This window comes from Mycobacterium sp. NGS40 (assembly GCF_059812735.1).
Window position 1 is genome coordinate 1 of record NZ_JCALDG010000026.1, and the last position, 55475, is coordinate 55475.

Below are 55475 nucleotides of genomic sequence, written 5' to 3' on the forward strand. Positions count from 1 at the left end.
CCTTCCAACCCCAACCACCACCAACCAACTAACCCGGCCCGATGCTGAAGCTCAAACACACAGGGGCAACAAACGACTCGTTAGCGCCGCGCCGACATGCGCACTAGCCTGAGCAGCTAACCGATCTCGGTAGACGGCCATACGACGCGACCGCTATCGGGCAAGGCTAAGGTTCAGCTCAACGGCGACGTGGAGGGCGGCGGGTTGGCTATGAACACCGAATTCACGCTCACTCAAAAGCGTGCGCTGGCGGTAGTCACATTGATCGCGCTGCTGTTCGGCGCGTACTTCCTGCGCGACTATTTCGTGTTGATCGTGGTCGCCGCCGTCGGCGCGTATTTGTTCACGCCACTGTTCAATTGGTTCAACAAGCGCTTCGGCACCGGCCTGTCGGCAACCTTCACGTTGTTGTCGGCGCTCGCGATGGTGATCGTGCCAGTTGGTCTGTTCATCGTGCTGGCCGTCGTCCAGGTCTCCCGGATGATCGACAGCATTTCCGGGTGGGTCAAGACCACCGACCTCAGCGGGCTCGGTGACAAAGTCCTGCACATCGTCAACGACCTGGCGGCTCGAGTTCCGTTCCTGCACATCACGATTAATGCGGAGATGCTGCGAAAGGCGATGGTCACCGGCGCGCAGAACATCGGTCAAGGACTGCTGCACGCCTTACAGGGTGCTGCGGGGAGCGCCTTCGGTGCCATCACGAACGGGATCATCTTTCTCTACCTTTTTCTCGCACTGCTGGTGCATCGAGAGAGCTTGCGCACGTTGCTCGGTCAGCTCAACCCGCTGGGGGAGGAAGTCACCGATCTGTATCTGAAGAAGACCGGTGCGATGGTGCGCGGCACCGTGTTCGGTCAGTTCGTTATCGCACTGTGTCAAGGTGTCGCGGGCGCCGGGTCGATCTACATCGCCGGATTCCACCACGGTTTCTTCATTTTCGCGATTCTGCTCACCGCCCTGTCGATCATTCCGTTGGGTGGCGGCATCGTGACGATGCCATTCGGCATCGGAATGCTGTTCTACGGCAACATATTCGGTGGTGCATTCGTGATCTTGTGGCATCTGCTGGTGGTCACCAACATCGACAACGTTTTGCGCCCCGTCCTGGTACCGCGCGACGCCCGGCTGAATTCGGCGCTGTTCCTGCTATCGGTGTTCGCCGGTATCGCCATGTTCGGACCCTGGGGCATCGTCATCGGCCCGGTGCTGATGATCCTGATCGTGACGACTCTTGACGTCTACCTGGCGGTCTATCAGGACGTCGAGCTGGTAAACCCGGACGACGACCCACCCGCGCGCCGCGGCTGGCTGCCACGCCGCACTGGCAACAAGCCGGGAGTTAAGTCAGCCGCTCAGTGAGGAATTCGACGACCCGCTTGCGGGCCTCGTACGCCGGATGGCCGTCGACTTCGCGAACCTCGGACGTCAGCACCGAATGCGCCGACTTTGCGAAGCCGTGTGCGTTGCCGGGACTCGAGTCGATCTCAATCACCTCGAACGCGTCGCCGAGCCGCTGCTTGAGCGCCGCGAACCGTTCGGCGGGCACCACCGGATCCTCGCTGAAACGCAGGCCCATGGCGCACAGACCTTCATCGGCCGCACGACGGGCGACGACCGCCAGCTCCGACTCACTGAGGCCCGGATCGCTGCGCCGCGTCCGGCCGAGTGGAAACGGCACCGACGGTTGGCTGAGCACCGGCGCCAGCACGCTGTCGTCGACGGCGGCGGCCAGCGCGAAGCCGCCGGTGAAACATTCGCCGATCACGCCGACGCCTTTACTTGCGGTCGACGCCTTGAGATCACGGGCCAGCGCACGCAGAAACTGCGACACCGGCCGCTCCTTGTTCGTCGCAAAGGCCGCGAATTCCTTTGCCACACAAGTCCGCGCGATGACCTCCACGATGGACCCGGTCGTCTTGGCCCTGCCCGGCACGCCGAACAGCGACGGGATGGCGACGGTGAATCCGTTGTCCACCAAGTGATTGCCCAGGCCCAGCACCCCGGGATGGATCCCGGGGATCTCGGGAATCAACACCACTCCGGGCCCGGCACCCTTGCGGTAGACGTCATGGGTGTAGCCGCCACCGGTGAACGGTGCCACCACCCACCCGGACAAATCCGCTTCGGGTGCGTTCACGCGCGTCGCTCCTATCGGCTGGTCGGCAGGGGCGACTGCGACTGCGTCGCCGCCGCCAGCGTACGGAACTGATCGGTGTTTCCGGCACCCGTGATCGCGATCTGGGCGGTTCCGCCCGGGCTGGTCAGCCTGGTGGTCCAGACCGGCTCGGCGTCGGCACCGCTGTCACCGGAACCGCGATAGACAATCCAGTTCGTTCCCCCGACGTCGACCGTGCCGGTCGGATACGCCGACGGATGGATCGAGCCGACCAGCTTGTCCTCGTCGGCGTTGCTCTGCGTCAGGCTCAGATACATTCCGGTGGGTCCGATGTATCCCACCGTCGAGGTGGCCGCGGCCAGGCGCTGACCATTGGCCATCCGCCCGTTCTCGATGCCGCCGCGGCCGCCGGAGTTGGGCTGCCAGCCCTCGGGCAGCCGCGGCATCCGGATCGGAAAGCCCAGCGTCTGAGCGTCGGCACGCAGGGCAGACGCCGCGTCGTACGACGGAATCGCGCCCTTGTTCGGCCCGGTCGGCTGGAACGAACACATCCCGACCATGCCCGCCAGCAGGATGCATCCGATCACCAGCGGCACCAGCGACCAGAACATGTCGCGGCCGTCCTGCAGCAACCGGGGTTTGGCGGGCCTGGCGGCCGGCACCGGCTCACCGGCCTGCTCGGCCGGGATACTGGAGGGCTGCTCGTCGGTCACCCCACCAGTATCCCAGCCCGCCGTTGGCAGCCACAGCCCAGATCCAGCGGACCGATCAGCTTCTGGGAGAATCAGCAACCATGACAGCATCGGCCGGATCCGGTTCGTCTTCGACCGCGTCCGCGGGCTCCGACCCGCAGGTACGGGCACGTCGCGAGGCCCCAGACCGCAACCTGGCCCTGGAACTGGTCCGGGTCACCGAGGCCGGCGCGATGGCCGCCGGCCGCTGGGTCGGCCGTGGCGACAAGGAGGGCGGCGACGGTGCGGCCGTCGACGCGATCCGTGAACTGGTCAACTCGGTGTCCATGCGCGGGGTCGTCGTCATCGGAGAAGGCGAAAAAGACGAGGCGCCGATGCTCTACAACGGCGAAGAGGTCGGCAACGGCGACGGCCCAGACTGCGACTTCGCCGTGGACCCGGTGGATGGCACCACGCTGATGAGCAAGGGCATGCCCAACGCCATCTCGGTGCTGGCGGTGGCCGATCGCGGAGCGATGTTCGACCCGTCGGCGGTGTTCTACATGAACAAGATCGCCGTCGGGCCCGAAGCCGCCCACGTGCTGGACATCACCGCGCCGATCGCCGACAACATCCGAGCGGTCGCCAAGGTCAAGGATCTTTCGGTGCGGGACATGACCGTGTGCATCCTGGACCGGCCGCGGCACAGTCAGCTCATCGAAGACGCCCGCTCCACCGGTGCCCGCATCCGGCTGATCACCGATGGCGACGTCGCCGGGGCCATCTCGGCGTGTCGGCCCCAATCGGGAACCGACATGCTGGCCGGCATCGGCGGCACCCCGGAGGGGATCATCGCCGCCGCGGCGATCCGCTGCATGGGCGGGGCAATCCAGGCGCAACTGGCGCCGCGCGACGACGCCGAACGCCGCAAGGCGCTCGACGCCGGCTACGACTTGGACCAGATCCTGACCACCGAGGATCTGGTGTCCGGCGAGAACGTCTTCTTCTGCGCCACCGGGGTTACCGACGGCGATCTGCTCAAGGGCGTCCGGTACTACCCGGGCGGTTGCACCACCCAATCGATCGTGATGCGGTCCAAATCGGGAACCGTTCGCATGATCGAGGCCTACCACCGGCTTTCGAAGCTCAACGAATACTCCGCGATCGACTTCACCGGCGACAGTACCGCTGCCTACCCCCTGCCGTAACCGCGATTAGCACACCCCAACGAAGAGGAACTAATTCATGGCCGAAAGCGCCGAATATCGCATCGAGCACGACACCATGGGCGAGGTACGTGTACCCGCAAAAGCGTTGTGGCGAGCGCAAACCCAGCGCGCTGTGGAGAACTTTCCGATTTCGGGCCGGGGCCTCGAGCGCACTCAGATCCGCGCGTTGGGCCTGCTGAAGGGCGCCTGCGCACAGGTCAACTCCGACCTGGGACTGCTGGCGCCGGAGAAGGCCGACGCGATCATCGCCGCGGCGGCCGAGATCGCCGACGGCAAACACGACGACCAGTTCCCGATCGACGTCTTCCAGACCGGCTCGGGCACCAGCTCCAACATGAACACCAATGAAGTGATCGCGTCCATCGCGGCCGCCAACGGCGTCACGGTGCACCCCAACGACGACGTCAACATGTCGCAGTCGTCCAACGACACCTTCCCGACCGCCACCCATATCGCGGCGACCGAAGCCGCCGTGCGCCACCTGATCCCGGCGCTGGAAATACTGCACGACGCGCTGGCGACCAAGGCACGCGAGTGGCACACCGTGGTCAAGTCGGGCCGCACCCACTTGATGGACGCCGTCCCGGTCACGCTCGGCCAGGAATTCAGCGGCTACGCCCGACAGATCGAGGCGGGGATCGAGCGGGTGCGCGCCACGCTGCCGCGCCTCGGCGAGCTGGCCATCGGCGGGACCGCGGTGGGCACCGGGCTCAACGCTCCCGACGGCTTCGGCGCCAAGGTGGTCGAGGCGCTGATCGCGTCGACAGGCCTGGCCGAATTGCGCACGGCGACAAACTCTTTCGAGGCTCAGGCGGCGCGCGACGGACTGGTGGAGGCGTCCGGTGCGCTGCGCACCATCGCCGTGTCACTGACCAAGATCGCCAACGACATCCGCTGGATGGGCTCCGGGCCACTGACCGGTTTGGGCGAGATTCAGCTGCCGGATCTGCAGCCGGGTAGCTCGATCATGCCGGGCAAGGTCAATCCGGTTCTGCCAGAGGCGGTTACGCAGGTGGCCGCCCAGGTGATCGGCAACGACGCCGCCGTCGCGGTCGGCGGTTTGTCGGGCGCGTTCGAACTCAACGTCTACATCCCGATGATGGCCCGCAACATCTTGGAGTCGTTCAAGCTGCTGAGCAACGTGTCGAAGTTGTTCGCCGAGCGCTGCATCGTCGGCCTGAAGGCCAACGAAGGGCACCTGCGCGAGTTGGCGGAGTCGTCGCCGTCGATCGTGACCCCCTTGAACTCGGCCATCGGCTACGAGGAAGCCGCCGCCGTAGCCAAGCAAGCGCTCAAGGAGCGCAAGACGATCCGTCAGACCGTGATCGACCGCGGCCTGATCGGCGACAAGTTGTCGATCGAGGAACTGGACCGCCGGCTAGACGTGCTGGCGATGGCCAAGGTCAAACCGGCGAAATAAAGTGGGGGTGGTTCTGCAATGACGGTTCCTCCAGGCGGTCCGTACGGGCAGGATCCGTACGGGCAGGATCCGTACGGCGCGAATCCGTATGGGCAGGGCCCATATTGGGGTGGTCCACCGCAAGGCGGCCCTGCGCCCTACCCGCCCGGCGGCCCTGCGCCCTACCCGCCCGGCGGCCCCTACTCGGGGCCGCAGAGCGGTGCGTATCCCTACCCGCCGACCGGTCCGTTCACCAATCCGCAAGGCGGGATGGATCCTTCGTATCAGGGTCAGCCCTACGGTCAGACCGGGGCACCGCAGTATCCCCCCGGCTGGCCGCCCGGCTCCTACCCACCGGGACCGCCGCCGAACGGGCCTCGGTCCAACATGCCGTGGCTGATCGTCGCCGGCATCGCGGTGCTGGGCGTCATCGCGCTGGTGGTGATCCTGGTCGTCAGCCTGAACAACGAGCCCAAGGGGCCCAAAGCCAATCCGTCGACGACGACCGCCGCGCCGACGTCGCAGCAGCCGGGTGGTTCGGGTCAGACCGCGAGCGATTGCACGCCCAATGTGTCCGGTGGCGATAAGCCCGCTGGCGGCGCGCCGATCAAGGCGGGCAAGTTGTCGTTTCCGGCCACTGCGGCACCCGGATGGATGCCGTTCTCGGATGACCAGACTCCGAATCTCATTGGCGCAGTGGGGCTAGCGCAGGAGGTGCCCGGCGCCAGCCAGTGGGTGATGCAGGCCGAGGTCGCGATCACCAACTTCGTTCCCAGCATGGACGTCAGCACGCAGGCCGCGAAGTTGATGAATTGCGTGGCCGAAGGCCCCGGCTATTCGAACGCCTCACCGACGCTGGGGCCGATCAAGAAGTCGTCGATCACGGTGGAGGGGATCAAGGCGGCCCGGGTGGACGCCGATGTCACGATCGCCGACCCCGCCCGCAAGGTGAAGGGCGATTCCGTGGTCATCATCGCGGTCGACACCAAGCCGGTCACCATCTTCCTGGGCGCAACGCCGATCGGCGATTCCGCCTCGGCCGGACTGCTCAGCCAGGTGATCGGATCGCTGAAGGTCTCCAAGTAAGGCGGTTTCAGGCGGGCGCCGACACATGGGTGGCCTCGGAGCGGCCGCGCAACACGGTGGAATAGCACTGGACCCAGTGACCCCGTTCGGCCTCGTCGGCCCGGTCGATGGCCGCCGCTGAGCACAGGATGCGCCGATCCGAAGTCTTGGCCAGATCCGCCAGGCGTGCGGCTTCGTTGACCGCATCTCCGATTACCGTGTATTCATAACGGTTTTCGGCGCCGATGTTGCCGGCGAACACCCGGCCCGCCGACACCCCGATACCGAAATCCACGGGGAGGCGCCGCAGTTGGGTCCCCAGCGTGCGCGCCGTGGCCAGTGCCGCCGATGACGGCTCGCCGGTGTGCAGCGGTACCCCGAAGACCGCCAGCGCGGCGTCGCCCGCGAATTTGTTGATCAGGCCGCCGTGCTCGTCGACGGCGTCGACCACGATGCGGAAAAAGTCGTTGAGCACGTCGGCAACCTCTTGGGGCGGACGGCTTTCCGCGAGCTGAGTCGAACCCACCAGATCGATGAACAGCACCGCCGCCTCGGCCACATCGCCCGACAGCGACGCACCCTCCTCGATCGCGCGCTGAGCGACGTCGGCCCCGACGTGACGGCCGAACAGGTCACGTAGCCGGTCACGCTCGGCAAGTCCGGCCACCATGCGGTTGAATCCCGTTTGTAGGCGCCCGATTTGGGATCTTTCGTACGCGCCGACGGTGGTGTCGATGTTACCGCGCTCGACCTGAGCCATCGCGTCGACGACTTCGCCGATCGGGTCCGAAATCGATCGCGACGTCAGGATCATCGTGGGCAGCCCGAGCAGCAGCGCGGCCAGTGACACCACCAGGATCGGCACGTCCAGCGAGGCGGACTTCTGAATCAGCCAACCGTAGGTGCGCAGCACCACCAGGGTTGCGATGACGCCGATCGGAAGTGCGCTGACCAGAAACCAGAGCATGACCAGTCGTGCGAACACGCCGGGCACCGCCAACCGGGGCTCGAGCCCCTGGGTCGCCGCACCCATGATGGGGCGCAAGGTCCGTTGCGCGAGCAGCATCCCGGTGCCCGCGGCGGCGGGACCACCGAGCACCACCCCGAGCGCCATCGGAAGCAACAGGGCTGGGCCACCACCGAGATTGAGCAATACGAAGACGCCGCCGGCCACACCCCAAGCCGCCACCAGGATGACCGTCTGCCGTCCGGCCAGCCGCATCGCGACTTCCCGTTGCGCGGTGGTGGGTTCCTGGCCGGCGGCATACCAGCGCACTGTGGGAAGGAGGCTGAACACTCCGGCCACCGCGACGCCGACGATGCCCAGGACCACCAGCGCCACCACGATCACGGTGTCTTTCTGCGTGAAGACGACGCTGGTGGCCGCGGACGTGTGTCCCCGCAGTGGAATCAGGATGGCGGCGACGTCGATGACGGCGATGATGTACGACAGGGCAAGGTCGACCCCGTATTCGGTCAACAGTCTGCGGGCCGACTTACGCTGCGGCGCCTCGGATATCGCCGCGGGATCGCGCGATTCTCGCGCCTGCCGCCCGTCCGCTGTGCTCACCCCCTAAAGGTAGCCGCGCGGAGCTCACGCACCGTTATTCGGCCCACCCGAGTTCTGGCCCGGGATGTCGGTGATCGGGAAGTTCGGCATCGGCTTGGGTGACGCGGTGTTGGGCAGCGTCGGAATGTCGGCGGGCGGGATGTCGTGCAGCTCGTTGGCCGGCGGCCCGTTCTCCCGGCTGCCGTAGCTGCTGCCGGGCGCTCGCGGCCCTAACAGTTCGCTGACCGTCACCAGGTGATAGCCGTTGGCCTTGAGCACCGGAATGAACTGGTACACCAGGTCAACGGTGCTCGAGTAGGTGTCGTGGAACAGCACCACCGAGCCGGGCTTGATGTAGGTCATCAGCATGTACCGTGTCGCGGCGGTGTTCGAATCGTTTGCCCAATCGAAAGGGATGACATCCCAGAGGATTTCGGCAAGCCCATAGCGGGCGGCGGTCTGGCGCACGTCGGGCGTGGACAGCCCGCCGGCCGGACGGTACAGCGTCGGGGTGCGCCCGGTCGCGGCGTTGATCGCGTCGTTGGCCTTGGCGAACTGCGCGGCGACGTCTTCGGGCGGGATGGTCGTCATGTTGGGGTGTTCCCAGGTGTGGCTGCCGATTTCCATGCCGGCGTCGGCGACGCGCTTGGCACCGGCCGGGTTGGCGGCCACCTTGTTGCCGATCTCGAAGAAGGTGGCCTTGGCGTCGGCGTCCTTCAGGACTTGCAGCAGGCGACCGTCGAACGGGCTCGGCCCGTCGTCGAACGTCAGCGCGACACACTTGACCACCGAGCAGCTCAGATTGTCGGCGCGCGTCACGTGACCGGTCAGGCCGCCGATCACCAGCACCGCACCGGCGGCCACGACACCCAACACGGTCCGCCAATAGCGCCAGGCCTGGCTGTCGGGTCGTTTCGGCACCCTGGCAGCTTACTCGCCCTCGCGTGTGCGACCTGGGCGTCGAGTGTGCGTCCAGTGCGCCCTGGATGCACACTCGAGTAGGAAAAGTCCGCCTCAGTGCGGCCCGGCGATCTCCTCGAGCATCTCGGTGACCAGCGCGGCGATCGGCGAGCGCTCGCTGCGCAGCAGGGTGATGTGCGCGAACAGCGGGTGACCCTTGAGCTTCTCGATCACGGCCGCGACACCGTCATGGCGGCCCACCCGCAGGTTGTCGCGCTGGGCGATGTCGTGGGTGAGCACCACGCGCGACCCGGTGCCCAGCCTGGACAGCACGGTCAGCAAGACGTTGCGTTCCAGCGATTGCGCCTCGTCGACGATCACGAACGAGTCGTGCAGCGAGCGCCCGCGAATGTGGGTCAGCGGCAGCACCTCGAGCATGCCGCGCGACAGCACCTCCTCGAGGACGGCCGGGCTGGCCAGGCCTTCCAGGGTGTCGAAGACCGCCTGCGCCCAGGGGCCCATCTTCTCGCTCTCGCTGCCGGGCAGGTAGCCCAGCTCCTGACCGCCCACGGCGTACAGCGGACGGAACACCACGACTTTGCGCTGGGTTCGCCGTTCCAGGACCGCCTCGAGACCGGCACACAGGGCCAACGCCGACTTGCCGGTTCCGGCCTTGCCGCCCAGTGACACGATGCCCACCGACTCGTCGAGCAGCAGGTCGAGCGCGACGCGCTGCTCGGCAGAGCGCCCGCGCAGCCCGAACACCTCGCGGTCACCGCGGACCAGCTGCACACGTTTGGCCGCCGTCACTCGGCCCAGCGCGTGCGAGCTGCCGCCCAGCAGTCGAATTCCGGTGTGGCACGGGAGGTCTCGCGCTTCGACCAGATCGATCTCGCCGTCGGCGAAGAGCGCGTCGATGTCCTCGGCCGCGGTCTCGATCTCCTGCATTCCCGACCAGCCCGAGGCCACCACGTCTTGCGCGTGGTACTCGTCGGCGGCCAGGCCCACCGCGGCGGCCTTGACGCGCAGTGGAATGTCCTTGCTGACCAGCGTCACCCGCTTGCCTTCGGCGGCGAGGTTGGCCGCGCAGCTCAGGATCCGGGAGTCGTTGCTCTCGGTCCGGAAACCGGCCGGCAGCACGCTCGGATCGGTGTGGTTGAGCTCGACGTGCAGCGTACCGCCTTGTGTCCCAACCGGAATGGGCTGATCGAGCCGTCCGTGCTCCAAGCGCAGATCGTCGAACAATCGCAGCGACTGTCGAGCAAACCATCCCAACTCATGGTGGTGGCGTTTAGCCTCCAGTTCGCTGATCACCACCAGCGGGACCACCACCTCGTGTTCGGCGAACCGACTACATGCCCACGGGTCGGACAGCAGCACGGAAGTGTCGATCACGTAGGTCCGGATTTCGGTCACGTAGCGCTCCTCGAGCGGGATAAGCCCGCGCGGACCCGCACAGGCATGTCGGCGGGAACTGCGACACCAGGACCGGGGCCGGTCCTTCCCGTTGTGGTGACGGAGGTGCCGCCCTGGCAGCTGAGCAAGACGCTGACCATCGAGAATGACGCTACTCTCGTCGCCGCTTCGCAGCAGCGCAGGCGCGCCGAGGCCGAGATGTGATGAGGACCGCGAGCCGCGTGGACGCTCGCGACGGCCGGCTTAGCCGGCGACGAACTGCCGCAGTCTGGGCTCGTCAGCGACGCCCCAGTCGGTGATGCGGTCGGCGATCGCCTGGCGCAGATCGGCGGGCCCGAAAATTCCGGCGGCCTCGACGTTGCGCACCTTGTCCTGGTAGGCGCGGATGTCGGCACCCACGACCTGCAGTTCGGCCGCGCGCTTGGCGATCGCGTCGATCGTCTCGTCGCGGGTGTACCTCAGGCAGTGCGCGACCAGGTTGGAGAAGAACAGCTCGTGGCGCACCTCGTCGCGGTAGATCCGGTCGACCAGCCCGGCCAGAATCGGCTCCTCGAGTTTGGCGGCCAGATTACGGCAGTAGACGGCGTGGGTGCGCTCGGTCAACGCCATGTACACCAGGGTCTCCACCTGGGTGTAGTGGTCGGCACGGTAACCCTGCATCAGGTACTCGACGCGCGCCTCTTCGTTGGCGGTGGGATCGACCTCACGGGTCACCACCAGGTATTCGCGCAGCGCGATGGCGTGCAGGTGCTCTTCGGCGGTCCAACGGCCCAGCCAGCGGCCCCACCAGTCCTCGAGAATGAAGTGCTCGACCAGCTCGCGGTGGTGAGCGGCCAGGTCATCCTTGAGCAGCAGCAGGATCTCGCAGGCGTCGGTGAATTCCCGGGGCAGTGTCATGCTGGACGGGTCCCAGTCGCGTCCGCCGAGGAAGGCGAAGTTCTCGCCCCGGTCGAACGGTACGTAGTCGTGGGCGAACCAGATGTCGTCGGTGGACAGGTGGCGGTCCATTTCGGCCTCGACGACCGGCTCGAGTTCCTGGGTCAGCGCATTAGCGACAGGTTTCTGTGCCATGCGGTTACTGTAACCGATCGACACAGGTTAAATAAAGCGGGCCGCGCCGTGTCGCGGCCGACTTGCAGAATCTAGACCGTAAGACCCGGGTACAGCGGATTGGCGGCCAGCAATTCGGCGGCGGCCGCGTTGACCCGTTCGGCGGTGCCGTCGGCCACCGAGTATTTGGCCTTGGAACTGCCTTGCGGTGCCGTGTTGGCCAGCACCTCGATCATCAGCTCGGCCACCCGGTCGAATTCGTCCGGACCGAAGCCGCGGGTGGTCAGCGCCGGGCTGCCGAGCCGGATCCCGCTGGTGTACCAGGCGCCGTTCGGGTCGGCCGGAATGGCGTTGCGGTTGGTCACCACGCCGGCGTCGAGCAGGGCCGACTCGGCTTGACGCCCGGTCAGGCCGAACGAGGTGACGTCGAGCAGCACGATGTGGTTGTCGGTGCCCCCGGTGACCAGCCGGGCATCGCGCTTGAGGAAGCCGTCGGCCAGCGCCTGGGCGTTGTCGGCGACCCGCTGCGCGTAGGCCTGGAACGCGGGCTGCCGCGCCTCAGCCAGCGCGACGGCCTTGGCCGCCATCACGTGCGACAGCGGCCCACCCAGCACCATCGGGCAGCCCTTGTCGACGGCGTCGGCGTATTCGGGTTGGCAGAGGATGAGGCCGCCGCGGGGACCGCGCAATGACTTGTGGGTCGTCGTCGTCGTGACATGGGCGTGCGGCACCGGATCCTCGTCGCCGGTGAACACCTTGCCCGCGACCAGGCCGGCGAAATGCGCCATGTCCACCATCAGGGTGGCGCCGACCTCGTCGGCGATCTCCCGCATCGTCGCGAAATTGATCCGGCGCGGGTAGGCCGAGTAGCCCGCCACCAGGATCAGCGGCTTGAACTCACGCGCAGCGGCCGCGACGGCGCCGTAGTCGATGAACCCGGTGTCGGGATCGGTGCCGTAACTGCGCTGGTGAAACATCTTGCCGGAGATGTTGGGCCGGAAGCCGTGCGTGAGATGGCCGCCGGCATCCAGCGACATGCCCAGCAGCCGCTGATTGCCCAATTTGGCGCGCAGCTGCTCCCAGTCCGCCTCCGACAAGTCGTTGACGTGCTTGGCGCCGAGCTCGGCCAGACCCGGCGCCTCGACCCGGGTAGCCAGGATCGCCCAGTAGGCAACGAGGTTGGCGTCGATGCCCGAGTGCGGCTGCACGTAGGCATGGGGCGCACCGAACAGCTCACGGGCGTGCTCGGCGGCGACGCTTTCCACGGTGTCGACGTTCTGACAACCCGCGTAGAACCGGTGCCCGATGGTGCCCTCGGCGTACTTGTCCGACAGCCAGGTCCCCATCGTCAGCAGCACCGCGGGCGACGCGTAGTTCTCGCTGGCGATCAGCTTCAGCGAATCACGTTGGTCAGCGAGCTCTTTGCGCGTCGCCGCGGCGATGCGGGGTTCGACGGACTCGACCACCTGCAGTGCGGCTCGGTAGGCGGCGGTCGCGGTGTCGGCGTATTCGGCGCCCGGTGACGTGGTGGAGATGGCGGTGTGGGTCGAGTCGGCTGACATGCGAACGAGACTAGTCGGCCGGCAACGCCGGCGTGGTCAGCGGTTGGCCCAGCACCCGTCCGGTCCGCGATCCATGCCGTTTACCAGCCCAGCCGTCTGGCGCGGGATCGTCCCTGCCACACTGGCACTATGCCCCGGCTGAGCGAGCCGAGCCCATATGTGGAGTTCGACCGAAAGCAGTGGCGCGCGTTGCGTATGTCGACGCCGCTGGCCCTCACTGAAGAGGAGCTTGTCGGTCTGCGTGGTCTCGGCGAGCAGATCGACCTCCTCGAGGTCGAAGAGGTGTATCTGCCACTGGCCCGGCTCATCCACCTTCAGGTCGCGGCGCGGCAGCGATTGTTCGCTGCCACTGCGGAATTCCTCGGTGAACCGCAGCAGAACCCCGACCGGCCGGTGCCGTTCATCATCGGCGTGGCCGGCAGTGTGGCGGTCGGGAAGTCCACGACCGCGCGCGTGCTGCAGGCGTTGCTGGCGCGATGGGATCACCACCCGCGCGTCGACCTGGTGACCACCGATGGCTTCCTCTACCCGAATGCCGAGCTGGACCGGCGAAACCTGATGCACCGCAAGGGCTTTCCGGAGAGCTACAACCGCCGGGCGCTGATGCGGTTCGTCACCTCGGTCAAATCGGGCTCCGACTACGCGTGTGCGCCGGTGTACTCACACCTGCGCTACGACATCATCGCGGGAGCCAAACACGTGGTCCGCCATCCGGACATCCTGATCCTGGAGGGCCTCAACGTCTTGCAAACCGGTCCGACCCTGATGGTGTCGGACCTGTTCGACTTCTCGCTCTACGTGGACGCCCGGATCGAAGACATCGAACAGTGGTACGTCTCCCGGTTCTTGGCGATGCGCAGCACGGCCTTCGCCGATCCGGCATCGCACTTCCATCACTACTCGGCCCTCAACGACACCAAGGCGGTCGCCGCCGCCCGCGAGATCTGGCGCTCGATCAACCGGCCCAATCTGGTCGAGAACATTCTGCCTACCCGTCCCCGCGCCACCCTGGTGCTGCGCAAGGACGCCGACCACTCCATCAACCGGTTACGGCTGCGCAAGCTCTGACGCCACCGAGAGTCCGGAAACGGCGCCTACGCGGGCAATCGACGCACCCCCAGGTATTGCAGCCAGGCAAAGGCCGCGGCGTAGACGCCGATGGCCAGCGTCGCGGCTACCCCGGTCGCGGTCATCGGCACCGCTTCGACGGCCACGGCGCAGCCGAGCGCGACCACGATGTTCGCGACGACGACGCCGACGCCGGCTCCGCGCAGGTCGGGCAGGCCCGTCAGGCCGTACACCACCAGGCCGTACAGCAGGAACAGGGCGCCGATGCCGTATTCCAGGTTGGAGCTCAGGTCTGCGATCAAGGCGATGGCGAGACCGCACAGTCCCGTCAAAGTGGCATCTGCACGCATCGCGAAGCGCAACAGCGAGTCGGTCGCGTCGTACAGGGGTCTGGTCGGCATACCGGTGATAGCGGACATTGGCTTACTCCTTGCGATGACGGTTTGTGTCGAACTGGTTCGAGCGTCCCGCCGGAGCACTGCCATATCGACGCGTGGCACTGCCAACTCCTGCCACGGAAGAAATGACCAGGGATTACCGCCAGGTATTCCCGTGCTCGGCGGCGAATGTGGCTTTACACGGCGACCGCTTCGACGATGCTCAGCGATGAGGCTGTTTCGACCACCCGCGTCAGCCGGAAACCGGCGCGGCTCAGCAGCCGGCCGTATTGGGCCGCGGTGCGCTCGCGAGCGCCCGCCGCGATGTGCATCTCCAAATCCAGCCAGTTGCCTGGGAATTCACGGCCGTGCCGCGGCATCACGAATTCCAGGATCAAGACCTGCTTTCCCACCCCGGCGGCGTTGCGGATGTTGCGGAGAATCCGCACGGCCTCGTCGTCGGGCCAGTCGTGGATGATGTGCTTGAGCAGGTAGGCGTCGCCACCGTCGGCGACCGATTCGAAGAAAGAGCCTTCGACCAGCTTGACGCGATCCGCGACACCGTGCTCCTCGAGCAATGCCGGGGCACCCGAAACAACGTGTGGTTGGTCGAACAGGATGCCCCGGGCTTGTGGTGTGGCGTTCAGGATCGCGGCGAGCAGCCGGCCATGTCCACCTGCGACGTCGACGATCGTCCCGCAACGGCTGAAGTCGTAGCCCGCGACGACCGGCGGGATTTCAAGTTCGGAGAGGTCGGTCATGGCGTCGTTGAAGATCGCGTCGAGTTCGGGCTCCCCCACGATGTATTCGAAGGCGGGCTTGCCGCGCAGTTCCGGGATGACAGCCCGGCCGGTGCGAATCGAGTCCGTGAGGCGGCTCCAATGCTCGCGTTCCTGTGGTGATCCCACGAAGCGCGCGAATGCGCGCAGCGACCCGTCACTGTCGGTGCGCAGCGTGTCCGCCAGCGGGGTGAGGTCGTAACGTCCGTCGCGGCGACGGCGGAATATGCCACGTGAGATCAGCGCCCGCAGCAGACGACTGACGGTGTCGGCATCCGCATCGACCGCATCGGCCAACTCGTCGACGTTCAACGGCCTCTTGGCCAGCGCATCGGCGATGCCGAGATCGGCCGCAGCGGTAATCGCTTGCGCGGCCCAGGCATTCGTGATCATTTCCATCATCGCGGCCTGCGGCGGGACCATGCGCTGGTAGAGCTGACCGACGTGATGGCGGGCGAATTCAAGGCCCCGCGCGAATTGGGCGGGCGGAAGTGTTGGCGAAAACATAAGTCCCCCTTGCAGACTCAAATGGTGTGGGCGCGGCCATCCGGCCGCACCTACCCGTATTCGTTGCCAGTTCACCCGAAGATGGCGCACGTCGCCATAACAACCGGCGTTGTCATCCGGGAAACGAAGAAGGCTGTACAGATTGGGCAGAAACGAGGTGTCGAGCTAATCGCTTGGGACGGCGACACGCCCGCGCAGATCGGCGGCGATGAGCCGGGCCGCGGCGTTTTGCCAGTTGTGCAGCGAACGCTGCGGGACCTCGGTGACGAACCATTGCCAGGCCTGTCGCGCGGTCGGATCCAGGCCCGAGGCGGTGGCGTTCTGCGCGTAGGCGCGCACCCCGACGACGTACGGGAAATACAGCGAGTTGTAGTACCGCCACTCTTCGGTGGTTCCGAAATCGCCGCCGTCACGCGGCTTCAACCGCGAAATGCCGTCGGCGAGCACGGCTTTGAGCTCGTTGGCGCGCTCGACGGGATGGTCGGGTGCGCCGCGGGCAGCCAGCCGCTCGTCGATCACCGGCAGCGCCGTCAGCGGACTCGCGACCAGCTTGCTCAGATCGCCGTAGTGCCCCAGGGCGCGGCGGGTGAGCCTGACGAACGTGACGTCGTCGACGTCCGCGAGCGGATGCTCCTGGCGCAGTGGCAACGCCGCCCCGGTATGCCGCAGCGCGGCCCGATCCGCCCGCAGCGCGGGCGATTTCGAGAACGCCAGCCGGTCGAGCACCCCGGCCAGCGGATCGGCGAGCACTTGCACGGTGATCGCCACCGCCACGCTGGTGAACAGCAGCACGGTCAGCGCGGTCTGCGCGGCGGGGTCGTCGCGGGTCACCGCCAGCCCGATCAGCGCCTGGCCGCCGAACAGCGCCGCCACCGCCACCGAACCGGCGAACGATCGCAGCATGTCGGCGCGCAACGCCTGGCCCTCGTCGAACGCATCCCACAGGGCGACGGCGATCCCGAGCCCGAGGACGTCGCAGCTCGTCGACGCCAGCGCAACCCAGCTGGGCACCAGGCCCAGCGGAATGATCAGGATGGCGTTGCCCAGCGCGAAGAACAGGGTCGCGGTGATGGCGAGCCCCACGGCCGGCCGCGGCCGTCGCGGTCGGCGCAGCGCGACAACCATCGCGCCCAGGGTGGACACCGAGATCACCGCGAACATCAGCCAGTGCCCCGGCCGCAGCGGGCCGTCCACGCTTCCGGCCAGCATCGCCCCGCACAGGGTCAGCGCGGCGACCCCGGCCACCAGCAGCAGCTCGCGGGTACGAGCCCGCCAGCCGTCGCTGGGCCGGGACAGCTCGACGAGCACCGCGAACCACGCCACGCCGGGCACGGTCGCCAGGTAGATCTCGACGCGGCTGAGCAGCTGCGCCGACGCGGGGCTGGCGGTCCGCACCGCGTCCAGCGCCACCACAAGCGCAAACCCGCACAGCCCGATCGCCGCCAACACCAGGACCGGTTTGCGCGGATCACGGGCCGCCAGATACAGGCCCAGCCAGGCGCTCAGCGTGAACACCACCGCCGACAGCGCAGCCATCTCCCCAGTGTGGCATGCCGGCGACCTGCGGCTTAAGCCCTACTTGCCGTACCGGCGATTGCGCAGACTGTAATCGCGCAGCGCACGCAGGAAGTCGACCCGACGAAACGCCGGCCAGTGCGTTTCACAGAACCACATCTCCGAATAGGCGCTCTGCCAGAGCAGAAATCCGGACAGCCGTTGCTCGCCCGAGGTGCGGATCACCAGATCGGGGTCGGGCTGCCCGGAGGTGTAGAGGTTCTCGGAGATGGCGTCGACCGTCACCGCCTCGACGAGCTCCTCAGCCGTGGCGCCATTGGCGAGTTTCTTGCTCAACAACGCGCGCACCGCGCCGACGATCTCCTGGCGCCCGCCGTAGCCGACCGCGACATTGACGTGAAACGGCGCGACGCTGGGCGTGGATTCGACCGCGTCGCGCAACCGGCGGGCCGGCTCGTCACCGAGCAGTTCCAGGTCGCCGACCGTGCGCACGCTCCACCGGTTGGCCGGCGCGCAGATCTCCTCGACGACATCGGTGATGACTTCGATCAGCCCGGCCAGCTCATCGGGATCGCGTTGCAGGTTTTCGGTGGAGAGCAGGTAGACCGTGGTCATCTCGACGCCGGCTTCCTGGCACCATCGCAGCATCTCGGCGATCTTGGCCGCGCCCATCCGGTAGCCGAAGCTGACGTCGTCGTATCCCGCGTCGCGCGCCCATCGCCGGTTGCCGTCGCACAGCACGGCGATGTGCCGCGGTAGCTCGGATTTCGAGCCGGCCAGTTCCTGCTTCAGCCGCAGCTCGTACACCCGATACAACGGCTCTTTGAGCCGCGGCGGAATGATCTCCACGAGGATCCACCCTACTGTGAGCGGCAGCCGATTCCGGAGCGGAATTTCCGGCGATCTCGGCGCAAGTCACAGATCGCCTTCCGGCCGCGAACGCTAACGTTGACCGATATGAGGACCGAGACCCGCACGGCCGCCCCGCCGCAGCCCGAATCGCAGGGACACGCTGCCAACGCCGCGCAGCAGCTCGTCGACGGCGTCACCCGGGTGCTGACCAAGCCGCGCTTCCGCGGCTGGATCCACGTGTATTCCGCCGGCACCGCCGTCTTCGCGGGCGCATCGCTGGTCGCGGTGTCCTGGGCGGTGGGGTCCACCCGGGCCGGGCTGGCGACGCTGCTCTACACCTTCGCAACCATCATCATGTTCACCGTCAGCGCGACGTATCACCGCGTGCACTGGAAGTCGGCCACCGCCACCAAGTGGATGAAGCGGGCCGACCATTCGATGATCTTCGTGTTCATCGCCGGTAGCTATACGCCGTTCGCGTTGCTGGCGCTGTCGCCACACGACGGGCACGTGGTGCTCTGGATTGTGTGGGGCGGCGCGGCGGCCGGGATCCTGCTGAAAATGCTGTGGCCGTCGGCGCCGCGCTGGGTCGGGGTGCCGCTCTACATCCTGCTGGGCTGGGTGGCGGTCTGGTACACCGGCGAGATCCTGCACAACGCCGGGGTGGCCGCGATGGTGCTGCTGTTCGTCGGCGGCGCCTTGTACAGCATCGGCGGCATCCTCTACGCGCTGCGCTGGCCCGACCCGTGGCCGTCGACGTTCGGATACCACGAGTTCTTCCACGCCTGCACCGCGGTAGCGGCGATCTGCCACTACATCGCGATGTGGTTCGTGGTGTTCTGAGGCGCTACCGCGCGGGCGAGGCCAGTGCCGCGGCCAGGTCGGCCGACCGGGTCACCGGCAGATCGCAGAGCCGGCCGCGGCACACGTAGGCGGCGTCGGCGCCGCGCACCCGGTCCCGGCCGACCAACAGCGCCGACGAGTCCATCTTTCCGCCCATCACGATCGCCCCGCCGGGTGCGAGCCGGCGGGCGTCGATCAGCAGGGGTGACCGCGGCGAGTGGCACGCGATCGCGATCTGCAGCGGGCCCCGGACCGCGGCCTCGGCCACCGAAATCCAATTCCCGGCCGACCGCGGGGCCTTGGCCAGCAGTACCGAGTGCGCGGCCAGCGCCTCGGTCGCCGCTCGCAGGTAGCGCGGTGCGTCGACACTGCCGACCAGATGCGCCGCGGTCAGCAGCGCCTCGGTGATCGTCGACGCGCCCGACGGGGTTGCCCCGTCCAGCGGGTCGGCCGGGCGCAGCATCAGCTGCTCGGCATCGTCGGCCGTGTCATACCATCGGCCGGGTCGCTGCGGATCGGCGAAATGCTCGCACGCGGTGTCGAGCAACTCGCACGCCGCCGTCAGCCACACGTCCTCGACGGTCAGCTGATACAGCGCCAGCAGCCCGGTGGCCAGCATCGCGTGGTCTTCCAAGATGGCCGCGCTCTCGCCGACCGCCCCGCCGAGGCTGGCCCGCCGCAGCCGGCCGCCGACCACATGCAGGTCGAGCAACGCCGTCGCGCACCGCCGCGCCGCCCGGGCCAACTCGGGGTCTGCCAGGGCCACGCTGGCCTCGGCCAGCGCGGTGATCGCCAGGCCATTCCACGACGTCACGACCTTGTCATCGCGACCGGGTTGGGCTCGGGTGTGCCGGGCGGCCAGCAGCGCGGCCCGCACACGTTCGGCGCGCTGCGGATCGTCGGGATCGCCGGGCAACTGCAGCACCGACGTGCCGTGTTCGAAAGTCCCGGACTCGGTGACCGCGAAAACCTCAGCGGCCCAAGGGCCGTCGTCGGGACCGAGCACCTCGGTCAACTGCTGCGGCGTCCAGACGTAGGTGGATCCCTCGCGGCCGTCGGCGTCGGCGTCCAGCGACGAGGCGAACATGTCGCCGTCGGCCAATTCGTCGAGCATGAATCGCGCGGTCTGCGCGGTGACCCGGCGGGCCAACGGATCGCCGGTGCGCCGGGCCCAGTGCGCGTAGGCGCGCAACAGCAGCGCGTTGTCGTACAACATCTTCTCGAAATGCGGTACTACCCAAGCGTTGTCGACGCTGTAGCGGGCAAATCCCCCGGCCAATTGGTCGTAGATGCCGCCGCGCGCCATCGCATTGCCGGTGCGTTCGACGGCCTCCAGCGCCGACGACGACCCGGTGCGCTCGTAATTGCGCAGCAGTGCCTCCAGAACCGCCGACGGCGGGAACTTCGGCGCGCCCCCGAACCCGCCGTGCGCCGTGTCCTGCTCGCCCAGCACCGCCGCGACCGCGTGATCACACAGTGCCGGGTCGACGTCCGGGCCTGCAGAGGGCAGCCCCACCAGGGCCCCGGACACCTTGCGCAACTCACCGGCGATGTGGCCGGATGCCTCCTCGACCTCGCCGCGGCGTTGCCGCCAGGTTTCGGTGACAGCCGAAAGAAGTTGCAGAAAACCGTCTTTCGGGTAGTAGGTGCCGCAGAAGAAGGGCCGCCCGTCCGGGGTCAAAAAACACGTCATCGGCCAACCGCCGTGCCCGGTGAGCGCGACGGTCGCGTTCATGTAGACCGCATCGATGTCCGGGCGTTCCTCGCGGTCGACCTTGACGCAGACGAAGTCCGCGTTCATCGCCGCCGCCACCTCGTCGTCGGAGAACGATTCGTGGGCCATCACATGACACCAGTGACACGCGGCGTAGCCGATCGACAGCAGGATCGGCACATCGCGTTGCGCGGCGTCTTCCATCGCTTCGGGAGTCCACTGCTGCCAGTGCACCGGGTTGTCGGCGTGTTGACGCAAATAAGGGCTGGTAGCCAGCCCGAGAGTATTGACCGACGACGATTCAGCCGGGCTCATCGCCGGGTCCTGACACCGACCCGTTCGCCGGCCCCGTCGCCTCGTCGCGGGGTGGCCCGACGGTGTCGGTGCCCTCGTCGGCCGCCTGATCGGGCTCGGGATGCTTGGGGTCGAACGACTCGGGCACCTTCTTGAGCTGCTTGTTCATCGATCGCAGCAGAAATAAGGTGGCGATCAACAGCAGCACGACGACCAGCAACCCGATCGGACTGGCCTTGCCGAAGTCGGGCCCGGTGTGCTGGGGTGTCCCGTCAGCGATCACCGTGAGCAAAAGGTGTCTCACGAGTGATTCTCGATTCCGCTGAACAGATCGTCCTCGGGCAAACGGATGGGCACCCGCGAGCGCGCCAACTCGAATTCCTCAGTCGGCCACAGCCGCTGCTGCCAGGCGATCGGGGCGGCGAAGAAGTCTGCCTTCGGGTCGATCTGGGTGGCATGCGCGCGCAGCGCGTCGTCGCGCTGGCTGAAGTATTCCGAGCACTCGACCCGCGTGGTCACCCGGGACTCGAACGGATCGTGCTCGGGTTTCCAGTACTCGAGCCACTTCTGGAACGGGGGTTCGTGACCGTGCTTGATCGCCTCGTCGTGCAGCAGCTGCATCCGCTGTCGCACGAAGCCGTGGACGTAGTACAGCTTGGACACCGCCCAGGGCTCACCGGCGTCCGGGAATCGGGCATGATCGCCGGCCGCCTCGTAGGCGCCGACCGAAACCTGATGGCAGGCAATGTGATCCGGATGCGGGTAGCCGCCGTTTTCGTCGTAGGTGGTGATCACATGCGGACGGAACTCGCGGACGACGCGCACCAGCGCCTCGACGGACTCCTCCAACGGCACCAGCGCGAAGCAGCCGTCGGGCAGCGGCGGCGGCGGATCACCCTTGGGCAGACCGGAATCGACGAAGCCGAGCCAGGTGTGCTCGACGCCGAGGATCTCGGCGGCCTTGGCCATCTCGTCGCGGCGAATCTCGGCGATGTGCTCCTGCACGTCGGGCAGGTCCATCGCCGGGTTGAGGATCTCGCCGCGCTCGCCACCGGTCAACGTCACGACCAGCACGCGGTGACCCTGGTCGGCATACCGGGCGAGTGTGGCCGCACCCTTGCTGGATTCGTCGTCGGGGTGTGCGTGCACCGCCATCAACCGCAGTTCGCTCACGTGTCCCCTTGTCGGTCCGCTGGTCTCCCCTCGAGCCTATAAGGACCCTATAATTCCAGTTTCCCGATGTTGCATGCTGTCGGCCGTCCTCCGGCAGCACATAAGCCCACCCGTGAAACAGCCATGACCCAGACTTCCATTCCCCGCCCCGAGGCTCGCTACGGGCGCGCGCGCCTGTCTGCGGTCTCGCGGCGCCGGGTCGCGATCGCGCTGGGTGTGCTGGTTCTCGCGGCCGGTATCGGCATCGCGGTCGTCGGCTACCAACGGCTGGGAACCAGCGATGTCTCGGGTTCGCTGGCCGGTTACCAGGTGGTCGACCAGGAAACGGCGTCGGTCACGATCAGCGTGACGCGATCTGATCCGTCGCGGCCGGTGGACTGCATCGTGCGGGTCCGCGCGAAGGACGGCAGCGAGACGGGCCGACGCGAGCTACTGGTCGGGCCGTCCGCGCAGGCCACGGTGCAAGTCACGACGACGGTGAAGTCCTCACAACCACCGGCGATGGCGGACATTTACGGATGCGGCACCGACGTGCCCGGCTACCTGCGCGCAGCCTGACCGGACACAAAGGCGAAGCTCAAATGACGTCATCGGCTGTTTCCACGGTGGTAACATGGATGAATGCACGGTTCCTCCCGGGACCGTGTATTGCTGCATTAGCGGCCGTGAGCACAACGGCACGGCAGCACGGGGCGGGACACAGACACTCCCTTTACCGGAGTTCAGAAGCTCACGCGGTTACGCGGAGAAATACGACGAGGAGCACGACACGATGACGGACACTCAGGTGACCTGGCTGACCCAGGAATCACATGACCGGCTGAAGGCTGAGCTTGATCAGCTGATCGCGAATCGTCCCGTCATCGCCGCGGAAATCAACGACCGCCGCGAGGAAGGCGATCTGCGGGAGAACGGCGGCTACCACGCCGCCCGCGAAGAGCAGGGTCAGCAGGAGGCGCGCATTCGCCAGCTCCAGGACCTGCTCAACAACGCCAAAGTCGGCGAGGCGCCCAAGCAGTCCGGTATCGCGCTGCCCGGTTCGGTGGTCAAGGTCTACTACGACGGCGACAAGTCCGACACCGAGACCTTCCTGATCGCCACCCGCCAGGAGGGCGTCAAGGACGGCAAGCTCGAGGTGTACTCACCCAAGTCGCCCCTGGGTGAGGCCCTGATCGACGCCAAGGTCGGCGAGACGCGCAGCTACACCGTGCCCAACGGCAACACCGTCAAGGTCACGCTGGTGAGCGCCGAGCCGTACCACGACTGATTGCGCGGCGAACTAGCCGAGGGCTTGTTCCAGGTCGGCCAGCAGGTCGTTGACATCTTCGATACCCACCGACAGCCGAACCAGGTCATCGGGAACTTCCAATTGCGACCCGGCCGTTGAGGCGTGCGTCATCGCGCTCGGGTGCTCGATCAGCGACTCGACCCCACCCAGTGATTCCGCCAGGATGAACACTCCGGTGGCGGCACAGAGCTTTTCGGCCGCCGCCCGGCCGCCGCGCATGCGCACCGACACCATGCCGCCGAAACCTGACATCTGCCGCGCGGCGACGTCGTGCCCGGGATGGGTGGGCAGGCCCGGGTAGAGGACCGCACTCACCGACGGGTGGCCGGCGAGGAATTCCGCTACGGCCAAAGCGTTTTCGCTATGCCGCTGCATCCGCAGCACTAGCGTCTTGAGGCCGCGCATCGTCAGGTAGGCGTCGAACGGGCCCGGCACCGCGCCGGCCCCGTTTTGCAGAAAGCCGAAGGCGTCGTCGAGCGCCTTGTCGTTGGTGACCAATGCGCCACCCACCACATCGGAGTGGCCACCGATGTACTTGGTCGTCGAGTGCAGCACGACGTCGGCGCCCAGCGTCAACGCCTGCTGCAGCGCTGGCGAAGCAAAGGTGCTGTCCACCAAAACTTTTGCCGAATGCCGCTTGCCGATGTCGGCGATGGCCGCGATGTCGGCGATGGACAGCAGCGGGTTCGTCGGTGTTTCCACCCAGATCAGCCGGGTCTGCGGCGTGATCGCGGCCGCCACGGCGTCGAGGTCGGACAGCGCTGCCGGCGTGTACCCGACGTTCCACTGCGTGAAGACCTTGTCGATCAAGCGGAATGTGCCGCCGTAGGCGTCATTCGGGATGACCAGATGATCGCCGGGCCGCAGCATGGCGCGCAGGGCACAGTCGGTGGCGGCCATGCCGGAGCTGAACGCCCGTCCGAAGGCACCGCCTTCATCGCCTTCCAGGGCCGCCAGCGAGGCTTCCAGCGCGGCCCGGGTCGGGTTGCCGGTGCGCGCGTATTCGAACCCGCCGCGCAAACCGCCGACGCCGTCCTGGGCGAACGTGCTGCTGGCGTAGATCGGAGCGTTCACTGCCCCCGTCGCGGGATCCGGGCGGTAGCCGGCGTGGATGGCTTTGGTGGCCAGTCCCTTGATTGCGTGGTGTCCGTTCGGGTTTTCGCTCATCGCCGTTCAGCCTAGTGAGCGCCACGGATTGCGCCGAGTGCGGTTATGCAAATGGGCTCGGTCTGACCCGTCAGATCGGCAGCACCACGGTCGTCAGGATCTTGTCAGCGATGGTCTGCCGCTTGGCGTCCCAGAGCGGAAACAGGAATCCGATGAAGCAGATGACGGCGTCGACGAAGTGGGCGAGGTCACGCACGACGGACATCCCGAAGCCGATCGGCGCTCCGGTCGTCTCGCTGACCACTTTGATCTTCATGACGGACTTGCCCAGGCTCGAGCCGGTGGTGCCCTGGCGGTAGCCCCGGTTCCAGAGCCAGTACGCCAAGCCCGCGAGCGTCGCCAACCATTGCGCCAGCTGGCCGATCGTCGAGGGCTGGCTTACGCAGTATTGGCTGACGTCGTACTGGGTGATGTCGGTGACGCAGGACGACTGCTGGGTGGCGTACATGATCCCGGTGCCGATGCCCTGCACGATCGCGTACGGCAGGTAGTCGATCAGCAGCGCCAGCACCCGGGTGATCCACGGCGTGTAGGAGTCCGTCGGCAGCGCCCGGATCACCGGTCCGGGCGGCGGCGGGGCGTATCCGCCACCAGACGGCGGCGGGGGTGGCGGGTAACTCCCGCCGGGCGGCGGAGGCGGTGGCGGTGGCGGGAAAGAACCACCCTGAGCGGAAGGAGCGGGTTCATACCCGCCAGAGGCCGGTTCGTAGCCACCGGGTGGTTCAGGCGGCGAAGAGGGCGGCGGCTGATCGGTCATGGTGCAACCTTCCACGGCGGGTTAGCTGAACTAGCCGCATTACAGTACCTGAGAAGCCACCTGTCGCGGAGGCCGCGGACACGCGCCGTTAACGTCGCCCTGCCTGTACCCGGGGGCCATCCGACAGAAAGCCCAACAGGTCGTATCGGGTGATGACCCCGACGGGTTTGCCCTCCTCGACGACCATCAGCGCATCCCAGTCGCGCAGCGCCTTTCCGGCCGCGCTGACCAGCTCGCCGGCACCGATGATCGGCAACGGCGGGCTCATGTGCTGGGAGACGGCGTCGGCCAATTTGGCGCGGCCCTCGAAGACGGCCGAAAGCAGTTCGCGCTCCGAGACACTGCCGGCGACCTCACCGGCCATCACCGGGGGCTCGGCGCCGACCACGGGCATCTGGGACACCCCGTACTCGCGCAGAATGCCGATGGCGTCGCGCACCGTCTCGGTTGGGTGGGTGTGGACCAGGTCCGGCAGCGCACCCGACTTTCCGCGCAGCACGTCGCCGACGGTGGGCTGTTCCGTCGAGCCGTCGAGGCGGGTGCGCAGGAAGCCGTACGACGACATCCACGCGTCGTTGAAGATCTTCGACATGTAGCCTCGGCCGCCGTCCGGAAGCAACACGACGACGAGTGCGTCGGGCCCGGCTTCCTCGGCCACCTTCGCCGCGGCCACCACGGCCATCCCGCACGAGCCGCCGACCAGCATGGCTTCTTCCCGGGCCAGCCGCCGGGTCATGTCGAACGAGTCGGAGTCGGATACGGCGATGATCTGGTCGGGCACCGTCGGGTCATACGCGGCGGGCCAGAAATCCTCTCCGACGCCTTCCACCAAATAGGGCCGGCCGGTGCCGCCCGAATACACCGACCCTTCGGGGTCCGCGCCGATGATGCGCACCGGTCCTTCTGGCCGGCCGGCGGACACCTCTTTGAGGTAGCGGCCCGCGCCGGTGATCGTCCCGCCGGTGCCGATGCCGGCGACGAAGTGGGTGACCTTGCCGTCGGTGTCGGCCCACACCTCGGGACCGGTGGTCGCGTAGTGGCTGGCCGGGCCCTGCGGGTTGGCGTACTGGTCGGGCTTCCAGGCGCCGTCGATCTCGCGAACCAGCCGGTCGGAGACGCTGTAGTAGCTGTCCGGGTGCTCCGGCGGCACCGCCGTCGGGCACACCACGACCTCCGCGCCGTACGCGATCAGCACGTTGCGCTTGTCCTCGCTGACCTTGTCGGGGCAGACGAACACGCACTTGTAGCCGCGGTGCTGGGCCACCAGCGCCAGCCCGACACCGGTGTTGCCCGAGGTGGGTTCGACGATCGTGCCGCCCGGCTGGAGCAGACCGGCGGACTCGGCGGCGTCGATCATCTTCACCGCGATGCGGTCCTTGGAGCTACCGCCGGGGTTGAGGTACTCGACCTTTGCCGCAACCGTGCCAGCACCGGCGGGGATGACGGAGTTCAGGTGAACCAGTGGCGTGCCGCCGATGATGTCACTGATGTGCTGCGCAATTCGCATGCGCTTATCGTCTCAGGCGATTTCTGGCCGCGCACACCCGCTCTCGGTGCAATAGGTCTCCGGGCCGGCCGTGCGGAACCGAACGACTAGCCGGTGGCTTCGCGGATGTACTCGCCGATTTGGCGCAGCGAACGAACGGCCTCGGGCACCAGCGGCGCCGCCAGCTGGAAATCGTGAACCTGGCCGGGCCAGACCCGTACCTCGGCCGGTACCCCGGCGGCCGCCAGCCGGCTCGCCGCTAACCGCGCGTCGTGCAGCAGCACCTCGGACCCCGACACGTGGATCAGCGTGCGCGGAAGGCCGGGCTTGATGTGGTCGAGGGGTTCGTAGATCTCCTCGGGCTTGCCGTCGACGATGTTCGTCCTCGCCGCGCTAGCAACCAATTCGACGAGTGCGTCGAATGCCTTTGCTCCGAACATCGCATCGGTCTTGATATTGGGATGCGTTTGCTTGTATTCCTTTGCCAGTTGCAGCAGTGGCGAGATCGCCACCAGCGCCGCAGGCTCCTCGCCCTCCTCCTGCAGCCGCTGCGCCAGCGTCAGCGCGAGGTAGCCGCCGGCGGAGTCGCCGGCGAGAACGATCTGGTCGGGCTGGAAGCCGCGCCGCCGCAACCAGCGGTAGCCGTCGTGACAGTCCCGCACCGCCATACCGATCGAATGCTTGGGCAACAGGCGGTAGTTGACCACCAGAACGGGCGAGTCAGCAAACTTGGAGATCGATTCGACCACGCGGCCGTGAGAGTTTGCTCCGCAGGTCAAGAACGCGCCGCCGTGGAAGTAGAGCACGACCCGCCGGGTGCCGTCCGCAGGCAGCACTCCTGGAGCGCGGACCAATTGTGCCGACGCGTTGGGCAACTTCACGGTGTTACGCACGGTGGCCGACACCGGCAGCAACGCCCTGGCCGCGAGGTCGATCAGACCCCACGGCCACGGCAACGTGGGGGCGTAGCTGCCGGCCGCCAGAATTGGTCGAATCGTCACGCGTGAGGCCAGCGTGGCTACCCGCCCCTGGACGCTGGGGCCGGATTCGAGGACTTCTACCGGTGCGCCGTCGCTGATAGCGAATTTGCGCGCCTCGGCCCTGCGCGACTTCAGCAGGTCACGAAGATGGGCGGCATTCCGGGGTGCACCGGAAACCTTGCTGGGTGCGGTCATGCTCGACACTCCTACGCCGTTGTAGTGCGATACAGCATGTGACGAGCAAACCGAGCGCCCGGTTCAAATGGTGCGCCGAGTCGTTCAGCCAACCCGTTAAACTTAGCTTCGCAGGCATTTCTTAAAGGAACGTTTGAAGAGTCTGATTTGATACCACATCTGATTCACAACGTGACCGCTTTGTTGGTCGGCCGTCCGCGCAAACCCGACAGCCGATCTAAAATGATCCCGTGACCGTGCGGGTGCCGCGTCTTTCGACAATCGCCCTGGCCGCGGCAGGCGCAGTCGCCTCGACAGGTACGGCCTATCTGGGCGCACGAAACCTCCTGGTCGGCCAGGCGACGCACGCGCGCACGGTGATCCCCCGGGCCTGGGACATCCCACCGCGCGCCGACGGCGTGTACAGCCCGGGCGGCGGGCCGGTGCAGCGGTGGCAACGTGGCATGTCCGCGGACATGCACCTGATGATCTTCGGCGACTCGACCGCCACCGGGTACGGCTGCGCGAGCGCCGAGGAAGTGCCGGGTGTGCTGATCGCGCGTGGCCTCGCCGAACAGACCGGCAAGCGTATTCGGTTGAGCACCAAGGCCATTGTCGGCGCGACCTCAAAGGGCGTCAGCGGGCAGGTCGATGCGATGTTCGTCGCCGGGTCACCGCCGGACGCGGCCGTGATGATGATCGGCGCCAACGACGTCACCGCCCTGAACGGGATCAGCCAGTCCGCCCGACGGCTGGGCCGGACCGTGCGCAAGCTGCGTTCGCGTGGCGCGGTGGTGATCGTCGGCACCTGCCCGGATCTTGGCGTGATCTCCGCGATCCCCCAGCCGCTGCGATCGCTGGCGCACGCGCGGACCCGACAGCTCGCCCGTGCACAGACCGCGTCGGTGCGATCCGCCGGCGGGGTGCCGGTGCCGCTGGCCCACCTGCTGGCTCCCCAATTCCGGGCCACTCCCGAACTGATGTTCTCCGCCGACGGCTTCCATCCCTCGCCGACCGCGTACGCCCTGGCCGCCGCGCAGCTGCTGGTCGCGCTCTGCGATGCGCTGGGCCAAGAGATCGAGGGCCCAGTGCTCAACCTGGCCGCGCGCGCCGAGACACCCATGGTCAGCGGCGGCCACACCCCGCTGAGCGCCATGTCGCGGCTGTGGCGACGGCCGTCGCCCAGCGAGGCCGCCCCGTCGTCGAACTGACGAATCGGCACCGACTAGATTTGCCTTAGCCCGCCGGGTTGGGTGTGCCACCCGTTTTCACGCGAGCGAAGCATCTTGAAGGGAACCGTCATGCCCGAAGCCGTCATCGTCTCCGCCGCCCGCTCGCCGATCGGGCGGGCCATGAAGGGGTCGCTGGTCAACATGCGGCCCGACGACCTGGCCGCCCAGATGGTGCGCGCCGCACTCGACAAGGTCCCCGCGCTCAACCCGCATCAGATCGACGACCTGATCCTGGGCTGCGGCCAGCCCGGCGGTGAGGCGGGATTCAACCTGGCGCGCGTGGTCGCCGTCGAACTGGGCTACGACTTCCTGCCCGGCACCACCGTCAACCGGTATTGCTCGTCGTCCCTGCAGACCAGCCGGATGGCGTTCCACGCGATCAAGGCCGGTGAGGGCGACGTGTTCATCTCCGCGGGCGTGGAGACGGTGTCCCGCTTCGCCAAGGGCAGCGCCGACTCGTGGCCGGACACCAAGAACGCGCTGTTCGACGAGGCGCAGGAGCGCTCCGCGGCCGCCGCCAACGGCGCCGACGAGTGGCACGACCCACGCGCCGACGACAACCTGCCCGACGTCTACATCGCGATGGGGCAGACGGCGGAGAACGTCGCACTGCTGACCGGCGTGAGCCGCGAAGACCAGGACCACTGGGGCGTGCGCAGCCAGAACCGCGCCGAGGAGGCGATCAAGAGCGGGTTCTTCGAGCGGGAGATCTCGCCGGTGACCCTGCCCGACGGCACCACGGTGAGCACCGACGACGGTCCGCGACCGGGCACCACCTACGAGAAGATCAGCGAGCTCAAGCCGGTGTTCCGGCCCAACGGCACGGTGACGGCGGGCAACGCTTGTCCGCTGAACGACGGCGCGGCGGCGCTGGTGATCATGAGCGACACCAAGGCCAAGGAGCTGGGCCTGACGCCGCTGGCCCGCATCGTCGCCACCGGCGTCAGCGGCCTCTCGCCGGAGATCATGGGGCTGGGCCCGATCGAGGCGTCCAAGAAGGCGCTGGCTCGGGCGGGCATGTCGATCAACGACATCGACCTCTACGAGATCAACGAGGCCTTCGCGGTGCAGGTGCTGGGCTCGGCCCGGGAGCTGGGCATGGACGAGGACAAGCTGAACGTCTCCGGCGGCGCGATCGCGCTGGGCCACCCGTTCGGCATGACCGGCGCCCGGATCGCCGCCACGCTGATCAACAACCTGCAGACCTACGACAAGACGTTTGGCCTGGAGACCATGTGCGTTGGCGGTGGCCAGGGCATGGCGATGGTGATCGAGCGACTCAGCTAGCTCTTTTCCGAGCTCGTTGCTGAGCTCGTCTGCCGCGACGAGTGTGCGTCCTGGGCGGCGAATGTGCGCCCAGGGCGACGTGGCCGCACACTCAATGCGGCCAGGAGCGGTTTAGGCGAGGAGCGGTCCAGCGCAGCAAAAAGCCGGCCCGCCCGAAGGCAAGCCGGCTTTTCTGCGTACGAGAAGCTAATCGTTCTGCAGATAACTGAGCAGACGCAGGATCTCCAGGTACAGCCAGACCAGCGTCACGGTCAGGCCGAGCGCAATGCCCCAGGCCGCCTTCTCGGGAGCTCCGGCGCGGATCATCTGGTCGGCCGCGTCGAAGTCGATCAGGAAGCTGAACGCCGCGATGCCGATCACGACCAGCGAGAACAGGATCGCCAGCGGTCCACCGCTGCGCAGGCCCAGGCCCGCTCCGCCACCGAAACCGAACATGCCGAGCACCAGGTTGCCGATCATCAGGGCCAGCGCACCGAACATCGCGCCGACCACCCAGCGGGTGAATTTCGGAGTCACCCGGATAGCGCCGGTCTTGTAGACGACGAGCATGCCGAAGAACACCCCGAAGGTGCCCAGGACCGCCTCACCGATCAGCGCGCCCGCGTTGACGTGCGACACCTGGAAGTTGGCGAAGACAAACGAGACCGCACCGAGGAACAGGCCCTCGAGGACGGCGTAGCTGAGCACGATTCCCGGGTTGTCCTGCTTGCGGCCGAACGTCGCGATCATCACGAGCACGAAACCGCCCAGCGCACCGATCAGGGTCAGCGGCATCGCCAGGGCGAGGTTGTTGCTCACCAGGAAGTAGGAGACGATCGCCGACACGGTCAGCACGCCGAGCGTGATGCCGGTCTTGGTGACGACGTCGTCGATGGTCACCGGGCGGGTGGCCTTGGCCTCCTGGTAGGGAGCCGTGTAAGGGTCGGCTTGGTAGTACCCCTGCTGCATCTGGGCCGCGCCAGTGCCGAATTGCGCATATCCGCCGCTCTGCTTGGGCAGCGAACGAAATACCGGGTTGCTGGTCTCCCGCACCGTCGGATCCTCTCTTAAGACTGTGGCTTCGCGTCGTGCGAACACTTGCTCAACGATCAGTCGCCGTCCCAGGTTCCCAGCGGAACTGGTGTTTTCAGGGTATATCCGGGCCCGGCGCCTGTCGCCAAGCTCAAACATAATCCTTACCCGCGGGCATCGCGTCGCTTGTCACGATCTAGATTGCTGGTCAAGGCCCGGTAGTCATCGCGGCGACACCCTGGGCACAGATTGCGACCCGGAAACGGACTGAGAGGCTGCCCAGTGACCGAAGGCGCGACCGAGCAATCCGACGAGATTCTGGCCCGTGTCGACAATGGCGTCGGCCTGATCACGCTCAACCGCCCCAAGGCAATCAATTCGCTCAATCAGACGATGGTCGACGTGTTGAGCCCCCTGCTGACGCGCTGGGAAAACGACGACGCGGTGCGCGCGGTGGTGCTGTCCGGTGCCGGCGAACGCGGGTTGTGCGCCGGCGGCGACGTGGTCGCGGTCTATCACAGCGCCCGCAAGGACGGCGTCGAGGTGCGGAAATTCTGGCGCGACGAGTATCTGCTGAACGGTCAGATCGGGCGATTCGCCAAGCCGTACGTGTCGTTGATGGACGGCATCGTGATGGGCGGCGGGGTCGGCGTCAGCGCCCACGGCAGCGTTCGCGTGGTCACCGAAACATCAAAGGTGGCAATGCCGGAGGTAGGCATCGGGTTCATCCCCGACGTCGGCGGAGCGTTTCTGCTGTCCCGGGCGCCCGGCGCCCTCGGTCTGTACGCCGCGCTGACCGGCGCACCGTTCTCCGGGGCCGACGCGATCGCGCTGGGCTTCGCCGATCACTACGTCCCGCACGGCCAACTCGAGGCGTTTCGCCAAGCGATCGTCGACGAAAGCATCGAGAGTGCACTGGCCGCCCACGCCACCGCGCCGCCACCGAGTGAGCTTGTCGCGCAACGCCATTGGATCGACGAATGTTTTGCCGGCGATACCGTCGAGGACATTCTCGCGGCGCTGCGCCGTCATGACGCCGAGCCGGCGCAAGACGCCGCGAATCTGATCGGCACCCGATCCCCCATCGCGGTGTCGGTGACGCTGGAGGCGGTGCGGAGGGCGGCGAAAATGGAAACGCTGGAAGATGTTCTGGTGCAGGACTATCGAGTGTCGTCGGCCTCGGCACACTCACACGATCTGGTGGAAGGCATTCGGGCACAGATCATCGACAAGGATCGTAATCCGAAGTGGTCGCCGCCGGACTTCGCCGCGGTCTCCGCGGCCGACATCGAGGCGTATTTCGCGCCGGTCGATGACGACTTGACTTTCTAGAAAGGCGATTTGGATGAGCGGGACAACCCCAACAAACTACGAAACCATCTTGGTCGAGCGCGACGAGCGGGTCGGGACCATCACGCTGAACCGGCCGAAGGCGCTCAACGCGCTCAACAGCCAGGTGATGATCGAAGTCACCGGCGCGGCAACAGAATTCGACAACGATCCGGGCATCGGCGCGATCATCATCACCGGCGCGGGCGGCAAGGCCTTCGCCGCGGGCGCCGACATCAAGGAGATGGCCGGGCTGAGCTTCGCCGACGCGTTCGGTTCGGACTTCTTCGCCACCTGGGGCAAGCTGTCCGCCGTGCGCACGCCGACGATCGCCGCGGTGGCCGGATACGCGCTCGGCGGCGGCTGCGAGCTGGCGATGATGTGCGATCTGCTGATCGCGGCCGATAACGCGAAATTCGGCCAGCCCGAGATCAAACTGGGTGTGCTGCCGGGCATGGGCGGTTCGCAGCGTCTCACCCGCGCAATCGGCAAGGCCAAGGCGATGGACCTGATCCTGACCGGTCGCACCATCGGCGCCGAAGAAGCCGAACGCAGCGGTCTGGTGTCGCGGGTGGTGCCGGCCGACGACCTGATGAGCGAGGCCAAGGCCGTCGCCACCACGATTTCGCGGATGTCGCTGTCGGCGTCGCGGATGGCCAAGGAAGCCGTCAACCGTGCCTTCGAGTCCACCCTGGCCGAGGGACTTCTCTACGAACGCAGGCTGTTCCATTCCACCTTCGCGACCCACGACCAGTCCGAGGGCATGGCGGCATTCGTCGAGAAGCGGGATCCCAACTTCACCCATCGCTAAGATGCTCTCGTGAGCGAGTCAGGTGCTGCGACCGCGGCCGACGACGGATCGACGGCCGGCGCAGACAAACTCTCGGACCCCCGAGACGCCGCAGCGACGAGCGTCGCCACCGAACCGGAACCCGAACCGGCAGCCGGGCCGGACAGCACCGACGAGCTGGCCGAGATCGCGACCAAGCCGTTTTGGGTGCGCCACTACACCTTTACCGGCACCGCGGTCGGTCTGATCTTCATCTGGTTCTCGCTGACACCGTCACTGCTGCCCCGCGGCGCGATTTTCCAGGCGTTGGTCAGCGGCTTCTCCGGCGCCATCGGTTATGGGCTGGGCGTCTTTTCGGTCTGGCTGGTGCGCTACATGCGCACCAAGAACTACAGCCCGCCACCGCCGCGGTGGGCATGGAAGGTGTTGATCCCGGTCGCGGTGGTGGGCCAGGTGCTGATGGCGATCCGGTTCCACGTATGGCAGGACGACGTGCGCGACCTGATGGGTGTCGCGCACCTGCACTGGTACGACTACCCGATCGCCGCGGTCCTGTCCATCATCGTGCTGTTCACCGTCGTCGAAATTGGCCAGGCCATCCGCGTGCTGGTCAGTTTCCTTGTGGGACAACTGGATCGGATCGCACCGTTTCGCCTCTCGGTGACCATTGTGGTGGCCCTGCTCGTGACGTTGACGATCACCCTGCTTAACGGCGTCGTGCTCAAGTCCGCGATGCGCACCATGAACAACACGTTCGCCGCGACCAACAACGAGATGAATCCCGAGACCGCGGCGCCGAAAAGTCCGCTGCGGTCGGGCGGGCCGCAATCGCTGGTGTCGTGGGAGTCGTTGGGCCGCGAGGGCCGCATCTTCGTCGAGGGCGGTCCCAAACTCGACGAACTGACCAGCTTCAACGGCGCCCCGGCCACCGAGCCCATCCGCGCCTATGCCGGCCTGAATTCCGCCGATGGCATCACCGCGACTGCTGAGCTGGCGGCACGCGAACTGCAACGTGAAGGCGGCTTACAGCGCGAGATCGTGGCGGTCGCAACGACTACCGGCACCGGCTGGATCAACGAAGCCGAAGCCTCGGCACTGGAGTACATGTACAACGGCAACTCCGCGATCGTCAGCATGCAGTACTCGTTCTTGCCGAGCTGGCTGTCGTTTTTGGTGGACAAGGAGAATGCCCGGCACGCCGGCCAGGCATTGTTCGAGGCCGTAGACAGACTGATCCGGCAGCTGCCGGAGGGACACCGCCCCAAGCTCGTGGTCTTCGGTGAGAGCCTGGGCTCGTTCGGCGGTGAGGCGCCGTTCATGAGCCTCAACAACGTCCTAGCCCGCACCGACGGCGCGCTGTTCAGCGGCCCGACGTTCAACAACACCATCTGGACGGACCTGACCGCCACCCGCGACGCCGGCTCGCCGGAGTGGCTGCCCATTTACAACGACGGCCACAACGTCCGATTCGTCGCTCGCCCAAGCAATCTGGACCGGCCGAAGGATCCGTGGGATGCACCGCGGGTGGTGTATTTGCAGCACGCGTCCGACCCGATCGCGTGGTGGACGCCGGATCTGTTGTTCAGCGAACCGGATTGGCTACGCGAAGGGCGCGGCTATGACGTGCTGCCCCAAACACGGTGGATCCCCGTGGTGACTTTCCTGCAAGTGTCGGCGGATATGGCCGTCGCCGTGGACGTCCCCGACGGCCACGGCCACCGCTACGTCGCCGACGTCGCCAACGGCTGGGCAGCGGTGTTGTCACCGCCCGGGTGGACGCCGGAGAAGACCGAGCGGCTGCGACCGCTGTTGCACGCCAACGATTAGAGCCAGCGGCGAGCGGGCGCCCCGGCGTTCGCCAGCACTTCCGGACTGACCGGATCGCCGGCCAATTCGGCGAGCACACCGGCGCCGGCCAGCGCGTGATAGCCACCGACGACGTCGGTGGCCCGGTGCAGGCCGATGTCGAGCAGCGCGGCCGCCGCCAGGCTGGAGGTGTAGCCCTCCGAACACAGGATCACCCACTCGACGTCGTCGCCGACGGCTTCGGGCAGGCGGGCGTCACTGGTCGGGTCGCAACGCCATTCCAGGACATTGCGTTCGATCACCAGCGCGCCGGGAACCTCGCCCTCGCGGAATCGCTGCGCTTGCGGCCGGATGTCGACGAGCACCGCCCCGCGCCGCAGTGCATCGGGCACCTCAGCGGCCCCCAGCCGCCGAAAACGGCGGCGGGCGGATCTCAAGACCACGTCGATACGGCTCATTGCGTCCCCTCCGGTTGGTCGGTCAGTTCGGTGCGCTGGCGGCGCAACCTGCTGTTCTTGGTGACCTCGTAGTACGACATCGCGCTCAGCGGCGGCGAGTACGCGTGCACGCTCAGCGTCGGTGCCACCGGGCGCTGGATTCCGGTGCCGGCCGCCGACAGCGGGCGCGCGACCGGCCTGGGCGCCCACACCACGTCGTGCACCCAGCCCAGTGGAAAGCCGGCCTGATCACCGGCATCGAGCCGGCGTCGCCGTAAATTCGTTCCATCCCAACGGAATTCGTTGAGCGATCCGGACACCACGGTAAGCGCCCCCAATGACCCGCCGTGGTCGTGCAGTTCGGTGGGGTGACCGGGAACCCAGCTGATCAGCCAGACGTCCAGTTCGTCGTCGCCGTGGATGCGGGTGAACCAGCGCCGCGAGTCCGGTACGCCGCCGTCGGGCAGCAGGTGGTCGCAACGGCCGCTGAGCACATCGTCGGCGGCTCGATCGGTGGCATGCAGCAGGTCGGGAACCCGCAGCCGCGTCGGCCCGGCGGAGGGCGACGCGACGGCCGGCGGACGCAACGCAACAGAACTGGCGACAGACACAGACATTGGAGCACTCCACAAGGGATCGGATTGGGCAAGGGCGGCGCGTTAAGGCCGACAACACTCGCAAAATCCGAAGCGCTCCATCACGGCCGCCAGTGTTGCATAGATTGGGGCGGTGTGGTCGTGCAGTCACCGCCCCCGGCGCTGGGGAACTCTCGTCGTGGCGACCGGTTTGATCGCCGCGCTTTCGGTCACCGGGTGCTCATCGGGCGGTACCCCCGCCGGCAGGGTCACGTCGTCGGCTCCGCCGTCGTCGGCCGGCCCACCGGGCAGGGCCTCAGCGCCACCGGGGGTAGTCGGCCTGTCCCCCGCCGGGGTGACAACCAAGGTCGATGTCCCCGCGGAGTCGACCGAAGAGGAGTACTACCAGGCCTGTCATGCCGCAAAAGTGTGGATGGACACGCGGCCCAAGACCGGGGAATCCCAGTTCGAGCCCTATTTGGCGATGCTGCAGACCGCCCCGGCAGCCACCGCGGGCAGCTGGAACACCAGGTGGGTGGACTTGACGCCGGCCCGGCAGGCCGCGGTGATCACCGCCGCGCGGGCGGCTGCCGACGACGAATGCGGCTAGCGGCCACCGACGGGGGCTCGAACTCCTGCGCAATTGCGATCTCCTGCGCAATTGCGATCACGGATGAAAAAAGTGCCGCCCCGACCCGGCGAGGGCCGGTTCCGGCACGCAAAATGTAGGGGTGTCTGGCGAAGCCGTTGCGCGTCGATCCTCACCTACCCGGGTCGCCGTGGCACTCGGCAGCGGTGGTGCCCGGGGGTATGCCCACATCGGGGTCATCGAGGCGCTGCAGGACCGCGGCTTCGAGATCGTGGGGATCACCGGCTCGTCGATGGGTGCGATGATCGGCGGTCTGCAGGCCGCCGGGCGGCTCGACGATTTCGCCGACTGGGCGAAGTCGCTGACGCAACGCACCATCTTGCGACTGCTCGACCCGTCGATCAGCGCGGCGGGAGTGATGCGGGCGGAGAAGATTTTGGAGGCGGTGCGCGACATCCTGGGCCCCGTCCGGATCGAGGAACTGCCGATCCCCTACACGGCGGTGGCGACCGACCTGCTGGCCGGCAAGTCGGTGTGGTTTCAGCGCGGTCCGCTCGACGAGGCGATCCGGGCATCCATCGCGATTCCGGGGGTGATCCCTCCGCACGAAGTCGGCGGCCGCCTGCTCGCCGACGGCGGCATCCTGGATCCGCTGCCGATGGCCCCGCTCGCGGTGGTCAATGCCGACCTGACGATCGCCGTGAGTGTCAGCGGCAGCGAGGCGATCGCGAAACGAGAACCCGAGCCCGGCGCCACCGTCGAGTTACTGAATCGCATGGTGCGCAGCACAACTGCGCTGCTGGACACCACGGCGGTGCGCTCGCTGCTCGACCGGCCCACCGCGCGAGCGGTGCTGAGCCGGTTCGGTGCGGACACCTGGACGGAGGACTCGGGCGAGGACGACGCCGCCGAAATCGTGGGAGCGCCCGGCGTTCCGAAGCTGGGCAGCTTCGAGGTGATGTACCGGGCCTTCGACATCGCCCAGTCCGCGCTCACCCGGCACATGCTGTCGGCCTACCCGCCCGATCTGTTGATCGAGGTGCCGCGTTCGACGTGCCGCAGCCTGGATTTCCACCGGGCCGACGAAGTGATCGACGTCGGGCGGCTACTGGCTGACCAGGCGCTGGATTCACTCGAACGCGCTTCCGAGGATCCCGTCGAGGACTGATCATCCCGAGAGCCGTTGGGGCGGTTGGGATCTCCCCTACCCCGGCGCGGGCCCGTAGCATCCTAGCGTCCCGCCGCCGCGACGCCGGGCTTTTGAACGACTCCTAGAGCTTTCAGGTCTGCGACCGGCACTGTTAAAAGTCAATTACAACGCGATTCACAGGTTATTCAACACGAGACCAGTAACCTGAGCGCGCGGGCAACCTGACCTATGTCAAGATCAAATCCCAAGGAGCACAGTGACTCTCACAGCCGGCTTGCCCGAGGCCGCAACGGTCGCCGAGGCAACAGACCCCGCGACGCTGGACGGCAGCATGCAGGACTTCCGTGAACCGCGCGGCGACGATCTCGTCGCACGCGTCGACGGCTTCTATCAATGGCAGAACTGCCGGCGCGAACACGGCCTCTGGCCGTTCGGCCGGGCCACCGAAGCCGGTCCCCGGCGCCACGCCACCGTGCACGACGACGGCGGCAGAACCATGTCGGGCGTGAACTTCGCTTCGCAGGACTACCTTTCGCTCTCCGGTCACCCCGAGATCAAGGCCGCGGCGTGGGCCGCGATCGACGACTACGGCGTTCACAGCGCCGGCTCCCCCGCCCTGGTAGGCAACACGTCGGCGTCGCTCGCCCTGGAGCGCAGGATCGCGGATTTCGTCGACGCCGAATACGTCAGCCTGTTCTCCACCGGCTGGGCCGCCGGTTACGGCGTGGTCAAGGGACTGGTGCGGTCCGACGATCACATCGTCATGGACCGGCTCGCCCACGCCTGCCTGCAGGAGGGTGCGGCCGCCGCGACGCGCAATGTGCATCTGTTCAAGCACAACGACACCGCCGACGCCCGCGCGAAGCTGGAAGCGATCCGGGCGCACGACCGAGACCACGGCATCATGATCGTCACCGAGGCACTCTTCTCGATGAACTCGGACACGCCTGACATCGCCGAATTGCAAGATCTGGCACGCCAATTCGGTGCGACGCTGATGGTCGATGTCGCACATGATCTGGGCTCCATCGGCCCCGACGGCCGCGGCCACATCGGCTTGCAAGGTATGATGGGCAAGGTCGACCTCGTGATGGGATCGTTCTCCAAAACCTTCGCCTCCAACGGTGGGTTCGTCGCGACCAAGCATCGCCGGGTGACCGAGTACCTGCGCTTCTATGCCTCACCGAATACCTTCTCCAACGCCCTGTCGCCGATCCAGGCGGCCATCGTGCTCAAGGCGTTCGACATCGTCGACAGCCCGGAAGGCGCGCAGCTGCGGCGCCAGTGCATGACCAATGTCCTGCAATTGCGGACGCGGCTGGCCGACGTGGGCTTCGAGGTCTACGGTGAGCCGTCGCCGATCGTCTGCGTCAAAATGGGAAGCGAGCGGATAGCCCGACTGGTCAGTCGGCAGTTGCACCGAAACGGGTTGGTAGCCAACCTCGTTGAATTCCCAGCGGTGGCCAAAGGCCAGGCGCGTTTCCGGATGCAGGTGATGGCCAACCACAGCGAAAGCGATATCGCCGGCGCGGTCGACAAGATCGCCGACGGTTACCGGATCGCCTGCCGCGAGCTGGAGGAACTCGACGCCGTCTCGATGCTCGAGGGCTTCTAGATCACACGCCCAAGAACCGGGCGACGGCTTGGGCTTCGCGGCGGCCCTGTTCCCGTCCGGCCACCGCCGAGCTGACGCGGCAGCGCGGGTCTAACACGTCGGGGCCGAACGCTTTCAGCGATGCGGCATCGGCGAATACTCCGAACGCGTTGCCGCCGAACGCCGCGATCTCGGCGGCCGGCCCGCCGCCGAAGGGCGATGGCGCATCGGCCGCGGCGGGCACCAGCACCACGGCCGTGTCGCAGTCGTGGGCTACGTCGAGGTTCACCGAGCGGGCCACCCCGCCGTCCATGTATCGCCGGCCGTCGACCGTCACCGGCGGCCACGCCCCCGGTACGGCGCAACTGGCCGCGACCGCATCGACGAGCTCCACCTGCGATTCGGCGTCGAAGACCGCCAATTCGCCGGTGGCGGTGTCGATCGCGGTGATGCGCAGCGCGCGGTTCGGCCAGTCGTGCGACGGCAGCCGGTGCGCAATCACCTGGCGGCGCACCGGCTCCGGGACGGTCTTGGTGCGCAAGGCCACGGCCCCGATCCGCTGCATCTGCTGACGCGTCCTGCCCAGCGAGTCGTCATACGGCTCACCCAGGGCGGCCAGGAAAAGCTCGGTGATGGTCTCGACGTCGACGCCGGAATCGATTTCGCTTGACGTCTCGGCGACTTGCCGTTCGTACAGTGTCTCCAGCGGGTCGCCGCTGCCGATCTGGGCGGCGACCGTCGAGCCCGCCGACGTTCCTACCAGCACATCCGAATCCAGCAGCAGCCGCGCCGCAGCCGGTGATTCGTCGGCAATGCCTTGCAAAATCCCTGTCTCCCAGGCGATTCCGGCTATTCCCCCGCCGGCCAATACCAGCGCGCGTCTGGTCGTCATGTCACAACTTCCTGGTGTTGGGCAGGGCGTGCTGCGCAACTTCGACCGGCACACTCAGATCCTCCCGGCGCAGCAGGTGCTTTGGCGGGTCGGGCAGGATCATCGTCCGGTGGATCTGCAGGGAGCCGTCGACGTGCACCAGCTCTCCGGGGTGCAGCAGACGCCAGCGCGGGTCGTTGTCCATCGGCTCGGTGGCCAGCACCACCGACGGCCGCCTGCACAGCAGGTCGGACCGCGCGTGAATTCGCATGGTACGCAAGTCAAACTCCGAGTCGGGGTTGGCGGCGAGCTCGTCGCGCCGGTCCAGCAGACAGAGCTGGTGAGTCGCCGGGTAGCGCATTGCCCACATGTCGGTGGCGGTGCACAGCAGCACGTTGACCGCATAAATCGGCACGTTGTCCGCAAGCCAGGTCATCGCCTCGGTGATGCCGGCGGCGACGTCGCCGCCCGCCGCGCGGATCGAGGCGGTCATCAAGGCGAACACCCGCTCCGAATCGGTTTGCCCCAGCACCAAGTCTTGCGCGCCGACCGCGCGCAGCCGCGCGTCGAGGATCTCCAGTCCCTCGAGCACGCCGTTGTGCGCGAAGATCCGGCCGTCCTGCAAAAACGGGTGGGTGTTGCGGACATCGAGTGATCCGGTGGTCGCGTAACGCACGTGGGCGATGAACGTCGTACCGGTCAAGCTGTGAGCTTCGGTGGCGAAGTCGCGGTCCTGCCACGCCGCTATCGGTTCCTTGTACAGCCGGGGTTCGCCGTCGGCTTCGAAGACACCCAGGCCGGTCCCGTCCGGATTCCGCCTGCTCTGCTCGGACAGACTGTCCGGCGCGTCGAGCAGCCAGAAGGTTGCGGTGCAAGCGTGCGTCCCGGCGTGCAGGCCAAAGAGTCGACACATGGCTCGACCGTACCGAATACGGTTGCGGCCTCAGCGCGTCAGCATCCCCGACAGGTCGCTCAGGGCTTGTCGCGCGTAGCCCTGCCACATCCTGCCGAACACCGGCAGCGCCAACGCGCTCAGCGCCGAGCGCGGATGAATATCCCAGCGCCAGGTGACTTCGGTACCGCCGGCGGTCGGGGTGAAGGTCCACTCGCCCAGCACATGGTCGACCAGCAGGGCCATCGGGCCGGTGACGTCGCCGAGCCGGTAAGCGAACGATCGCGGCGGGTCGACGCTGGTGAGCTCCTCGCGCGTGCTGCCCCCGCCGGCCATCACCACGGTGCGGGTCTGGCCCGCGGCATCCCACGCACCGGTCTGGTCGCGCACCTGTTTGATCGGCGGGAAGAGCCCGTGCCGGCGGCTGAAGATCTCCGTGAGTGGCACCGGCAGCGTGCGGTGAAAGGCTTGCCCGACCGAGATCGGTATGACCAGCGATTCGGAGAAGACGCGCGAATGTGCCATGAAATCAACCTCTTTCAGCTGTCGCTCGCGAGCACGGCGCCGCAGTTCAGTCGTGCGCCTCGGTGACCTCATATCCGCTGTCGGCGTGCCGGGCCCGGATGGCCTTCTTGTCGTACTTACCCACGCTGGTGCGCGGGATCTCCTCGGCGAACGCCCAGCGCTCGGGCAGCCACCAACGAACGACCTTGTCCGAGAGGAACGTTCGCAATTCGGCCGCGCTGACCGATGCGCCCGGGTTGCGGACGACGACGGCAAGCGGGCGTTCCTGCCAGCGTTCGTCGGGAACTCCGACGACGGCGGCCTCGTGCACGTCCGGGTGACCGATCAGGCAGTTCTCCAACTCGACCGAGGAGATCCACTCGCCGCCGGACTTGATCACATCCTTGGCGCGGTCGGTGAGGGTGACGAAGCCTTCCTCGTCGATGCGGCCGACGTCGCCGGTGCGCAACCACCCGGAGTCGAATTTGGACGCGTCGCGCCCGAGGTAGTAGGAGCCGGTGATCCACGGGCCACGGACCTCGACCTCGCCCACGGCCTGGCCGTCGTTGGGCAGCACCGTGCCGTCGTCGGAAACGATGCGCATCTCCACGCCGCAGATCGGTCGGCCCTGGGTCGCGCGGATGGCCCAGTGCCGCTCTTGCGGGGTGCCGACCGGCGGCCAGGCCAGCGTGGCCAGCGGCGAGGTTTCGGTCATGCCCCACAACTGCCGGATCTGGACGTTGTACTTGTCTTCGAAGGTGCGCATCATCGACAGCGGAACGGCCGAGCCGCCGCAGGCCACCAGCCGCAGCGACGAGATGTCGTGGTCGGGATACTTCTCGAGGTGATGCATCACGTCGTTCCAGATGGTCGGCACCGCCCCGGCCAGGGTGGGCCGCAGCTTCTCGATCATGTCGATCACCGACGGGGCGTGCAGATGACGATCGGGAAGCACCAAGTCGGCCCCGGCCATCAGGGCCGCGTACGGCAGCCCCCACGCGTTGGCGTGGAACATCGGCACGATGGGCAACACCCGGTCGCAGGCCCCCACCCCGATACCGTTGGTGCTACACGCGCCCATCGTGTGAAGAAAGCTCGAACGATGGCTATAGACAACACCTTTGGGGTTGCCGGTGGTGCCACTGGTGTAGCACATCGCGGCCGCCGACTTCTCGTCGATGTCCGGCCAGTCGAATTCGGTCGGCTCGCCCTCGATCAACTCGGCATACCGCAGCACCGTCTTGCCCGACTCCTGCAGCTCCGCGATGTCGCCGTCGCCGACCGCGATCACGGTGTGCACGGTCTCGAGCTCGGGCAGTATCGGCGCGAGCAGTTTGACCAGTGACATGTCCACCAGCACGACCCGGTCTTCGGCCTCGTTGGCGACGTAGGAAATCTGCTCGGGGAACAGCCGGATGTTGAGGGTGTGCAGCACGGCGCCCATCGACGGGGCCGCGAGGTAGGCGGTGAGGTGCTCGGCGTTGTTCCACATGAACGTCGCAACGCGCTGGTCTCCGGTCACGCCCAGGCCGCGCAACCCGTGTGCCAGTTGGGCGGCCTGGCGACCCAGTTCGCGGTACGTGGTGTGCCGGTAGCCCCCGTCACCCGTGGCCGTGGTGACCGTCCGGGACCCATGGACACCGCAGCCGTGCCGCATGATCGCGGTGATTGTCAGCGGAAAGTCCTGCATCGTGCTGTCCATCGAGCTACCGCCTTACCGTCTCGGCGCTGCACCGCCTCATGGTCGGTGGGGCGAATGGTATCGCCGCGCTACGCCATCGGAAACCACATTCCCCTGACAAAACGCGTTGCACCGCGGCGGCCCGGGCGCAAACTCAGGCGAGCACGGGTTCGTGCGGTATTTCGTGCGACAGGAGGTCGGGCACCAGCCAACCGGTCGTCGACAGCTCGCCCATCACCGCGGCACTCTCGATGGCCATCGGCGTGGCCGACGCGATGGGCGTAACGCTCACCGCGCCGGAGTAGCCGGCGATGTAGAGACGCTTGCCGTCCGGGCTTTCCACCGCAGCCGACGGCTGCATCCCCGCTCCGAGTGTGGCGATCACGTCGTGGGTCAGCGTGCACAGCACGGTCACGTTGTCGTCGCTGACCAGGTAGATGCGGTCTCCGTCGGCGGACAGCGTCATCCCGGTGAGAATGCCGCCGATCTCGCCGACCTTGCGGGTGTTGGTGATCTTGTTGGTCCGCGTGTCGACGACGTCGACGACGACGCCCACCTCGGGCGCACAACTCGCCACGTAGGCGAGCGATCCATTGGGGCTCAGCGCGACGTCGCGGACGGGCAGACCGATCTCGACGGTGCCGATCATCTGCAACCGGGTCCGGTCGCCGGTGCTGCGCGTCTCGCGCCAGCTGGTGCGGGCCTGCTCGGGCTGCGCTTTGGTGCCGATCACAACAAGCCGGCCGCCGGCGGGTCCGTTGACGCCCACGTACGCCCGTGATCCGTCGGCACTGACCCGCACGCATTCACTAGTGGCCGAGTCCGCGGCCGTGATCGAGCGGACCTTACCGGTCTCGGTGTCCAGGGCGGCCAGGTTGGCAACGCCGTTGGCGTTGCGGCAGGCGTACACCCAGCGTCCGGCGGCATCGACCGCCAGATCGATGACGCTGAGCGCCAGCGGATGCGTCGCAACCACCTCGTTGGTGGACACGTCGACGACTTGGATCGCGTCAAAGGCCGTCGACACCGTGCTGAGGTACGCCCGACCCGTTCCCGAGCCGCCCACGGCGACGGTGAACGGTTCGCCGACGCCGTCGATCATGTCGACGACGCGAAAAGTCTCGGTGTCGATGACCGAGACGCTGTCGGATGCATAGTGGGTCGCCACCAACCGGCTGCCGTCGCGGCTGATTGCGATGCCACTGATCGGGCCGTTGCCGACCGCAATCTCGATGGCCACCGAAGCCATCGGCGTCGCGTCCATCTCGACGATCTCGCGGGCGGCCTCCCGGCCGTTGATCTCACTCACGTTCGCACCGCCTTCGCTGTTGGTATCGGCCATCTGCCCGCCCGCCCGGCACCCGCCCGGCGACGCGCGTGGCCGCGAACTAAAACCACATACAGCCGCAGAAATTGCGGACTGTTCGAACAAATTTTACCGCCTGAATCGTGGCCGTTAAGCATGAATTCAGGACTGTTACCCACCTCACTTTGCAGCAACTTAAATTTGTCTGCAGTACAGTTGCGGAGCGGTAGTTGAGCAAACTTCTTCATAGCGTTTGAACTGGCTATATTTACATTTAGCTAACTAACTTGTCCGGGTTGCGAGCAGTAAAAAAGTAAGAATTTCTTATCTTTTCCAGGCGAATAGAGGGAAATATCACAATACCCAAATTCCGCTTTGGTGGCGAATCATTCAATCCCTTCGTTGAGGTGCGCCAGTGCGTCGGCAGTCACGTTTGCCGGACACCCGGTCGCTCGGATACCTCGACGCCTGCGGGGGTGATCACGCGGTCGATGAAATCGACGATGGTGTGTCCGTAAAGGTCGGGGTGGGTGAAGCGGAACATGTGGCCGGTGGCCGGAAGAATCACCTCGCGAGCGTCAGGGATACCGGCCAGCAATTGCTGGGCAGCCTGAGCGCCGACCAGCTTGTCGTCCTCCGGCGTGATCAGAAGGGTCGGGGCCCGCACCCGCGCCAGCCGGTCACGGATGTCGAAGTCGATGACGGAGGTAACCCGCGCGGTGTAGCTGCGCCGGGGGGTGTTATCGATGAACAGCTGTCGGTAGTCGTCCTGGGTGTGCGGAACTGGTGCGGTGGCATCAAACTTCGAAGCCAACTGAAACGCGTGGAATCGCAGGGTTCCCTGCCGGTAAAGAAAGCCCACGGCCAAGCGCGATGCGCGAGAGGCGATTCCTTTCCAACGAGGCAGCGGGTTGGCGGCAAAGCCGCCCGACAGCACAAGACCGACGAGGCCCGGGGGTTGGCGGGTGGCCAGCGTGAGTGAAATCACCGCACCGAAAGAATCCCCGACCAGAACGTATGACTCGAGTCCCCGCACCTGCTCGGCGACGAAGTCGGCGTAGGACTCGACGTCGGTCAGGCCCTCGGGAAGTCGCATCGTCATGATGTCGCGCCCCGCGAACGGGGCCAACTGTCGACCCTCCCACGGCGCTCCGGAGAAGCACGGGATCAGCACGAGCGTGAGTGCGCTGGTCGACATCGGCGCTTTCCTGTCTGGGCGTGCCAATACGGCTGTCGGACGCGGCGGCGAAGGCCGTCAGGTCCTTGCTAATACTTGCCGCCTATGCGGGGCGTCTGTAGGGCACAAATACCGCAGATCTGATGACCAACGTCGTCCGCGCATGACCCCATGCACATTGCGTCCCGGACGGGCAGCGCTGCTGCTGTGCCCCAACATCATTGACAACCGAGGATGGTCGGCTGCGATGTGGCCGCGAGCCGACACCCATCGGCGCGAGCCGAATGCGGGCTAGCTGAAGTGCGTGTTCGGCCGATCCAAGCTGACGCCGTCGACTGCGATGTCCAGCTTCTCGTTGTAGAACGCCACCAGCCCCGCGATCTGGCTGACCGCCGGCAGCGGGAAGTGATACGTCCAGGCGAGGTCGTCATGCACGGTGTCACCGACACGCACCGACCAGTAGCCCGACGTCACCCCCTTGTAAGGGCACTGCGTCTGGGTCGTGCTGGGTTCCAGATGTGCGAAGTCAACGTCGGTGGGATCGATGTAATACCTTGTCGGCAAACCGGTTTCGAAGAGTAGCACCGGCGATCGGGTGTCGGCCAGCACGACGCCGTCCAGCTCGACCCGGATGTGACGGTGGGAGCGCAGCGCGTCGACCCGCGAGTACGGATTGCGCGGGTGGACATAGATGGGTTCGTCTTCTTCGAACCAGCGCAACGCATCCCATTCGAAGCGCACCGTGCCGGCGACGGGGCTGTCGGCCTCGGCGTCGAACACCCGCGCCGCCGACGGATGCGTCTGGCCGGCCCCGACCACCGAGTGCAGCCGCGACGGTCCGAACTGGACCTTCTGCGCATGGTTCTCGTCGCGCAGGAATTCGGCGCGCACATCGGCCAGCGGCACGTAATAGGCCGGGTAGTAAGGGATTTCCCACACGTAGCGGGCAGCGGTCGTGTCGAACACCAGCTCGTCGCCCAGGAAACCCCGGATCCGTCGCGGCACCGGCTCGATGCGTCCCCGGGCGGCGGCCGTCTGCGGGTAGTCAGGCTCTGTCGTCATGGGTCACCTACTGGTCCTTGGATGCGAGGCCGACCGGGGCATTCGTTATCGCTTTGCGGATGGCGTCGGCCAGCGCCAGCGCACTTTCCTCGGTGAGTTCCAGCGCGACCCGCGCCGACGGACCGAGCTGTGGGTTGATCACGTCGATGTTGACCGTGTGTCCGAACGGGGCGTGGACGGGATGGTCGACGTAGACCGTCGCGCGGTCCGCGCCGAACCATCCCTGCGCGCCCTTGCCACTGCCGTCGATCTCGACGTGTTCGGTCAGATATGTGCACATAGCCTGGCGGACCTAACCTTTCAGATGCGTGGCGAAGAACTCGTCGATGCGGCGCCAGCCGTCGACGGCCGCCTCGGGCCGGTACGCCGGGCGGTCGACGGAGAAGAACGAGTGGCCCGCACCTTCGTACGAGTGGAACTCGTGTGCCTTGTCCAGCTTGGTCAGCTCGGCGTCCAGCGTGGCCACCGCGGCCGGGGCCGGGAACTTGTCGTCGATTCCGAACAGGCCCAGCAGCGGGCAGCCCAGGTTCGGCGCCAGATGCAGGATCGGTTGCATGGCCTTGGGCATGCCCTCGGGCAGATCCTCGACGACGAAGGCGCCGTAGCAGTCGACGGCCGCGTCCAGCTGCAGCGAGCAGGCCGCCAGGTATGCGTGCCGCCCGCCCGAGCAGTGCCCGATCACCCCGAACTTCCCGTTCGCGCCGGGCAGCGACCGCAGGTGCTCGATCGCGCCCGCCACATCCCCGATCAGCCGCTCGTCGGGCACGCCGCCGGCCGCGCGTGCCGCCGCGGCCGCGTCGTCGGGAGCGGCGCCCGGCGCCTCGCGGGAGTACAGATTCGGCGCCACGGTGTGGTAGCCGGCGACGGCCAGCCGGCGAACGAACTCCTTGGTTTCCCGGTCGTATCCGGGCATGTGATGGATCCAGACGACACCGCCGCGCGATCCTTCGGCGAGCGGCTCGGAAACCGGAGAAGCGCGATAGGCCTCGATCTGATCGCCACCGTGGCCGGTGATGGTGATCGTCTCCGCGCGAATGGCATCCGGGCTGACCGAGTTCATCGAGATGCTCCTTGCAGGGGCCGCCATCGAGTGCGGAGCGCGGGCGGCTCGTCCGGGTCCTGGTGGGGGTGCGCCCGCCGGGAACCAACGTATCCGAACTTCGGCGAGGGGGGGCTCAGCCCACCTTGATGGGCACCGTCTCCGCCTCCATCGTGGGCGGCAGCTTCCTCATGTCGACGGTCAGAATCTCGCCGCTGTCCTGCGCGCCGTTGGGCTGGATCTTAGGCTTGAGCGCAAACGGTGGGTTGGTGGAAATCACGCCGTCCAACCCGAAGTCACTGTCGTTGGCAATCATCAACGTCTTTCCGCCATCGGGGGTGATGATGCCTTCGATCTTGGCGTGCCCGAAGAAGTTTCCGGCGGCCGACAACGAGCGCAGCAGATCGGTGAGATCGAGCTTGAGCTTCTTGCCGGCCACCGAGATTCCGGCGGCGGCGAGTTTGTCGGTGGCCGCCTCGACCCCGCCGATCCCGACAAAGGTTTCGATCGGAACGTTGTTGATCAGCAGCCCGCCACGGTCGGCCTGATAGGCCGCACCGGGCACCGTCTCCCGGGGCCCGACATCGGTGGCTCCGGAGATGTCGGCCAGATAGATCTTCTTGTTGCCGTTGGGCTGTGGCTCGCCGTCGAGCTCGTCGACGAGGAACGTGGTGTTGCTGACCGCGGTGATTTCGGAGACCGCGACCTTGGTCTGCTGTGGGTTGGCCAGCGGGTAGAGATACTCGTGCACGTCGCTGTGGTTGGAGAGTCTGACCGTCACGATGCGCGTCATCGGGACCGACGCCGCCGGTCCGACCAGTCCCGGGGTCTGCAGGCCCGACTGCATGATGCCGACCAGCGTCGTGCCGTCGGGGGTCAGCGTCAGGCCCTCCAGGCCCTGGTTCGGGCTGCGCAGCGACAGCTCCTTGGGCAGCGTTCCGTCGATCGGCGAAAGACGTTCCAGCTCTTTGCCATTGGCGTCGAAATGGACGATGAACGGGCCGTATTCGTCGGAAACCCAGAAGGTGCCGTCGGACAACGCGACCAAACCTTCGCCGTCCAGACCGTGATCCGAGGGCGGCAACGGCGCGCCATTGAGGTCGACCACCGACTCGCCGGCGGCGGTGGCCTGCGGGTAGGGCAGCCCGACCAGGGGCGCCCCGTCCTTGCCCGACAGCGTGATGATCTTCTCGACCGAGGCCACCCCGTCGGCGAGCTTGAGCTTGGCGATCTGCGGGTGGAAATCGGGTATGGGAAAGACGATTTCGTTCGGCGTACGCCCGGGAACATTGGGGCCGCGGTCGGTCAGGCCGTAGATCTCGTTGGAGCTACCCGGCACCGGGGCGATTGCCGAACCATGCGCATTGGCCTGGACGGCGACGCCGCCGATGGTGGCCAGTGGCGGCAGATTCTCGGCATAGAGCTTGACGCTGGGCGTGGAGGTGAGGTGGAGCTGGTCGGTGCCGGTGAACCCGGCGTCCGGGGTGTAGATCATCGCGCCGTTGGGGCCGTAGGAGATGGTGCCGTGTTCGGGCTTGGCGTACGCGACCGGCGTATCCCCCTCCGTCGCGGCCAGCATCTGCTCCGGGGTGATGGTCAGCGCCTTGCCGGCGGGCGTGCTCAAGTCCGGCTTTGCGCCCGACCCGGAATGGCCTGACGAGCAGGCCGCCGCCGTGAGGAGCACGGTGACGGCAGCGACGGGCCAGATCCTCTTGGATGCCATGCAGTCGACCTAACAAGTGGAAGTTGTCTCGCTGATGAATGCCACGCGAGCAGACGTCGCGCGCCTACCCCTTCTTATCGCGCACCTTGTAGGACGACGGCCACGACTTGCGCGACTCGTCGCCGGTCAGCGGAGTTCCCATCCCCCCGACCTTCACGTTGTACGCCTCCTTGCCCGGGCCTACCTCGCGATTCGCGTGTTCCTGGGCAAGGTAATACAGCTCATCGATCGTCGCTTCGTCGTACGCGACGAACGACGTTTCCCGCGCGAGGTCGTCGACCCCGACCAGCATCCGCTCCGGGACGTACCGTGACGCGAGCGCCGCCGCCCCCAGCAACGAATACGGGATCACCCAGTAGCAGATGAACAGCAGCGGGGTCTGGGTATCGAGGATCGTGGCCGCTTGCCCGCCGAATTGCTCCAGCACCGGCGGAATCGCGGATGACACCGTCATACCGGCGAACGCGGCGATCCAGATCCAGGACAAGACGTCGGTGATGCGGCCGAACAGCTCGGTCTTGACCACGTCAGGGGGCTGCTCGGCGGCGGCGAACTCGCGCACGAACGACCTGCCGACCAGCTGCCCGATCAGGGCCACCAGGAAGATCCCGGCGCTACTGAGCGGCTGTATCCATCGATGCATGAACGTCTCGCTGAGCGTGAACGTGAGAACCGCCAGCACGGCGAACGTGGCCACCGCGCCGATCTCCAGGATGCCGCTCGACTTCCCCAGGGCGCGCCCGATCGCAAATGCGGCGGCCGCGATTACGAAGGCGACCACCACCGCGGTCTTGAACGGGACGTTGCCGACCAACACCCAGTAGATAAGCCACGGCGCAAATCCGAAGAGCATGCCCACGGTGGGCCAGTGTAGGAGTTGGCTCCTCCTACACCGGCGAGCACCGCCGCATCGGTGCCGCGGGCATCCTGCGGCGACCGGGCAAACCCACTACATTGCGTCTGTAGTGAACGACGATGCGTCTGTAGTGAACGACGATCCGCGCAACGACGTGGTCTCCCGGCAATACGATCGGTGGCAGTACCCGCCCCCCATTGACGACCTCGAGGCCTACTCGAAGAACAACTGGGAGTGGTTCGACCCGCTGCGGGCGCACCGGGTGTTGTGGCCGGACCGCGACTATCGACCCGACCTCGACATTCTGATCGCGGGGTGCGGAGCTAACCAGGCGTCGGTTTTCGCCTTCACCAACCGTGCCGCCAAGGTCGTGGCGATCGACGTCAGCCAATCGGCGCTGGACCATCAGCGGTACCTCAAGGACAAGCACGGCCTGGACAACCTGGAATTGCGCCTGCTGCCGATCGAAGAGGTGTCGGCGCTGGGCCGCGACTTCGACCTGATCGTGTCCACCGGCGTTCTGCATCACCTGGCCGATCCGCTGACCGGAATGGCGGCGCTGGCGGGTTGCCTGCGACGCGACGGCGCGATGGGGATCATGCTCTACGCCAAATACGGACGGATCGGGGTCGAACTGCTCGAGTCGGTCTTCCGCGACATGGGCCTTTCCCAGGACGACGCGTCGGTTCAGGCGGTCAAGGACGTCATCGCGACGCTGCCCGCGGACCATCCCGTCCGGAGTTACCTGGCGGTGGCGCGCGATCTGCAAACCGACGGTGCGCTCGTCGATACGTTCCTGCACGGTCGCCAGCGCAGCTACACCGTCGACGAGTGTCGTGAACTGGTCGCCGCGGCCGGGCTCACCTTCCAGGGGTGGTTCCACAAGTCGCCGTATTATCCACACGAAATGTTCACTCCGGCAATCAAATTCGTGGATCGCCTGGCGAAATTGCCCGAGACCGAACTGTGGTCGGTGATGGAGCGGCTGCAGACCGCGAACGCGACACATTTCTTCATGGCCTGCCGCCCGGACCGTCCCGAAGAGCAGTACACGATCGATTTCACGGCGGACGCGGCTCTGGACTACATACCGATGTCGCGTACCGCGTGCGTGCTGGCGGAAGCCGATCTGCTGGGACCCGGCTATCGGCTGCGCCTCGGCCCGGCTCACCTGCCCTTCGCGCAACTCGTCGACGGCCGCCGCAGCATCCGGGCGATCGCCGCCGGGGTTGCGCAGCGCGGTGGCGCCAGCCTCGGCGAGGCGGAGCACTTCGCGCGCAAGCTTTTTCAGGAGCTCTGGCGGCTGGACTTCCTGTCGATGGCCATCGATGCGGGTGAGCGCGACGCGTAATAAGTTGTGCGCGGCGGTATCTCGCGCCTAGGGCGGGCGCGCACAGCCGCGAAATCCGTTGTCGAGACATAATGTCAAGACGAAGTTAGGATTCTGGTCCTGCATGGTTCACGTCAAGGGGGTCGACATAAATGAAGAACACGACATGGTTGGCGGGCCCGATCGCCGCCGTCGCGACCGGCCTTCTCGCCATCGCCGCTGCCCCGATCGCCGGTGCCGACGGGGCGGATGACACCTTCCTGCGCACGCTGCAGCAGCGTGGCCTCTCCTGGCCCGGTGGTCAGGACCAGATGATGATCAACGCCGGTCACGCGGTGTGTCAGGACTTCGACGCCGGGGACACGATGGCCCAGACCGTCGACGACGTGAAGAAGGCGCTGGGAGTGAGCAACATGGGCGCCGGCAGCATTGTCGGCGCGGCGGTTGCGGCCTACTGCCCGCAGAACCGCAGCAAAATGTAGAGCTGACCTCGGGATCGAGCACGCGGAGTTTGCCGGCCGTCGCTCACCGATGTCATTCGCAATGGGTGGTTGCTCGTGATGGGCACCCCTTTTGACGTGCCCCCAGTCGGACTCGAACCGACACTGGGCGGATTTTAAGTCCGCTGCCTCTGCCAATTGGGCTATGGGGGCCCCGGCGGCGAATCTAGCGCGCGCGGCGCGATTGCGGGACACCGCGTCCCCCCGAATGTGGCCGAATTCAGGGCGTGCGCGTGAGTCGCGGTTCGCGTAAGATCCCCGCGCCGCGCGACTCCCAGCTACTCAGCGCTGAGTAACAGATGACACCGCCATGTCGGCCGACAGGACCCTGTTAAAACTGCGGGCACCAGCGTTAAGACGCCGTAAACGCCCGTCACCCGCGCCCTTTCGATCGGGAAGTTGGTGACTGGGGGAAATAGCCTTACGCCAGTACACAGGGGCTTGTACACCACCACTCAGGGTTGACCCAGTTATTTGGGTCGACATGGTTCGAACATTAGAGGAGCAATGGATGTCATTCCTGACAACAGTGACTGAAGAGTTGCTTGCCGCGCAGGGGCAGCTGGAAGCGATCAATGCCAATCTGGCGGCGCAGAATGCCGGCGCCGCGGCGGCGACCACGGTTGTCGCTCCGGCCGGCGCCGACGCGGTGTCGCTGCAGCAGGCGGCGCTTTTCTCAGCGTTCGGCACCACCTACCAGACGACCGCCGGGGAAGCTCAGACCCAGCTGGAAACGTATACGACCAACCTGGGAACCAGCTCCAACAGCTACAGCGACACCGAGGCGAACAACGCGGCGTCGGCCCTGCTTCAGTCGGCCGACCCCTCGCAGATGAGCCTCCTGTCGGATCCGGTGTCGCAGGTTCAGGCTCAGGGCCCCGGCAGCACCGGCCTGGACTGGCTGCAGTACCTCCTCGGTGGCACCGGTAACTTCACCAACTCGTCGATGCTCGGCGGCATGTTCGGTCTGTCCAGCAACGGGGCCAACATCCTCAACATCGGTGCGGGCAACTGGGCTTCGGCCGCATCGAACCTCGTCGGTATGGCCGGTGGTGGTCTGCTTCCCGCCGGTAGCGACACGATCGGTGATGCCGCCGCGGCAGCGGGCGCCGCGGACCTGGCCGCCTCGACTTCCCCGATGCCGGCGGGCATGGGTGGTGCCGTGACGCCGGTGGTCGCCGGCATCGGCCAGGGCACCCTGGTCGGCAACCTGGCGGTGCCGCCGAGTTGGGTTGGCGGTCAAGTCACTCCGGTGGTCGGTACCACCGCCACTCCGCTGCACACCGTGGGCTGGACCGGAGCGGCACCGCAGGCCAGCGCCGGCGCGCCGATGGCCGGCATGCCCGGCATGGTCACGGGCGCTGGACGCGCCTCCAGCGGCTTCGGTGCGCCGCGCTATGGCGTCAAGCCGATCGTCATGCCGAAACTGACAGCCGTCTAACAACTTTCACGGTTAACCACCAAGCGAATTCTTCGAACAGGAGCGGATACACAAAATGGTTATGGACTTTGCAGCACTACCCCCGGAGATCACCTCGACGCTGGTGTGGAGCGGACCGGGCTCCGCACCGCTGATGGCCGCCGCCACCGCGTACGCCAACCTGGCCGCCGAGGTGAGCACCACGGCGACCTCGTGGGAGTCGATCATCTCGTTGCTGACCACCGAGGCGTGGACGGGTGGTGGGTCGGCCGCGGCCGCGACCGCGGCACAGCCGATCGTGACCTACCTGACCGACACGGCGACCGCACTCGAGCAGGCGAGCTCGGCTGCCGCATCGTCGGCGGCCGCCTTCGAGGCCGCTCACGCGGGGGTGGTCAACCCGGCGCTGGTCTTCACCAACCGCGCGGAGTTCACCGCCGCACTCGCCGGGCTCCCCTTCACCCTTCCGCAGGTGACGGAATTGGAGATGGAGTACTCGGAGATGTGGGTCCAAGACGCCACCGCGATGAGCGCATACCAGGCCGCCAGCGATGCGGCGGCCGGGATGCTGCAGCCGGTGACGCCGCTGGCCTCGACCACCGACCCGGCCGCCGGAGCGGCCGCGAATGCTGCCAATGACGCGGCGGTGACGGCGAACGACGTGCAGCCCCTGGCCGCGCAGGCGTTCGATTTGAGCTCGTTGAGCGACGCGCTGCAAATCCCCTTCACGAGCAACAACCTGCTGCAATCGATCGACGGCTTCCTCGGTACGCCGTCGGTGCTGAACGCCATCAACGGTGCGGTCAACACCGCGGCCTGGTTCAGCATGATCACCATCCCGACCGCGGTATCGCTGGGCCACGTCTTGGCCGGTGCCGCGGTGCCGGCGGCCGCGGTCAGCGACGTGGTGCCGGCCGGTGCCGGCGGCATCATCGAGGGCTCCGTGGTCAGCTCGGTGACACCGGCGAGCGGCTTGGGCAGCGCGGCGACGGCGAGCCTGGGCGGGGCGCAGACGGTGAGCCGTCTGTCGGTGCCGGCCAGTTGGGCGGCCAACGCTGCCCCGCAGACGGAGTTGGCGGCAGCGACCGCGCCGATCGAGGGTTCGGGCTGGACCGCGGCCACCGAAGAAGCCTCGGTCATGGGTGCGCCCGGCATGCCCGGCATGGTGGCCGGAGCCAAGGGCGCCGGCGCCTTCGGCTCGGGTCCGCGGTACGGCTTCAAGCCGATCGTCATGCCCAAGCAGGTTGTGGTGTGATCGCCGAAATCAAGGGTCACATGTAACTCGCTCGAGGCCGGCAGTTAACCGCTGCGCCGTAATCTATCCGCTGCGCGGCTACCACCGCGCCAAGACTTCCACCTATCGAAGGCATCACCCGAAAA

Annotated in this window: 52 protein-coding genes, 1 tRNA gene and 1 pseudogene; 21 read left to right on the top strand and 33 right to left on the bottom strand. The window is 66.8% G+C overall.

The genetic code is table 11. The annotated features are described in order from the left end of the window. Positions 1-210: 210 nt before the first annotated feature. Positions 211-1366, top strand: a pseudogene (locus AC5Y5O_RS26995) (AI-2E family transporter); the annotation flags it as partial. Here the strand turns inward: AC5Y5O_RS26995 and AC5Y5O_RS27000 are convergent. Both AC5Y5O_RS27000 and AC5Y5O_RS27005 read right to left on the bottom strand, forming a co-directional pair. Next, positions 1343-2140, bottom strand: a complete 798-nt coding sequence (locus tag AC5Y5O_RS27000) for a dienelactone hydrolase family protein (RefSeq protein ID WP_096289779.1) — start codon at positions 2138-2140, stop codon at positions 1343-1345. The pseudogene AC5Y5O_RS26995 and the gene AC5Y5O_RS27000 sit on opposite strands and share 24 nt — an antisense overlap. An 11-nt stretch (positions 2141-2151) precedes the next feature. Further along, a complete protein-coding gene (locus AC5Y5O_RS27005) occupies positions 2152-2832 on the bottom strand; it encodes a DUF4245 domain-containing protein (RefSeq protein WP_423790932.1) in 681 nt (226 codons plus the stop codon). An 80-nt stretch (positions 2833-2912) separates the two neighbouring features. Between AC5Y5O_RS27005 and glpX the strand changes: the two genes are divergently transcribed. The 3 genes from glpX to AC5Y5O_RS27020 are packed head-to-tail and all read left to right on the top strand — an operon-like array spanning position 2913 to position 6504. Further along, positions 2913-3998: a class II fructose-bisphosphatase gene (gene glpX / locus AC5Y5O_RS27010; RefSeq protein ID WP_103175421.1), complete on the top strand. Its 1086-nt coding sequence runs from the start codon at positions 2913-2915 to the stop codon at positions 3996-3998. A gap of 37 nt (positions 3999-4035) precedes the next feature. Beyond that, complete coding sequence (locus AC5Y5O_RS27015) at positions 4036-5439, top strand: class II fumarate hydratase (RefSeq protein WP_500028134.1); 1404 nt, start codon at positions 4036-4038, stop codon at positions 5437-5439. 18 nt (positions 5440-5457) lie between these two features. Continuing rightward, on the top strand, positions 5458-6504 hold the full coding sequence (locus tag AC5Y5O_RS27020; RefSeq protein WP_096289781.1) for a hypothetical protein: 1047 nt from the start codon (positions 5458-5460) through the stop codon (positions 6502-6504). Positions 6505-6511: 7 nt separating this feature from the next. Here the strand turns inward: AC5Y5O_RS27020 and AC5Y5O_RS27025 are convergent, their stop codons facing one another. From AC5Y5O_RS27025 to phoH2, 3 genes are all read right to left on the bottom strand, one after another. Beyond that, a complete protein-coding gene (locus AC5Y5O_RS27025; protein ID WP_500028175.1) occupies positions 6512-7963 on the bottom strand; it encodes an adenylate/guanylate cyclase domain-containing protein in 1452 nt (483 codons plus the stop codon). Positions 7964-8077: 114 nt separating this feature from the next. After that, entirely contained in the window at positions 8078-8953 is an 876-nt protein-coding gene (locus tag AC5Y5O_RS27030) for a polysaccharide deacetylase family protein (protein WP_500028137.1), read from the bottom strand. Positions 8954-9046: 93 nt separating this feature from the next. Next, complete coding sequence (gene phoH2 / locus AC5Y5O_RS27035; protein WP_096289783.1) at positions 9047-10348, bottom strand: RNA 5'-3' helicase PhoH2; 1302 nt, start codon at positions 10346-10348, stop codon at positions 9047-9049. Positions 10349-10393: 45 nt separating this feature from the next. Between phoH2 and AC5Y5O_RS27040 the strand changes: the two genes are divergently transcribed. Then, positions 10394-10552, top strand: a complete 159-nt coding sequence (locus tag AC5Y5O_RS27040) for a hypothetical protein (RefSeq protein WP_165796467.1) — start codon at positions 10394-10396, stop codon at positions 10550-10552. A gap of 39 nt (positions 10553-10591) precedes the next feature. Here AC5Y5O_RS27040 and AC5Y5O_RS27045 read toward each other — a convergent pair whose 3' ends face one another. Together AC5Y5O_RS27045 and AC5Y5O_RS27050 are read right to left on the bottom strand one after the other, a co-directional pair. After that, complete coding sequence (locus AC5Y5O_RS27045; protein ID WP_096291330.1) at positions 10592-11419, bottom strand: acyl-ACP desaturase; 828 nt, start codon at positions 11417-11419, stop codon at positions 10592-10594. A 71-nt stretch (positions 11420-11490) separates the two neighbouring features. Then, positions 11491-12960, bottom strand: coding sequence for a glycine hydroxymethyltransferase (locus AC5Y5O_RS27050; RefSeq protein WP_096289784.1), 1470 nt, complete (start codon positions 12958-12960; stop codon positions 11491-11493). 129 nt (positions 12961-13089) lie between these two features. On the opposite strand from AC5Y5O_RS27050, the gene coaA reads away from it, so the two are divergent. Continuing rightward, positions 13090-14028: a type I pantothenate kinase gene (gene coaA, locus AC5Y5O_RS27055; protein WP_036471193.1), complete on the top strand. Its 939-nt coding sequence runs from the start codon at positions 13090-13092 to the stop codon at positions 14026-14028. Positions 14029-14054: 26 nt separating this feature from the next. On the opposite strand, the gene AC5Y5O_RS27060 is transcribed toward coaA, so the two are convergent. The 4 genes from AC5Y5O_RS27060 to AC5Y5O_RS27075 all read right to left on the bottom strand — a co-directional run bounded on the left by AC5Y5O_RS27060 (position 14055) and on the right by AC5Y5O_RS27075 (position 18055). Continuing rightward, the gene (locus AC5Y5O_RS27060) at positions 14055-14447 is read right to left on the bottom strand and encodes a hypothetical protein (RefSeq protein WP_096289785.1); all 393 of its coding nucleotides are present in this window, start codon (positions 14445-14447) and stop codon (positions 14055-14057) included. Between the two features lie 155 nt (positions 14448-14602). Then, a complete protein-coding gene (locus tag AC5Y5O_RS27065; protein ID WP_096289786.1) occupies positions 14603-15691 on the bottom strand; it encodes a methyltransferase in 1089 nt (362 codons plus the stop codon). A gap of 165 nt (positions 15692-15856) precedes the next feature. After that, a complete protein-coding gene (locus AC5Y5O_RS27070; RefSeq protein WP_096289787.1) occupies positions 15857-17227 on the bottom strand; it encodes a hypothetical protein in 1371 nt (456 codons plus the stop codon). Between the two features lie 39 nt (positions 17228-17266). Further along, on the bottom strand, positions 17267-18055 hold the full coding sequence (locus tag AC5Y5O_RS27075) for a (2Z,6E)-farnesyl diphosphate synthase (protein WP_096289788.1): 789 nt from the start codon (positions 18053-18055) through the stop codon (positions 17267-17269). A gap of 108 nt (positions 18056-18163) precedes the next feature. On the opposite strand from AC5Y5O_RS27075, the gene trhA reads away from it, so the two are divergent. Further along, positions 18164-18901: a PAQR family membrane homeostasis protein TrhA gene (gene trhA, locus AC5Y5O_RS27080; RefSeq protein ID WP_096289789.1), complete on the top strand. Its 738-nt coding sequence runs from the start codon at positions 18164-18166 to the stop codon at positions 18899-18901. 4 nt (positions 18902-18905) lie between these two features. Here trhA and AC5Y5O_RS27085 read toward each other — a convergent pair whose 3' ends face one another. From AC5Y5O_RS27085 to mca, 3 genes are read right to left on the bottom strand one after another with little or no spacing between them, the layout of a single operon-like run. Next, positions 18906-20930 (bottom strand): thioredoxin domain-containing protein, encoded by a 2025-nt coding sequence (locus tag AC5Y5O_RS27085; RefSeq protein ID WP_500028143.1) that lies wholly within the window; start codon positions 20928-20930, stop codon positions 18906-18908. Next, a complete protein-coding gene (locus AC5Y5O_RS27090; protein ID WP_096289791.1) occupies positions 20917-21213 on the bottom strand; it encodes a hypothetical protein in 297 nt (98 codons plus the stop codon). The genes AC5Y5O_RS27085 and AC5Y5O_RS27090 overlap by 14 nt, the downstream gene beginning before the upstream one ends. After that, complete coding sequence (mca, locus tag AC5Y5O_RS27095; protein ID WP_096289792.1) at positions 21210-22082, bottom strand: mycothiol conjugate amidase Mca; 873 nt, start codon at positions 22080-22082, stop codon at positions 21210-21212. Before mca ends, AC5Y5O_RS27090 begins: the two co-directional genes overlap by 4 nt. Positions 22083-22205: 123 nt before the next feature. On the opposite strand from mca, the gene AC5Y5O_RS27100 reads away from it, so the two are divergent. Together AC5Y5O_RS27100 and greA are read left to right on the top strand one after the other, a co-directional pair. After that, a complete protein-coding gene (locus AC5Y5O_RS27100) occupies positions 22206-22640 on the top strand; it encodes a DUF4307 domain-containing protein (protein WP_096289793.1) in 435 nt (144 codons plus the stop codon). A gap of 214 nt (positions 22641-22854) precedes the next feature. Further along, positions 22855-23349: a transcription elongation factor GreA gene (greA, locus tag AC5Y5O_RS27105; protein WP_096289794.1), complete on the top strand. Its 495-nt coding sequence runs from the start codon at positions 22855-22857 to the stop codon at positions 23347-23349. A 12-nt stretch (positions 23350-23361) separates the two neighbouring features. On the opposite strand, the gene AC5Y5O_RS27110 is transcribed toward greA, so the two are convergent. The 4 genes from AC5Y5O_RS27110 to AC5Y5O_RS27125 form a co-directional block, all read right to left on the bottom strand. Continuing rightward, positions 23362-24537, bottom strand: coding sequence for a cystathionine gamma-synthase (locus AC5Y5O_RS27110; RefSeq protein WP_500028146.1), 1176 nt, complete (start codon positions 24535-24537; stop codon positions 23362-23364). Between the two features lie 70 nt (positions 24538-24607). Continuing rightward, positions 24608-25294, bottom strand: a complete 687-nt coding sequence (locus AC5Y5O_RS27115; RefSeq protein ID WP_500028147.1) for an RDD family protein — start codon at positions 25292-25294, stop codon at positions 24608-24610. Positions 25295-25382: 88 nt separating this feature from the next. Beyond that, entirely contained in the window at positions 25383-26801 is a 1419-nt protein-coding gene (locus AC5Y5O_RS27120) for a cystathionine beta-synthase (protein ID WP_500028148.1), read from the bottom strand. Positions 26802-26887: 86 nt separating this feature from the next. Next, on the bottom strand, positions 26888-27955 hold the full coding sequence (locus AC5Y5O_RS27125) for an alpha/beta hydrolase (protein ID WP_500028149.1): 1068 nt from the start codon (positions 27953-27955) through the stop codon (positions 26888-26890). A 242-nt stretch (positions 27956-28197) separates the two neighbouring features. On the opposite strand from AC5Y5O_RS27125, the gene AC5Y5O_RS27130 reads away from it, so the two are divergent. Further along, complete coding sequence (locus AC5Y5O_RS27130) at positions 28198-29145, top strand: SGNH/GDSL hydrolase family protein (RefSeq protein WP_500028178.1); 948 nt, start codon at positions 28198-28200, stop codon at positions 29143-29145. Between the two features lie 90 nt (positions 29146-29235). Further along, positions 29236-30453: an acetyl-CoA C-acetyltransferase gene (locus tag AC5Y5O_RS27135; protein ID WP_500028150.1), complete on the top strand. Its 1218-nt coding sequence runs from the start codon at positions 29236-29238 to the stop codon at positions 30451-30453. A 186-nt stretch (positions 30454-30639) separates the two neighbouring features. On the opposite strand, the gene AC5Y5O_RS27140 is transcribed toward AC5Y5O_RS27135, so the two are convergent. Continuing rightward, positions 30640-31485 (bottom strand): Bax inhibitor-1/YccA family protein, encoded by an 846-nt coding sequence (locus AC5Y5O_RS27140; protein WP_500028152.1) that lies wholly within the window; start codon positions 31483-31485, stop codon positions 30640-30642. A 261-nt stretch (positions 31486-31746) separates the two neighbouring features. Here AC5Y5O_RS27140 and AC5Y5O_RS27145 point away from each other — a divergent pair, with 261 nt between their 5' ends. The 3 genes from AC5Y5O_RS27145 to AC5Y5O_RS27155 all read left to right on the top strand — a co-directional run bounded on the left by AC5Y5O_RS27145 (position 31747) and on the right by AC5Y5O_RS27155 (position 35410). Next, on the top strand, positions 31747-32796 hold the full coding sequence (locus AC5Y5O_RS27145; protein WP_096289800.1) for an enoyl-CoA hydratase/isomerase family protein: 1050 nt from the start codon (positions 31747-31749) through the stop codon (positions 32794-32796). A 13-nt stretch (positions 32797-32809) separates the two neighbouring features. Then, a complete protein-coding gene (locus AC5Y5O_RS27150) occupies positions 32810-33604 on the top strand; it encodes an enoyl-CoA hydratase (RefSeq protein WP_096289801.1) in 795 nt (264 codons plus the stop codon). Positions 33605-33760: 156 nt separating this feature from the next. Beyond that, positions 33761-35410 carry an alpha/beta hydrolase gene (locus tag AC5Y5O_RS27155; protein ID WP_500028180.1) on the top strand — a complete coding sequence of 550 codons (1650 nt, stop codon included), beginning with the start codon at positions 33761-33763 and terminating at the stop codon, positions 35408-35410. Here the strand turns inward: AC5Y5O_RS27155 and AC5Y5O_RS27160 are convergent. Next, positions 35407-35847 (bottom strand): rhodanese-like domain-containing protein, encoded by a 441-nt coding sequence (locus tag AC5Y5O_RS27160; RefSeq protein WP_096289803.1) that lies wholly within the window; start codon positions 35845-35847, stop codon positions 35407-35409. The genes AC5Y5O_RS27155 and AC5Y5O_RS27160 overlap by 4 nt on opposite strands. Further along, positions 35844-36443 (bottom strand): cysteine dioxygenase, encoded by a 600-nt coding sequence (locus AC5Y5O_RS27165; protein ID WP_096289804.1) that lies wholly within the window; start codon positions 36441-36443, stop codon positions 35844-35846. Before AC5Y5O_RS27165 ends, AC5Y5O_RS27160 begins: the two co-directional genes overlap by 4 nt. Positions 36444-36555: 112 nt before the next feature. Between AC5Y5O_RS27165 and AC5Y5O_RS27170 the strand changes: the two genes are divergently transcribed. The 3 genes from AC5Y5O_RS27170 to AC5Y5O_RS27180 all read left to right on the top strand — a co-directional run bounded on the left by AC5Y5O_RS27170 (position 36556) and on the right by AC5Y5O_RS27180 (position 39755). Continuing rightward, entirely contained in the window at positions 36556-37011 is a 456-nt protein-coding gene (locus AC5Y5O_RS27170; RefSeq protein ID WP_207768590.1) for a lipoprotein LpqV, read from the top strand. Between the two features lie 121 nt (positions 37012-37132). After that, a complete protein-coding gene (locus AC5Y5O_RS27175) occupies positions 37133-38158 on the top strand; it encodes a patatin-like phospholipase family protein (protein WP_500028156.1) in 1026 nt (341 codons plus the stop codon). A 238-nt stretch (positions 38159-38396) separates the two neighbouring features. Next, positions 38397-39755: an aminotransferase class I/II-fold pyridoxal phosphate-dependent enzyme gene (locus AC5Y5O_RS27180; RefSeq protein WP_500028158.1), complete on the top strand. Its 1359-nt coding sequence runs from the start codon at positions 38397-38399 to the stop codon at positions 39753-39755. Position 39756: 1 nt separating this feature from the next. Here AC5Y5O_RS27180 and AC5Y5O_RS27185 read toward each other — a convergent pair whose 3' ends face one another. From AC5Y5O_RS27185 to AC5Y5O_RS27235, 11 genes are all read right to left on the bottom strand, one after another. Then, entirely contained in the window at positions 39757-40626 is an 870-nt protein-coding gene (locus tag AC5Y5O_RS27185) for a patatin-like phospholipase family protein (RefSeq protein WP_500028160.1), read from the bottom strand. 1 nt (position 40627) lies between these two features. Then, a complete protein-coding gene (locus AC5Y5O_RS27190) occupies positions 40628-41518 on the bottom strand; it encodes a class II glutamine amidotransferase (protein WP_500028162.1) in 891 nt (296 codons plus the stop codon). Positions 41519-41548: 30 nt separating this feature from the next. Continuing rightward, the gene (locus tag AC5Y5O_RS27195; protein WP_500028164.1) at positions 41549-42022 is read right to left on the bottom strand and encodes an SRPBCC family protein; all 474 of its coding nucleotides are present in this window, start codon (positions 42020-42022) and stop codon (positions 41549-41551) included. Positions 42023-42068: 46 nt separating this feature from the next. Beyond that, a complete protein-coding gene (locus tag AC5Y5O_RS27200; RefSeq protein ID WP_096289810.1) occupies positions 42069-43703 on the bottom strand; it encodes a long-chain fatty acid--CoA ligase in 1635 nt (544 codons plus the stop codon). 133 nt (positions 43704-43836) lie between these two features. Beyond that, positions 43837-44991: a YncE family protein gene (locus tag AC5Y5O_RS27205; protein WP_500028166.1), complete on the bottom strand. Its 1155-nt coding sequence runs from the start codon at positions 44989-44991 to the stop codon at positions 43837-43839. A gap of 424 nt (positions 44992-45415) precedes the next feature. Next, positions 45416-46186 carry an alpha/beta fold hydrolase gene (locus AC5Y5O_RS27210; RefSeq protein WP_500028168.1) on the bottom strand — a complete coding sequence of 257 codons (771 nt, stop codon included), beginning with the start codon at positions 46184-46186 and terminating at the stop codon, positions 45416-45418. Between the two features lie 270 nt (positions 46187-46456). Then, complete coding sequence (locus tag AC5Y5O_RS27215) at positions 46457-47227, bottom strand: DUF427 domain-containing protein (RefSeq protein WP_096289812.1); 771 nt, start codon at positions 47225-47227, stop codon at positions 46457-46459. A gap of 7 nt (positions 47228-47234) precedes the next feature. Next, positions 47235-47507, bottom strand: coding sequence for a DUF6295 family protein (locus AC5Y5O_RS27220; RefSeq protein ID WP_096289813.1), 273 nt, complete (start codon positions 47505-47507; stop codon positions 47235-47237). Between the two features lie 12 nt (positions 47508-47519). Continuing rightward, positions 47520-48287, bottom strand: a complete 768-nt coding sequence (locus tag AC5Y5O_RS27225; protein ID WP_096289814.1) for a dienelactone hydrolase family protein — start codon at positions 48285-48287, stop codon at positions 47520-47522. A gap of 115 nt (positions 48288-48402) precedes the next feature. Continuing rightward, the gene (locus tag AC5Y5O_RS27230; RefSeq protein WP_096289815.1) at positions 48403-49989 is read right to left on the bottom strand and encodes an esterase-like activity of phytase family protein; all 1587 of its coding nucleotides are present in this window, start codon (positions 49987-49989) and stop codon (positions 48403-48405) included. Positions 49990-50053: 64 nt separating this feature from the next. Continuing rightward, positions 50054-50848, bottom strand: a complete 795-nt coding sequence (locus tag AC5Y5O_RS27235; protein WP_165796468.1) for a hypothetical protein — start codon at positions 50846-50848, stop codon at positions 50054-50056. Between the two features lie 127 nt (positions 50849-50975). Here AC5Y5O_RS27235 and AC5Y5O_RS27240 point away from each other — a divergent pair, with 127 nt between their 5' ends. Both AC5Y5O_RS27240 and AC5Y5O_RS27245 read left to right on the top strand, forming a co-directional pair. Beyond that, complete coding sequence (locus AC5Y5O_RS27240; RefSeq protein ID WP_500028172.1) at positions 50976-52196, top strand: class I SAM-dependent methyltransferase; 1221 nt, start codon at positions 50976-50978, stop codon at positions 52194-52196. Between the two features lie 131 nt (positions 52197-52327). Then, positions 52328-52657: a DUF732 domain-containing protein gene (locus AC5Y5O_RS27245; protein WP_096289817.1), complete on the top strand. Its 330-nt coding sequence runs from the start codon at positions 52328-52330 to the stop codon at positions 52655-52657. 97 nt (positions 52658-52754) lie between these two features. On the opposite strand, the gene AC5Y5O_RS27250 is transcribed toward AC5Y5O_RS27245, so the two are convergent. Beyond that, positions 52755-52828 (bottom strand) — tRNA-Leu (locus AC5Y5O_RS27250). 358 nt (positions 52829-53186) lie between these two features. On the opposite strand from AC5Y5O_RS27250, the gene AC5Y5O_RS27255 reads away from it, so the two are divergent. After that, positions 53187-54116, top strand: a complete 930-nt coding sequence (locus AC5Y5O_RS27255; protein WP_096289818.1) for a PE family protein — start codon at positions 53187-53189, stop codon at positions 54114-54116. A 55-nt stretch (positions 54117-54171) separates the two neighbouring features. Beyond that, on the top strand, positions 54172-55350 hold the full coding sequence (locus AC5Y5O_RS27260) for a PPE family protein, SVP subgroup (protein ID WP_096289819.1): 1179 nt from the start codon (positions 54172-54174) through the stop codon (positions 55348-55350). Positions 55351-55475: the final 125 nt, after the last annotated feature.

Excerpts from the sequence above, each read along its gene's own strand:
- AC5Y5O_RS27160 (WP_096289803.1), bottom strand. The coding sequence starts at position 35,847 with ATGAGCCGTATCGACGTGGTCTTGAGATCCGCCCGCCGCCGTTTTCGG.
- glpX (WP_103175421.1), top strand. The coding sequence starts at position 2,913 with ATGACAGCATCGGCCGGATCCGGTTCGTCTTCGACCGCGTCCGCGGGC.
- greA (WP_096289794.1), top strand. The coding sequence starts at position 22,855 with ATGACGGACACTCAGGTGACCTGGCTGACCCAGGAATCACATGACCGG.
- AC5Y5O_RS27065 (WP_096289786.1), bottom strand. The coding sequence starts at position 15,691 with ATGTTTTCGCCAACACTTCCGCCCGCCCAATTCGCGCGGGGCCTTGAA.
- AC5Y5O_RS27260 (WP_096289819.1), top strand. The coding sequence starts at position 54,172 with ATGGTTATGGACTTTGCAGCACTACCCCCGGAGATCACCTCGACGCTG.
- AC5Y5O_RS27040 (WP_165796467.1), top strand. The coding sequence starts at position 10,394 with ATGTCGGCGGGAACTGCGACACCAGGACCGGGGCCGGTCCTTCCCGTT.
- trhA (WP_096289789.1), top strand. The coding sequence starts at position 18,164 with ATGAGGACCGAGACCCGCACGGCCGCCCCGCCGCAGCCCGAATCGCAG.
- AC5Y5O_RS27245 (WP_096289817.1), top strand. The coding sequence starts at position 52,328 with ATGAAGAACACGACATGGTTGGCGGGCCCGATCGCCGCCGTCGCGACC.
- AC5Y5O_RS27120 (WP_500028148.1), bottom strand. The coding sequence starts at position 26,801 with ATGCGAATTGCGCAGCACATCAGTGACATCATCGGCGGCACGCCACTG.
- AC5Y5O_RS27185 (WP_500028160.1), bottom strand. The coding sequence starts at position 40,626 with ATGACGACCAGACGCGCGCTGGTATTGGCCGGCGGGGGAATAGCCGGA.
- AC5Y5O_RS27215 (WP_096289812.1), bottom strand. The coding sequence starts at position 47,227 with ATGACGACAGAGCCTGACTACCCGCAGACGGCCGCCGCCCGGGGACGC.
- AC5Y5O_RS27110 (WP_500028146.1), bottom strand. The coding sequence starts at position 24,537 with ATGAGCGAAAACCCGAACGGACACCACGCAATCAAGGGACTGGCCACC.
- AC5Y5O_RS27070 (WP_096289787.1), bottom strand. The coding sequence starts at position 17,227 with ATGGCTGCGCTGTCGGCGGTGGTGTTCACGCTGAGCGCCTGGCTGGGC.
- AC5Y5O_RS27060 (WP_096289785.1), bottom strand. The coding sequence starts at position 14,447 with ATGTCCGCTATCACCGGTATGCCGACCAGACCCCTGTACGACGCGACC.
- AC5Y5O_RS27135 (WP_500028150.1), top strand. The coding sequence starts at position 29,236 with ATGCCCGAAGCCGTCATCGTCTCCGCCGCCCGCTCGCCGATCGGGCGG.
- AC5Y5O_RS27150 (WP_096289801.1), top strand. The coding sequence starts at position 32,810 with ATGAGCGGGACAACCCCAACAAACTACGAAACCATCTTGGTCGAGCGC.
- AC5Y5O_RS27255 (WP_096289818.1), top strand. The coding sequence starts at position 53,187 with ATGTCATTCCTGACAACAGTGACTGAAGAGTTGCTTGCCGCGCAGGGG.
- AC5Y5O_RS27225 (WP_096289814.1), bottom strand. The coding sequence starts at position 48,287 with ATGAACTCGGTCAGCCCGGATGCCATTCGCGCGGAGACGATCACCATC.
- coaA (WP_036471193.1), top strand. The coding sequence starts at position 13,090 with ATGCCCCGGCTGAGCGAGCCGAGCCCATATGTGGAGTTCGACCGAAAG.
- AC5Y5O_RS27210 (WP_500028168.1), bottom strand. The coding sequence starts at position 46,186 with ATGTCGACCAGCGCACTCACGCTCGTGCTGATCCCGTGCTTCTCCGGA.
- AC5Y5O_RS27125 (WP_500028149.1), bottom strand. The coding sequence starts at position 27,955 with ATGACCGCACCCAGCAAGGTTTCCGGTGCACCCCGGAATGCCGCCCAT.
- AC5Y5O_RS27050 (WP_096289784.1), bottom strand. The coding sequence starts at position 12,960 with ATGTCAGCCGACTCGACCCACACCGCCATCTCCACCACGTCACCGGGC.
- AC5Y5O_RS27015 (WP_500028134.1), top strand. The coding sequence starts at position 4,036 with ATGGCCGAAAGCGCCGAATATCGCATCGAGCACGACACCATGGGCGAG.
- AC5Y5O_RS27190 (WP_500028162.1), bottom strand. The coding sequence starts at position 41,518 with ATGTGTCGACTCTTTGGCCTGCACGCCGGGACGCACGCTTGCACCGCA.
- AC5Y5O_RS27020 (WP_096289781.1), top strand. The coding sequence starts at position 5,458 with ATGACGGTTCCTCCAGGCGGTCCGTACGGGCAGGATCCGTACGGGCAG.
- AC5Y5O_RS27100 (WP_096289793.1), top strand. The coding sequence starts at position 22,206 with ATGACCCAGACTTCCATTCCCCGCCCCGAGGCTCGCTACGGGCGCGCG.
- AC5Y5O_RS27045 (WP_096291330.1), bottom strand. The coding sequence starts at position 11,419 with ATGGCACAGAAACCTGTCGCTAATGCGCTGACCCAGGAACTCGAGCCG.
- AC5Y5O_RS27195 (WP_500028164.1), bottom strand. The coding sequence starts at position 42,022 with ATGGCACATTCGCGCGTCTTCTCCGAATCGCTGGTCATACCGATCTCG.
- AC5Y5O_RS27220 (WP_096289813.1), bottom strand. The coding sequence starts at position 47,507 with ATGTGCACATATCTGACCGAACACGTCGAGATCGACGGCAGTGGCAAG.
- AC5Y5O_RS27230 (WP_096289815.1), bottom strand. The coding sequence starts at position 49,989 with ATGGCATCCAAGAGGATCTGGCCCGTCGCTGCCGTCACCGTGCTCCTC.
- AC5Y5O_RS27200 (WP_096289810.1), bottom strand. The coding sequence starts at position 43,703 with ATGGACAGCACGATGCAGGACTTTCCGCTGACAATCACCGCGATCATG.
- AC5Y5O_RS27085 (WP_500028143.1), bottom strand. The coding sequence starts at position 20,930 with ATGAGCCCGGCTGAATCGTCGTCGGTCAATACTCTCGGGCTGGCTACC.
- AC5Y5O_RS27115 (WP_500028147.1), bottom strand. The coding sequence starts at position 25,294 with ATGACCGATCAGCCGCCGCCCTCTTCGCCGCCTGAACCACCCGGTGGC.
- AC5Y5O_RS27165 (WP_096289804.1), bottom strand. The coding sequence starts at position 36,443 with ATGTCTGTGTCTGTCGCCAGTTCTGTTGCGTTGCGTCCGCCGGCCGTC.